57 protein-coding genes, 2 tRNA genes and 1 pseudogene are annotated in these 51,094 nt (G+C 64.9%); 39 read left to right on the top strand and 21 right to left on the bottom strand.

The window, feature by feature from the left end; translation table 11 throughout:
- From DM995_RS22085 to lpdA, 4 genes are all read left to right on the top strand, one after another.
- Window positions 1–785: 2-oxo acid dehydrogenase subunit E2 (locus tag DM995_RS22085; RefSeq protein WP_232824022.1), on the top strand; the 785-nt coding region annotated here is incomplete at its 5' end.
- Window positions 786–865: 80 nt separating this feature from the next.
- Window positions 866–1,291 carry an endonuclease domain-containing protein gene (locus tag DM995_RS03810; protein ID WP_116968549.1) on the top strand — a complete coding sequence of 142 codons (426 nt, stop codon included), beginning with the start codon at window positions 866–868 and terminating at the stop codon, window positions 1,289–1,291.
- Complete coding sequence (locus DM995_RS03805) at window positions 1,288–1,728, top strand: hypothetical protein (protein WP_116968548.1); 441 nt, start codon at window positions 1,288–1,290, stop codon at window positions 1,726–1,728. The genes DM995_RS03810 and DM995_RS03805 overlap by 4 nt, the downstream gene beginning before the upstream one ends.
- Before the next feature lie 23 nt (window positions 1,729–1,751).
- Window positions 1,752–3,146 (top strand): dihydrolipoyl dehydrogenase, encoded by a 1,395-nt coding sequence (lpdA, locus tag DM995_RS03800; protein WP_116968547.1) that lies wholly within the window; start codon window positions 1,752–1,754, stop codon window positions 3,144–3,146.
- Window positions 3,147–3,182: 36 nt separating this feature from the next.
- On the opposite strand, the gene DM995_RS03795 is transcribed toward lpdA, so the two are convergent.
- Window positions 3,183–3,629 (bottom strand): globin domain-containing protein, encoded by a 447-nt coding sequence (locus DM995_RS03795; RefSeq protein ID WP_116968546.1) that lies wholly within the window; start codon window positions 3,627–3,629, stop codon window positions 3,183–3,185.
- Window positions 3,630–3,723: 94 nt separating this feature from the next.
- Here DM995_RS03795 and DM995_RS03790 point away from each other — a divergent pair, with 94 nt between their 5' ends.
- A complete protein-coding gene (locus DM995_RS03790) occupies window positions 3,724–4,152 on the top strand; it encodes an RrF2 family transcriptional regulator (protein WP_116968545.1) in 429 nt (142 codons plus the stop codon).
- A 3-nt stretch (window positions 4,153–4,155) separates the two neighbouring features.
- Here the strand turns inward: DM995_RS03790 and DM995_RS03785 are convergent, their stop codons facing one another.
- The gene (locus DM995_RS03785) at window positions 4,156–4,926 is read right to left on the bottom strand and encodes a helix-turn-helix domain-containing protein (protein ID WP_116968544.1); all 771 of its coding nucleotides are present in this window, start codon (window positions 4,924–4,926) and stop codon (window positions 4,156–4,158) included.
- Window positions 4,927–5,075: 149 nt separating this feature from the next.
- Between DM995_RS03785 and DM995_RS03780 the strand changes: the two genes are divergently transcribed.
- The 3 genes from DM995_RS03780 (at window position 5,076) to pip (ending at window position 7,767) form a co-directional block, all read left to right on the top strand.
- Window positions 5,076–6,362 carry a Xaa-Pro dipeptidase gene (locus tag DM995_RS03780; protein ID WP_116968543.1) on the top strand — a complete coding sequence of 429 codons (1,287 nt, stop codon included), beginning with the start codon at window positions 5,076–5,078 and terminating at the stop codon, window positions 6,360–6,362.
- Window positions 6,363–6,466: 104 nt separating this feature from the next.
- Window positions 6,467–6,805, top strand: coding sequence for a hypothetical protein (locus DM995_RS03775; protein WP_157973062.1), 339 nt, complete (start codon window positions 6,467–6,469; stop codon window positions 6,803–6,805).
- Between the two features lie 14 nt (window positions 6,806–6,819).
- The gene (pip, locus tag DM995_RS03770) at window positions 6,820–7,767 is read left to right on the top strand and encodes a prolyl aminopeptidase (protein WP_116968542.1); all 948 of its coding nucleotides are present in this window, start codon (window positions 6,820–6,822) and stop codon (window positions 7,765–7,767) included.
- Between the two features lie 18 nt (window positions 7,768–7,785).
- Here pip and DM995_RS03765 read toward each other — a convergent pair whose 3' ends face one another.
- Entirely contained in the window at window positions 7,786–8,973 is a 1,188-nt protein-coding gene (locus DM995_RS03765) for a vWA domain-containing protein (protein WP_023839343.1), read from the bottom strand.
- 151 nt (window positions 8,974–9,124) lie between these two features.
- Between DM995_RS03765 and DM995_RS03760 the strand changes: the two genes are divergently transcribed.
- Window positions 9,125–10,525 (top strand): methyl-accepting chemotaxis protein, encoded by a 1,401-nt coding sequence (locus DM995_RS03760; RefSeq protein WP_116968541.1) that lies wholly within the window; start codon window positions 9,125–9,127, stop codon window positions 10,523–10,525.
- 102 nt (window positions 10,526–10,627) lie between these two features.
- Complete coding sequence (locus tag DM995_RS03755) at window positions 10,628–11,719, top strand: energy transducer TonB (protein ID WP_116968540.1); 1,092 nt, start codon at window positions 10,628–10,630, stop codon at window positions 11,717–11,719.
- Between the two features lie 13 nt (window positions 11,720–11,732).
- Here the strand turns inward: DM995_RS03755 and DM995_RS03750 are convergent, their stop codons facing one another.
- From DM995_RS03750 to DM995_RS03735, 4 genes are all read right to left on the bottom strand, one after another.
- On the bottom strand, window positions 11,733–12,575 hold the full coding sequence (locus tag DM995_RS03750) for an AAA family ATPase (protein WP_031318692.1): 843 nt from the start codon (window positions 12,573–12,575) through the stop codon (window positions 11,733–11,735).
- 139 nt (window positions 12,576–12,714) lie between these two features.
- On the bottom strand, window positions 12,715–13,407 hold the full coding sequence (locus DM995_RS03745; RefSeq protein WP_116968539.1) for a DUF6975 family protein: 693 nt from the start codon (window positions 13,405–13,407) through the stop codon (window positions 12,715–12,717).
- Window positions 13,408–13,505: 98 nt separating this feature from the next.
- Entirely contained in the window at window positions 13,506–14,633 is a 1,128-nt protein-coding gene (aroB, locus tag DM995_RS03740) for a 3-dehydroquinate synthase (protein WP_116968538.1), read from the bottom strand.
- On the bottom strand, window positions 14,621–15,145 hold the full coding sequence (locus tag DM995_RS03735; RefSeq protein WP_502696599.1) for a shikimate kinase: 525 nt from the start codon (window positions 15,143–15,145) through the stop codon (window positions 14,621–14,623). Before DM995_RS03735 ends, aroB begins: the two co-directional genes overlap by 13 nt.
- Window positions 15,146–15,264: 119 nt before the next feature.
- Between DM995_RS03735 and DM995_RS03730 the strand changes: the two genes are divergently transcribed.
- From DM995_RS03730 to DM995_RS03710, 5 genes are all read left to right on the top strand, one after another.
- Window positions 15,265–15,474 carry a hypothetical protein gene (locus DM995_RS03730; RefSeq protein WP_023839351.1) on the top strand — a complete coding sequence of 70 codons (210 nt, stop codon included), beginning with the start codon at window positions 15,265–15,267 and terminating at the stop codon, window positions 15,472–15,474.
- Window positions 15,475–15,822: 348 nt separating this feature from the next.
- Window positions 15,823–17,088 (top strand): hypothetical protein, encoded by a 1,266-nt coding sequence (locus tag DM995_RS03725; protein ID WP_116968536.1) that lies wholly within the window; start codon window positions 15,823–15,825, stop codon window positions 17,086–17,088.
- Between the two features lie 3 nt (window positions 17,089–17,091).
- Complete coding sequence (locus DM995_RS03720; RefSeq protein WP_116968535.1) at window positions 17,092–18,012, top strand: tyrosine recombinase; 921 nt, start codon at window positions 17,092–17,094, stop codon at window positions 18,010–18,012.
- A gap of 17 nt (window positions 18,013–18,029) precedes the next feature.
- Complete coding sequence (locus DM995_RS03715; RefSeq protein WP_116970317.1) at window positions 18,030–18,977, top strand: acetyl-CoA carboxylase carboxyltransferase subunit alpha; 948 nt, start codon at window positions 18,030–18,032, stop codon at window positions 18,975–18,977.
- A 131-nt stretch (window positions 18,978–19,108) separates the two neighbouring features.
- Window positions 19,109–20,593, top strand: coding sequence for a M48 family metalloprotease (locus DM995_RS03710; protein WP_116968534.1), 1,485 nt, complete (start codon window positions 19,109–19,111; stop codon window positions 20,591–20,593).
- Window positions 20,594–20,649: 56 nt separating this feature from the next.
- Here DM995_RS03710 and DM995_RS03705 read toward each other — a convergent pair whose 3' ends face one another.
- Both DM995_RS03705 and DM995_RS03700 read right to left on the bottom strand, forming a co-directional pair.
- Complete coding sequence (locus DM995_RS03705) at window positions 20,650–20,829, bottom strand: Flp family type IVb pilin (protein WP_023839356.1); 180 nt, start codon at window positions 20,827–20,829, stop codon at window positions 20,650–20,652.
- Between the two features lie 128 nt (window positions 20,830–20,957).
- Window positions 20,958–21,134 carry a Flp family type IVb pilin gene (locus DM995_RS03700; protein ID WP_023839357.1) on the bottom strand — a complete coding sequence of 59 codons (177 nt, stop codon included), beginning with the start codon at window positions 21,132–21,134 and terminating at the stop codon, window positions 20,958–20,960.
- Window positions 21,135–21,223: 89 nt separating this feature from the next.
- Between DM995_RS03700 and DM995_RS03695 the strand changes: the two genes are divergently transcribed.
- From DM995_RS03695 to DM995_RS03660, 8 genes are all read left to right on the top strand, one after another.
- Window positions 21,224–21,655 carry a (deoxy)nucleoside triphosphate pyrophosphohydrolase gene (locus tag DM995_RS03695; protein WP_023839358.1) on the top strand — a complete coding sequence of 144 codons (432 nt, stop codon included), beginning with the start codon at window positions 21,224–21,226 and terminating at the stop codon, window positions 21,653–21,655.
- Window positions 21,656–21,721: 66 nt separating this feature from the next.
- Window positions 21,722–21,798: transfer RNA gene (locus DM995_RS03690), tRNA-Arg, on the top strand.
- A gap of 150 nt (window positions 21,799–21,948) precedes the next feature.
- Window positions 21,949–23,052 (top strand): 4-hydroxyphenylpyruvate dioxygenase, encoded by a 1,104-nt coding sequence (hppD, locus tag DM995_RS03685; RefSeq protein ID WP_116968533.1) that lies wholly within the window; start codon window positions 21,949–21,951, stop codon window positions 23,050–23,052.
- A complete protein-coding gene (locus DM995_RS03680) occupies window positions 23,049–23,597 on the top strand; it encodes a VOC family protein (RefSeq protein ID WP_023839360.1) in 549 nt (182 codons plus the stop codon). Before hppD ends, DM995_RS03680 begins: the two co-directional genes overlap by 4 nt.
- Before the next feature lie 11 nt (window positions 23,598–23,608).
- Window positions 23,609–23,872: a hypothetical protein gene (locus tag DM995_RS03675; RefSeq protein ID WP_116968532.1), complete on the top strand. Its 264-nt coding sequence runs from the start codon at window positions 23,609–23,611 to the stop codon at window positions 23,870–23,872.
- Window positions 23,873–23,874: 2 nt separating this feature from the next.
- Window positions 23,875–24,054 (top strand): DUF4169 family protein, encoded by a 180-nt coding sequence (locus DM995_RS03670; protein ID WP_116968531.1) that lies wholly within the window; start codon window positions 23,875–23,877, stop codon window positions 24,052–24,054.
- Entirely contained in the window at window positions 24,054–24,257 is a 204-nt protein-coding gene (locus tag DM995_RS03665) for a hypothetical protein (RefSeq protein WP_116968530.1), read from the top strand. Before DM995_RS03670 ends, DM995_RS03665 begins: the two co-directional genes overlap by 1 nt.
- 279 nt (window positions 24,258–24,536) lie before the next feature.
- On the top strand, window positions 24,537–25,133 hold the full coding sequence (locus DM995_RS03660) for a hypothetical protein (RefSeq protein ID WP_232824019.1): 597 nt from the start codon (window positions 24,537–24,539) through the stop codon (window positions 25,131–25,133).
- Between the two features lie 22 nt (window positions 25,134–25,155).
- On the opposite strand, the gene DM995_RS03655 is transcribed toward DM995_RS03660, so the two are convergent.
- A complete protein-coding gene (locus tag DM995_RS03655) occupies window positions 25,156–26,061 on the bottom strand; it encodes a haloalkane dehalogenase (RefSeq protein WP_116968528.1) in 906 nt (301 codons plus the stop codon).
- Window positions 26,062–26,458: 397 nt separating this feature from the next.
- On the opposite strand from DM995_RS03655, the gene DM995_RS03650 reads away from it, so the two are divergent.
- A complete protein-coding gene (locus DM995_RS03650) occupies window positions 26,459–26,974 on the top strand; it encodes a pyridoxal-phosphate dependent enzyme (protein ID WP_116968527.1) in 516 nt (171 codons plus the stop codon).
- Between the two features lie 37 nt (window positions 26,975–27,011).
- Here DM995_RS03650 and DM995_RS03645 read toward each other — a convergent pair.
- Window positions 27,012–27,101, bottom strand: a tRNA-Ser gene (locus DM995_RS03645).
- A 147-nt stretch (window positions 27,102–27,248) separates the two neighbouring features.
- On the opposite strand from DM995_RS03645, the gene DM995_RS03640 reads away from it, so the two are divergent.
- Genes DM995_RS03640 through mazG form a run of 9 tightly spaced genes read left to right on the top strand, consistent with a single transcriptional unit; the run spans window position 27,249 to window position 35,593 of the window.
- Window positions 27,249–28,127: a septal ring lytic transglycosylase RlpA family protein gene (locus DM995_RS03640; protein WP_232824017.1), complete on the top strand. Its 879-nt coding sequence runs from the start codon at window positions 27,249–27,251 to the stop codon at window positions 28,125–28,127.
- A 57-nt stretch (window positions 28,128–28,184) separates the two neighbouring features.
- Window positions 28,185–29,330 (top strand): D-alanyl-D-alanine carboxypeptidase family protein, encoded by a 1,146-nt coding sequence (locus DM995_RS03635; RefSeq protein WP_116968525.1) that lies wholly within the window; start codon window positions 28,185–28,187, stop codon window positions 29,328–29,330.
- Between the two features lie 6 nt (window positions 29,331–29,336).
- Window positions 29,337–29,963 (top strand): dTMP kinase, encoded by a 627-nt coding sequence (tmk, locus tag DM995_RS03630; RefSeq protein WP_116968524.1) that lies wholly within the window; start codon window positions 29,337–29,339, stop codon window positions 29,961–29,963.
- Between the two features lie 4 nt (window positions 29,964–29,967).
- Window positions 29,968–30,978, top strand: coding sequence for a DNA polymerase III delta subunit-related protein (locus DM995_RS03625; protein WP_116968523.1), 1,011 nt, complete (start codon window positions 29,968–29,970; stop codon window positions 30,976–30,978).
- A 48-nt stretch (window positions 30,979–31,026) separates the two neighbouring features.
- Complete coding sequence (gene metG, locus DM995_RS03620) at window positions 31,027–32,589, top strand: methionine--tRNA ligase (protein WP_116968522.1); 1,563 nt, start codon at window positions 31,027–31,029, stop codon at window positions 32,587–32,589.
- Window positions 32,589–33,368, top strand: a complete 780-nt coding sequence (locus DM995_RS03615) for a TatD family hydrolase (RefSeq protein ID WP_116968521.1) — start codon at window positions 32,589–32,591, stop codon at window positions 33,366–33,368. Before metG ends, DM995_RS03615 begins: the two co-directional genes overlap by 1 nt.
- A complete protein-coding gene (locus tag DM995_RS03610; protein WP_116968520.1) occupies window positions 33,365–34,144 on the top strand; it encodes an MBL fold metallo-hydrolase in 780 nt (259 codons plus the stop codon). Before DM995_RS03615 ends, DM995_RS03610 begins: the two co-directional genes overlap by 4 nt.
- On the top strand, window positions 34,141–34,755 hold the full coding sequence (locus DM995_RS03605; protein WP_116968519.1) for a retropepsin-like aspartic protease family protein: 615 nt from the start codon (window positions 34,141–34,143) through the stop codon (window positions 34,753–34,755). Before DM995_RS03610 ends, DM995_RS03605 begins: the two co-directional genes overlap by 4 nt.
- 43 nt (window positions 34,756–34,798) lie before the next feature.
- Window positions 34,799–35,593, top strand: coding sequence for a nucleoside triphosphate pyrophosphohydrolase (mazG, locus tag DM995_RS03600; protein ID WP_116970316.1), 795 nt, complete (start codon window positions 34,799–34,801; stop codon window positions 35,591–35,593).
- On the opposite strand, the gene hflX is transcribed toward mazG, so the two are convergent.
- The 7 genes from hflX to dusB all read right to left on the bottom strand — a co-directional run bounded on the left by hflX (window position 35,588) and on the right by dusB (window position 44,887).
- Window positions 35,588–36,895, bottom strand: coding sequence for a GTPase HflX (hflX, locus tag DM995_RS03595; protein ID WP_116968518.1), 1,308 nt, complete (start codon window positions 36,893–36,895; stop codon window positions 35,588–35,590). The genes mazG and hflX overlap by 6 nt on opposite strands.
- 40 nt (window positions 36,896–36,935) lie before the next feature.
- Window positions 36,936–37,469, bottom strand: a complete 534-nt coding sequence (hfq, locus tag DM995_RS03590; protein ID WP_286164924.1) for an RNA chaperone Hfq — start codon at window positions 37,467–37,469, stop codon at window positions 36,936–36,938.
- A 128-nt stretch (window positions 37,470–37,597) separates the two neighbouring features.
- Window positions 37,598–38,962, bottom strand: a complete 1,365-nt coding sequence (gene ntrX, locus DM995_RS03585) for a nitrogen assimilation response regulator NtrX (RefSeq protein ID WP_116968517.1) — start codon at window positions 38,960–38,962, stop codon at window positions 37,598–37,600.
- A gap of 2 nt (window positions 38,963–38,964) precedes the next feature.
- Entirely contained in the window at window positions 38,965–41,247 is a 2,283-nt protein-coding gene (locus tag DM995_RS03580) for a sensor histidine kinase (RefSeq protein WP_023838611.1), read from the bottom strand.
- A gap of 126 nt (window positions 41,248–41,373) precedes the next feature.
- A complete protein-coding gene (locus tag DM995_RS03575) occupies window positions 41,374–42,789 on the bottom strand; it encodes a sigma-54-dependent transcriptional regulator (RefSeq protein ID WP_116968516.1) in 1,416 nt (471 codons plus the stop codon).
- A 5-nt stretch (window positions 42,790–42,794) separates the two neighbouring features.
- Entirely contained in the window at window positions 42,795–43,880 is a 1,086-nt protein-coding gene (locus DM995_RS03570; protein ID WP_116968515.1) for a two-component system sensor histidine kinase NtrB, read from the bottom strand.
- Window positions 43,880–44,887, bottom strand: a complete 1,008-nt coding sequence (gene dusB / locus DM995_RS03565) for a tRNA dihydrouridine synthase DusB (protein ID WP_116968514.1) — start codon at window positions 44,885–44,887, stop codon at window positions 43,880–43,882. Before dusB ends, DM995_RS03570 begins: the two co-directional genes overlap by 1 nt.
- Before the next feature lie 87 nt (window positions 44,888–44,974).
- Here dusB and DM995_RS03560 point away from each other — a divergent pair, with 87 nt between their 5' ends.
- From DM995_RS03560 to DM995_RS03550, 3 genes are read left to right on the top strand one after another with little or no spacing between them, the layout of a single operon-like run.
- Window positions 44,975–46,189, top strand: coding sequence for a bifunctional 2-C-methyl-D-erythritol 4-phosphate cytidylyltransferase/2-C-methyl-D-erythritol 2,4-cyclodiphosphate synthase (locus DM995_RS03560; protein WP_116970315.1), 1,215 nt, complete (start codon window positions 44,975–44,977; stop codon window positions 46,187–46,189).
- On the top strand, window positions 46,186–46,737 hold the full coding sequence (locus DM995_RS03555) for a hypothetical protein (RefSeq protein ID WP_116968513.1): 552 nt from the start codon (window positions 46,186–46,188) through the stop codon (window positions 46,735–46,737). The genes DM995_RS03560 and DM995_RS03555 overlap by 4 nt, the downstream gene beginning before the upstream one ends.
- Entirely contained in the window at window positions 46,734–47,237 is a 504-nt protein-coding gene (locus tag DM995_RS03550; protein WP_116968512.1) for a CinA family protein, read from the top strand. The genes DM995_RS03555 and DM995_RS03550 overlap by 4 nt, the downstream gene beginning before the upstream one ends.
- Here the strand turns inward: DM995_RS03550 and DM995_RS03545 are convergent.
- Together DM995_RS03545 and lipA are read right to left on the bottom strand one after the other, a co-directional pair.
- The gene (locus DM995_RS03545; protein WP_116968511.1) at window positions 47,195–47,659 is read right to left on the bottom strand and encodes a type II toxin-antitoxin system RatA family toxin; all 465 of its coding nucleotides are present in this window, start codon (window positions 47,657–47,659) and stop codon (window positions 47,195–47,197) included. The two genes, DM995_RS03550 and DM995_RS03545, sit on opposite strands and share 43 nt — an antisense overlap.
- A gap of 7 nt (window positions 47,660–47,666) precedes the next feature.
- Entirely contained in the window at window positions 47,667–48,608 is a 942-nt protein-coding gene (lipA, locus tag DM995_RS03540) for a lipoyl synthase (RefSeq protein ID WP_116968510.1), read from the bottom strand.
- Between the two features lie 94 nt (window positions 48,609–48,702).
- Here lipA and DM995_RS03535 point away from each other — a divergent pair, with 94 nt between their 5' ends.
- Window positions 48,703–49,323, top strand: a complete 621-nt coding sequence (locus tag DM995_RS03535) for a pyridoxamine 5'-phosphate oxidase family protein (RefSeq protein WP_232824015.1) — start codon at window positions 48,703–48,705, stop codon at window positions 49,321–49,323.
- A 6-nt stretch (window positions 49,324–49,329) separates the two neighbouring features.
- Here the strand turns inward: DM995_RS03535 and DM995_RS03530 are convergent, their stop codons facing one another.
- The gene (locus DM995_RS03530) at window positions 49,330–49,680 is read right to left on the bottom strand and encodes a YciI family protein (RefSeq protein ID WP_116968509.1); all 351 of its coding nucleotides are present in this window, start codon (window positions 49,678–49,680) and stop codon (window positions 49,330–49,332) included.
- Between the two features lie 364 nt (window positions 49,681–50,044).
- Here DM995_RS03530 and sul2 point away from each other — a divergent pair, with 364 nt between their 5' ends.
- Both sul2 and DM995_RS03510 read left to right on the top strand, forming a co-directional pair.
- A complete protein-coding gene (gene sul2, locus DM995_RS03515) occupies window positions 50,045–50,860 on the top strand; it encodes a sulfonamide-resistant dihydropteroate synthase Sul2 (protein WP_001043260.1) in 816 nt (271 codons plus the stop codon).
- An 86-nt stretch (window positions 50,861–50,946) separates the two neighbouring features.
- Window positions 50,947–51,094, top strand: a pseudogene (locus tag DM995_RS03510) (phosphoglucosamine mutase); the annotation flags it as partial.

The following is a 51,094-nucleotide window of genomic DNA, read 5'->3' as shown; positions in this document are numbered from 1 at the left end:
CCGGGGCTCCCCCTCCTCAGGCCGCTGCGCCCGCCGCTGCCGCCCCGGCTCCGACGCCAGCGCCTGCTGCCGCCCCCGCGCCGTTCACCACCGACATTCCGCACGAGGCGAGCAAGCTCTCCAACATGCGCAAGACGATCGCGCGCCGCCTGACCGAGGCGAAACAGACGATCCCGCACATCTATCTCACCGTCGATGTCCAGCTCGACAAGCTGCTCAAGCTGCGCGCCGAACTCAACAAGGCGCTCGAGGCACAGGGCGTGAAGCTCTCGGTCAACGACCTGCTGATCAAGGCGCTCGCCAAGAGCCTGATCCAGGTTCCCAAGTGCAACGTCACCTTTGCGGGCGACCAGCTGATCAGCTACCAGCGTGCCGACATCTCGGTCGCGGTCAGCACGCCTGCGGGCCTGATCACGCCGATCATCGTCGGCGCGGAGACCAAGGCTGTCGGCGCGATCTCGACCGAGATGAAGGAGCTGGCGAACCGTGCCAAGGACGGCAAGCTGCAGCCGCACGAATATCAGGGTGGCACCGCCAGCCTGTCGAACATGGGCATGTTCGGCATCAAGCATTTCGAGGCAGTCATCAACCCGCCTCAGGGCATGATCATGGCGATCGGCGCGGGCGAGAAGCGGCCCTATATCGTCGATGACGCGCTCGGCATCGCAACGGTGATGAGCGCCACCGGCAGCTTCGACCACCGCGCCATCGACGGCGCCGATGGCGCGCAGCTGATGGCAGCGTTCAAGGACCTGTGCGAGAACCCGCTGGGGATGCTGGCTTGAGTTGAGCGGGGGCCTTGAAACCCCTCTCCCCTTGAGGGAGAGGGAGGGGCCCATCGCACCAGCGATGGGAGGGTGAGGGCATGAAGCCGAAATATAGTTACCAGACCCTGTCTCGCGCCCGCAAGCTGCGTAACAATATGACCGACGCCGAGATCAAACTCTGGTCTGTTCTGCGTGGCCGCCAGCAGGCAGGCGCAAAGTTCCGGCGTCAGCAGCCGATCGGACCTTTCATCGTTGATTTCGTGTGTCAGGAGCATCGTCTGATCGTTGAAGCCGACGGCTCACAACATTGCGACAGCAATCATGATGAGCAACGCGATGCCTTTCTTTGTGCACAAGGCTATCGTGTTTTGCGTTTCTGGAATTGTGACATCATGGACAATGTCGAAGCCGTGACGGAAGAAATTCTCCGAACGCTCGAGGGCCCTCACCCTCCCATTGCTGCGCAATGGGCCCCTCCCTCTCCCTTGAAGGGAGAGGGCTATCGGGAGATTGGCCTATCATGACCATGCTCACCTTCCTCTTCCGCCGTCTGCTGCTGCCCACCTGCATCGCGACGCTCGCCAGCCGGTTCGTGTTCACGTTGTTCCAGGAAGGATCGGCGGATCTCAGCGACATGTTTGTCGGCACCGAAGATGCCTATTACACCTTTATCATGGTGTTCGTCGTTCTGCTGTGCATGACCGGCGTCGCCTATGTGCTCGATCGCAGCCGCGCGCCGACATGGCTGCGCGTGCCGCTGCTGCTGGGTGTCGCGGCGGAGAGCGGGTTCCTGCTCGTATTGTTCCTCACCGAAGTGGTCGCCTATGCCGAGCTGGCTTATGCCCCCGCAACCGCCGCCGGTATCGTGTGGATGCTGTGCAATCACGACCTGATGAAGCGCGGCGCCAAATTGTCTTCCTCCCCCTCCGATGGCCCGTCCGCGGGCGTATCAACCCAATAAGACCGGAAAGAAAGAGACCGCCCATGGCTGAAAGTTTCGACCTCATAGTGCTGGGCTCCGGCCCGGGTGGCTATGTCTCCGCGATCCGCGCGGCGCAGCTCGGCCTCAAGACCGCGATCGTCGAGCGCGAGCGGCTGGGCGGCATCTGCCTCAACTGGGGTTGCATCCCCACCAAGGCGCTGCTGCGCACCTCGGAAATCTTCCATTACATGAGCCATGCCGGCAATTACGGACTGACCGCCGAGAAGGTGGGCTTCGAGCTGGAAAAGATCGTCGCGCGCAGCCGCGCGGTCTCGGGCCAGCTCAACGCGGGCGTCAAGGGCCTGATGAAGAAGAACAAGATCACCGTGGTCGAAGGCACCGGCAAGCTGACGGGCAAGGGCAAGATGACTGTGACCCAGGGCGATCAGGTGCGCGAGCTGGAGGCCAAGGAGATCATCGTCGCGACCGGCGCGCGCGCACGCGACCTGCCGTTCGCCAAGGCCGATGGCAAGAGGATCTGGACCTATCGCCACGCAATGACCCCGACCGAAATGCCAGCTAAGCTGCTGGTGATCGGATCGGGCGCGATCGGCGTCGAGTTTGCCAGCTTCTACAGCGACATGGGCGCGGACGTGACCATCGTCGAGATGCTCGACCGCATCCTGCCGGTCGAGGATGCCGATGTCAGCGCGTTCATGGAAAAGGCATTGAAGAAGCAGGGCATGACGATCCTGACCGGCGCGGGCGTCGAGGCGCTGACCAGCGACGGCAAGGGCGTGAAGGCCAAGATCAAGACCAAGGACGGCAAGAGTGAGGAGCACAGCTTCAGCCACGCGATCGTCGCGATCGGCATCGTGCCCAACACCGAGGATATCGGGCTGGAGGCGCTGGGCGTGAAGACCGAACGCGGCCATATCGTCGTCGACGGCTTCGGCCAGACCAACGTGCCCGGCATCCGCGCAATCGGCGATGTCACCGGTCCACCCTGGCTGGCGCACAAGGCGAGCCATGAGGGAGTGGTCGCGGTCGAGCATATCGCGGGCAAGAACCCGCACCCGTTCGAGACCTGGAACATTCCGGGCTGCACCTATTCGCGCCCGCAGGTCGCCAGTGTCGGCCTGACCGAGGCCAAGGCCAAGGAGGCCGGGCACGAGGTCAAGGTCGGCAACTTCCCGTTTATCGGCAACGGCAAGGCGATCGCGCTGGGCGAAGCCGAGGGCTTCATCAAGACCGTGTTCGACGCGAAGACCGGCGAACTGCTCGGCGCGCACATGATCGGCGCGGAAGTGACCGAGCTGATCCAGGGCTATGTCATCGCGCGCCAGCTCGAGACCACCGAGGAAGACCTGATGCACACCGTCTTCGCGCACCCGACGCTGAGCGAGATGATGCACGAGGGCGTGCTCAGCGCCTATGGGCGGGCGCTGCATTTCTGATCGGGGACGGGGCGGCGCGAACCGCCCCGTTTCGCATCAGGCGGCGATTTCCTCGTACAATGCCGCTTCCTTGCCGATCAGGATGTCGGCGAGGAACCAATAGGCCTCGCCCCAAGCGGCGAGCACCTCGTCGGTCGCGCCTTCGCCGATCACGTCGCGGATCGCGGGCAGCAGCGCTTCGGCGACATAAGGGTAATGCTCGGCCTTGACGCCGCATTCGACATGCCGCGCGACCATGCGCTGGACGACGGGGGTGAGGTTCTGCAGCTTGTCGACATTCTCGGCATAGCCCAGGATCGCGGCGGCAAGGCGACGCGGCTGCTCGCCCGATTCCTGCGCGGCCTGATCGAACATCTGCTTCACATCGGCGTTCACGAACAGGCGCTCGTACATGCGGCTGGTGATCGCGAGCCCATGCTGCTTCAGCAGCGGGGCCGTGCTCTTGACGATGGCAATGGTGTTTTCCGTGAGTGGTTCGGCCATGATGATTCCTCCCGATAAGATGCGTTGTGGATGCATCTATACGCGGCATCAAAAATCATGCAAGTAGAAAGCATGTATGTTGAGGTGAACTGAGATGCGGCTGACCGCGCATACCGATTATGCCCTGCGCATCCTGCTTCATGCCGCTTTGGTGGAGCGCGACGGCGGCGGGCTTCTGTCGATCGCCGACGTGGCCGCCGATCATGGCATTCCGCGCAACAACGCGATGAAGGTGGTCAACCAGCTGGCGCAGGCTGGGCTGCTGGCGACGGTGCGGGGCAGGTCGGGCGGCTTCCGGCTGGGTCGGGCAGCGGAGACCATTACTCTGGGCGAGGTGGTCCGGCTCACCGAACCGTGCATCCAGCTCGCCGATTGCGACGGTTGCATCCTCAAGAGCCATTGCGGCCTGACGGGCATGCTCCATCAGGCCACGCAGGCCTTTCTCAGGACTCTTGATCAGCAGACGCTGGCCATGGCGGCGCGGACGTCGCGGCTGCCGCAGCGCGTGGTCGCGGCCGAATGATCGTCAGCCGATGGTGATGCCCACCACGACCCAGCGTCCGCCTTCCTTGTCCAGCGTCACGGTCTCCACTGCCTCGGCCTTGTTCGCGTAGACGGTGCGGAACTTCACCACCTCATAGCCTGAGGGCGGGGCAGGGAGGTTCTCATGGGCAAGCAGGGTGCGCGACACCGCCTTGCCGTAGCGAGCATGGACCTGCTCGGACACATCGGACCAGACCTGCAGCGTGTTGAGCTGGCGGAAGGCGCTGCCGGTGGCGGCATAGCTTTCCGCCCAATTCTTCTGCTCGACGAGCGAGAGGAACTGCCGCGCGGCGTCTACCACCTGCTGATCTACGGCCTGCTCGGTGGCATCGGCATTGGCGGTTGTCGCGGTCATCAGGGGCAGGGCGGCGAAGGCCATCAGGCCGAGGGCAAGGGTCATGGCAAAAGCTCCTATCATCAGGGCGGAGCGCCGGGGCGGCGCGCCGACGCCGGGTTGCGGCGTGGCCCCCTGATCGCCCGAAGCGCGGTGCAGCGCCTCCCCTATTGGCATGTCCCCAAGCCTTTTGGGGGGCGCCGCGCCATCCTCGGCCTGGTGCAGCAGGCGCGCGGCCTCGCGGCTGCTCGACACCGCCATCTTGCGCCTTGCCTCGCGCAGCCGCTCGTTGATCGTGTGCACCGAAAGGTCGAGCTCGCGCGCGATCAACTTGGCATCATGGCCGCAAACGATCAGCCGCAGCGTCTGCTTCTCCTTCTCGGTCAGCGACCAGGGGAGATCGGGCAGGGGCGTATCCATGGTCGCGATGCTAGGCCCCGCTCAAGGGCGCGGCCACCCCAAAAAATTTGTGGAAGGGGCAAGGCCAAGGGTTTCGCTTGCCTGTCACCCAAGGCCTTGTAATCGTGTGAAACGAACAAAGCCGCCAAGGCGCGGCAAGGGGGTCTGACATGAAGAAATCCGTTCTCTCGATCGTCGCGGCACTGGCCGCGTCGGCTGTCACCGTATCGGCGCAGGAGGCACCGCAGCGTTCGGTAATCACGGCGGCGAAGATGGTCGACGTCGTCACCGGCAAGGTCACCGAATATCCCGCGATCTTCGTGGAAAACGGCCGCATTACCTCGATCGCCGATGCGCGCACGGTGCGCTGGGGTTCTGACGTCCGCCACATCGACCTGTCGGGCAAGACGCTGCTGCCGGGGCTGATCGACATGCACGTCCATCTGGACAGCTCGCCGACCTATGGCGGCTATAACAGCCTGCAATTCACCGACCGCTTCTGGAGCTTCGTCGCCGCCTCGAATGCGCGCGCGATGCTCGAGGCCGGGTTTACCACGGTGCGCAATGTCGGGTCCGAAGGCTATAACGACGTCGCGCTCAAGCAGGCGATCGCCGAGGGCTGGGCGGTGGGCCCGCGCATCGTCCCGGCGGCGCATGCGCTCGGCGCGACCGGCGGGCATTGTGACCAGACCTATCTGCCACCCTCGTTCGCGGCCAAGTCGCCGGCGGTGGGCGATGGCCCTGTCGAACTGCGCCAGAAGGTCCGCGAGCAGCGCAAATATGGCGCCGAGGTGATCAAGGTCTGCGCGACCGGCGGCGTGTTTTCGCGCAATACCGAGCCGGGCCAGCAGCAGCTGTCGGAGGAGGAACTGCGCGCGATCGCCGACGAGGCGCATCAATGGGGCCTGCGCGTCGCGGCACATGCGCATGGCGCAGCGGGGATCAAGGCGGCAATCCGCGCCGGGATCGACACGATTGAGCATGCCAGCCTGGTCGATGACGAGGGCATCCGCCTGGCCGCCGAGCGCAAGCCGCCGGTCTGGTTCTCGATGGACATCTTCAACACCGATTACACCCAGGCTGAGGGTGCGAAGAACGGCGTGCTCGAGGACAATCTGCGCAAGGACCGCGAGGTCGCCCAGATCCAGCGCGACAATTTCCGCAAGGCCTATCGCGCGGGCGTGAAGATGGTGTTCGGCAGCGATGCCGGCGTGATGCCGCATGCCACCGCCGGCGGGCAGTTCAAGGTGATGGTCGAATATGGCATGACCCCGTTGGAGGCGATCCGCGCGGCGACGCTCAATGCCGCAGAAGCCTTGGGTAAATCGCAGGATGTCGGCGCGATCGCGGTGGGTCGCTATGCCGATATCATCGCGGTCGATGGCGACCCACTGGCCAATGTCCGCGAGCTGGAGAATGCCGACGCGGTAATCCAGGGCGGTGTCCAGATTCGCTGACAGGATATGCGGTAAATTGCCGCAACATTGGCGCAAATCCGCTTCCAACCGCTTGAGCGCTTGTGCTAATTGCTGCGCACAATCTGCTTTCTGGGGAGAAGAGCATGAGTCTCACTGTTTTGATCGCCATGGCGATGACCATGGCTGCTGCGGATCCGGTCGATACGGCGCGCAAGGAGTTCAACGACTGCCTGACCAAGTTCACCAACGAGAGCCTGGATGCCAAGAAGGCGCAGTCCGATTTCACCAAGGAATCGGCTTCGGCTTGCCCGGCGGAGAAGACCAAGCTGATCGATCTGATGGTCAAGGCCGAGATGCAATATGGCGGCAAGAAGGCCGAGGCCGAGAGCTATGCCAATGAAGAGACGCAGATGATCATCGACAGCTATGTCGGCAGCTATGGCGATTATCTGGCCAGCAACACCCGGCACGGCAAGCAGTAAGGCAGGAGCGCCCGGTGCGGACGCTCTACCCGCCGATCGAGCCCCATGCCAGCGGCATGCTGGATACGGGCGACGGCCACCAGGTCTATTGGGAGCGGGTCGGCACGCCGGGCGCCAAGCCGGCCGTGTTCCTGCACGGTGGTCCGGGCGGGGGCTGCTCGCCCGACCATCGGCGGCTGTTCGATCCAGCGCTTTACGACGTGCTGCTGTTCGACCAGCGCGGCTGCGGGCGCTCGACGCCGCATGCCGCACTGAACGCGAACACCACCTGGCACCTCGTCGCCGATATCGAGCGTCTCCGCGAGATGGTGGGCGCCTCCGACTGGCTGATGTTCGGCGGCTCCTGGGGATCGACGCTGGCGCTCGCCTACGCGCAGACGCATCCGGCGCGCGTTTCGCAGCTCGTGCTGCGCGGAATCTATATGTGCACCAAGCCGGAACTCGACTGGTTCTACCAGTTCGGCGTCTCGCAGATGTTCCCGGACAAATGGGAGCGCTTTGCCGCGCTGATCCCCGAGGACGAGCGTCACGACATGCTCGCGGCCTATCACAAGCGGCTGATCGGCGACGATCCGGAACTGCAGGTAAGGGCAGCGCGCGCCTGGAGCCTGTACGAGGGCGAGACGGTGACACTGCTCCCCGATCCGAAGCTCAGCGAGCAGCATGACGATGGCCATTATGCGCTCGCCTTCGCGCGGATCGAGACGCATTATTTCGTGCATGGCTGCTGGCTCGAGCCCGAACAGCTGTTGCGCAATGCGCCTCGGCTGAGCGGTATTCCGGGGACGATCGTGCATGGCCGTTACGACATGCCGTGCCCGGCGCATTATGCATGGGCGCTGCACAAGGCGCTGCCGCATATGGACTTCCATCTGATTGAAGGGGCCGGGCATGCCTATTCGGAGCGCGGCATCCTCGACCAGCTGATTGCAGCGACCGATCGTTACGCGGGCAAGGCCTGAGCGCCCGCCCGCGCCCGCTCAGTTGCCGTGCTTGCGCACCAGCTCGCGCATCGCGTCGTCGAGCCCCTCGAGCGTCAGCGGATACATGCGGTCCTTCATCAGGTCCTTGATCATCCGAACCGATTGCGAATAGCCCCACTGGTTCTCGGGCACCGGGTTGAGCCACGCTGCGGCGGGATAGGTGTTGACCACGCGCTGCATCCACACCGCGCCCGCCTCATCGTTGAAATGCTCGACCGACCCGCCCGGATGGCTGATCTCGTACGGGCTCATCGAGGCATCGCCGACGAAGATCACCTTATAGTCGTGCCCGTATTTGTGCAGGATGTCCCAGGTGTTGGTGCGCTCGGTGAAGCGGCGGCGGTTGTCCTTCCACACGCCTTCGTACAGGCAGTTGTGGAAATAGAAGAATTCGAGATTCTTGAACTCGGTCGTCGCGGCGGAGAACAGCTCCTCGCACAGCTTGATGAACGGGTCCATCGATCCGCCGACATCGAGGAACAGCAGCAGCTTGACCGCATTGTGCCGCTCGGGCCGCATGCGGATATCGAGCCAGCCCTGGCGCGCGGTGCCATCGATCGTGCCGTCGATATCGAGCTCGTCGGCCGATCCCTCGCGTGCGAACCGGCGCAGGCGGCGCAGCGCGACCTTGATGTTGCGCGTGCCCAGCTGCCGGGTGGAGTCGAGATTCTGGTATTCGCGCTTTTCCCAGACCTTGATCGCGCGCTTGTGCTTGCTTTCGCCGCCGATGCGCACGCCTTCGGGATTGTAGCCCGCATTGCCGAACGGGCTGGTGCCGCCGGTGCCGATCCACTTGTTGCCGCCCTGATGGCGCTTTTCCTGCTCCTCGAGCCGCTTCTTCAGCGTCTCCATGATCTCTTCCCACGAGCCGAGCGACTTGATCTTCTCCATCTCCTCTTCGGAGAGGAATTTCTCGGCCACCGCCTTCAGCCAGTCTTCGGGAATGGTGGCGCTGTCATTGCCCTGGAAAGTCATCTCGAGGCCCTTGAACACCTTGGCGAACACCTGATCGAACCGGTCGAGCAGGCCTTCGTCCTTCACCAGCGTCGCGCGCGAGAGATAGTAGAATTCCTCGGGACTCTGCTCGATGACCTGCGCATTGAGCGCTTCGAGCAGGATCAGATGTTCCTTGAGCGACACCGAAATGCCGGCGCTGCGCAATTCGTCCATGAATGAGAAGAACATCGCTGGGTCCTGCTGCTTTACGTTTCCGTCAGCCTTGGACGATGCCCGCATGGGGCGCGTCTGGCAAGCATGAAGCGGCGATCGAGGCGTTTTACCTCGCCTTAACCATAACCCGCTACGCCATGCCATCACGCTAGTTCAAAGGTCCCCGATGGAGCAGCATCGCATCATCCCGCCAGACAGCGATGCCGTCCAGCAAATGGCGGAAAGCTGTGGCGAATCGGTCATCGGTGCATCGCGCGTGGGGGGCATCGTCGCGGCGGTGCGCGACCGCATGGCGCTGCTGGGCGAAAAGCGATCCTATCTCGAGCAGATTGCGCTGAACCTGGCGCAGGAGCAGGAACAGGTGGTTATCGCGACCACCAGCGCGCGCGAAATGAGCCAGGCGGCCTATCGCAATCTGGCCGAAGGCTCGAACACGATGCAGGTCTCCGCGCTGGAGCTGCACGACTTGATCTCGCTGATCCAGGGGCTGGGCGAGGACGTCAAGCGCTTTGCCCATGCGATGGACGACGTGATCCTGGCCAGCCGGACGATCGATGCGATCGCGCGCTCGACCAACATGCTCGCTCTCAACGCCGCCATCGAGGCGGAGCGCGCGGGCGCGGCGGGTGCCACGTTCGCGGTGGTGGCGGCCGAAGTGAAGAAGCTTGCACAGGACACGCGGCAGGTCACCGATCGGATCGCCGGGACGATGCATTCGCTCAGCACCGAGGCAGGTCATTTCATGGCGCAGGTCGAAAAAGGCGTCGAGCAGAGCCGCAGCGCGCAACGGCATCTCGAGACGATTGACGTCACCATTCGCCAGGCTGGCAACATGATGCGCGAAGTCGCTACCAAGGCCGATGCCATTGCCGATTCGAGCACCGGCGTGCGATCGGACACCGGCGAGCTGTGCGACAATCTGTTCGTGTTCATGGAGGACGTCGCCGGGTGCAGCAACCAGCTCGATGACGCGCTCAGCCAGAGCAACGCACTCGAGGGGCTGTCGAACGTCGTCTTCAACCAGCTGCTCCACACCGGGCTGTCGCACCGCGACAATCCCTTTGTCGAGCTTGCCGTGTCGACCTGCGACGAGATCAGGAGCATGATCGAGACGGCGATCGATGCCGGCCAGATATCCGAGGACGACGTGTTCGACCGGGACTATCGCCCGCGCAGCGAGCCCGGGCTGGAGCGCTTCGACAACCGGTTCAACGATTTTGCCGACGCCCGCATCCGTCCGATCCTCGATCGCTTCTGGGGTCAGGACAATCATGCCTATGGCGCGGTGATCTCGAACGAGGACGGCTATCTGCCGACGCATATCAGCGAACGTTCGCATCACCCCACCGGCGATCACCAGCACGACGCCGCGCATTGCCGCAACCGGATGATCGTCCTCGATCACACCACGAGCGGCGCCATCGCGCACAAGCACGATCGCTATTACGCCGCCGTCTATCGCTTCGAGCCGACCGCCAGCGACGGCTGCATCCTGCGCAACATCTTCGTGCCGCTGTGGATCAAGGGGCGCTATTGGGGCAATTTCGAGCTCGCCTATATCCGCTGAGCCCCGAACTGGCGCCAGAGCTGTTTCATCTCGCCGCATTTGGCAGGGGCAGGGCCATGTCGGCGCTCGTCATTCGTCATCGATCGTGGCACCATTTCGGGCATGATCAGGCTTTTCGCGCTCGCCTTGCCCTTGCCATCTGCCGTCACGGTGCCGTCACCGCCGATCGTCATTGCGCCGTCACCTGCTCCCGCTGTTGCATCGCTGCTATCCTGGACGCCAGGGGATGTGAACTGCGGCGGCACGGCTGCGAGCGTCGTTAGGATCGAGCGGCCGTGGCTGCAGAGGGTCTACCCCAACAGCGCCAAATACGCGCCTGTCAGCTTCGCATTCGACATAGACGCCAACGGCAGGCCCCTGGCCATTCGCAAGGGGAATGCGGCGACCCCCTTTGGCGTTGCGGATGATCTGGGACCGGCGCTGGCCGCCACCCGGTTCAGGCCGGGCCAGGCGAAAACGGGCTGCACGATCGTCTATTCGCCTGAACTGACGGCGATCGATGATGCGCCGCTATCGGCGTTGATGGCCTATTCCGCCAATCAGCTCTCCGGTCCGCTGCCACCAGAGGCCTGGAAGCGCATTTTCGCGACCGGAACGTGCAAGGGCGATGCCGCTGCAGGACTGCGGAACCGGGCATTCCCGAATTTTCGCGCGACCCCCGCCGAACCTGGCGTCCGCGATTGGTCGATGGTGGGCTATGATGTCGGTCAGGACGGAGCATCTATCAATATCGAGACGCTTGCCAGTTCGGGCAATGCTGCGCTCGATGAGGCCAGCCAGGCTGCGACAGCCGAGACGCGATACTGGTCGGGCGCGTTTACGGGGTGCCGTTTTTCCTATTGGCGCTCGGCCGGCACGCTGCCTGCGCCACCGGCACCAGAAGAAGACGCGTTCCGGCCTGCCGGTGCTACCTGTCCGGAACGTCGGGACTGGGCAACGCCGCCTGTCCTGCGCTTTCCGGAGCCCTATCGCCGCCGGTCGATCGAGGGCTGGGCGGTGGTGACCTATGACGTCGCGCCCTGGGGCGAGATCAACAATATCCAGGTCAAGGCCAGCCAGCCAAGCGAGGATTTTGGCACCCAGGCCGTCGCGGTGCTGCGATCGGCGCGGGTGGAGGCGGGGCCGGGCGCGGTCGGCTGCGTCGAGCGGGTGCGGTTCGTGATGGAACCGGACAGCGCCGAAACCGCACCCTGACGAACGGCGAAGATCAGCTGTTGCGGCGCGCCATGAAGGCAAGGCGTTCGAACAGCATCACGTCCTGCTCGTTCTTGAGCAGCGCGCCGTGCAGCGGCGGGATCGCCTTGCTCGGATCGCGCGACTGCAGCACCTCGAGCGGCATGTCCTCGTGGAGCAGAAGCTTCAGCCAGTCGAGCAGCTCGCTGGTCGAGGGCTTCTTCTTGAGACCGGGGACTTCGCGCACATCGTAGAAGATCTCGAGCGCCTTCTGCACCAGGATCTTCTGGATGCCGGGAAAGTGCACGTCGATGATTGCCTGCATCGTCTCGCGATCGGGGAACTTGATATAGTGGAAGAAGCAGCGGCGCAGGAACGCGTCGGGCAGTTCCTTCTCGTTGTTCGAGGTGATGACGACGATCGGGCGCTCCTGTGCCTTCACCAGCTCCTTGGTCTCGTAGACATAGAATTCCATCCGATCGAGTTCCTGCAACAGGTCGTTGGGGAATTCGATATCGGCCTTGTCGATCTCGTCGATCAGCAGCACCGGCAGCTGGGGCGAGGTGAACGCCTCCCACAGCTTGCCCTTCTTGATATAGTTGCTGATGTCGTGGACGCGCTCGTCGCCCAGCTGGCCGTCGCGCAGACGGGCGACCGCGTCATATTCGTACAGGCCCTGCTGCGCCTTGGTGGTCGACTTGATGTTCCATTCGATCAAGGGGGCGTTGGCGGCAGCGGCGATCTGGTGCGCCAGCACGGTCTTGCCGGTGCCGGGTTCGCCCTTGACCAGCAACGGGCGGCGCAGCGCAACCGCAGCGTTGACCGCCACCTTCAGGTCATCGGTTGCCACATAGTCGCTGGTGCCTTCAAAACGCATGAGCATCGCCTTCCTGCCGCTATTAACTGTGCGTTTAAGCGATAAGGGGCTTGGACGGGCTTGGCAAGCCGCGACAGCGTCTTTGCTTTACGTTTACGTTTGCGTCAGGCTGAGGACGCCGCAAGGCTGGGCAGGATTGTCAGAGCCCGTCCTGCATCCGGCGCAATTCCGCGCGCTCGGCCAGCATGTCCCAGAAACTGTGGTGCTGCACCAGCATCTGCGAAGCGCCGAACCCCATGGCGCGGCCGATGGACCGGTCGCTGCCGACCATGGCCGCCAGATCGAGCGTTTCCTCGCGCGAGGGCAGGGTGGAGGGCCGGGGTTCGAGCCCGGTGCGCTGCGCGATCACGTCGAGCACGTCGCGAATGATGTGCCAGTCGATGACCAGGGCGAAGGCGGCGCCGAGCGCACAGCCCTGGCGGTCGGATTGCGACAGCGCATTGAGCGCGCTGCGCAGAGCGAGGATGGCCGGGGTGCACTTGTCCTGGCCCGGCGTGCTGGTGATCGGCCCTGCCGCGACTGTGAGCTTGGTCAGCAGCGCGCGCTCACCGACAAAGGCCTCGCATGCGCGCGCAAGCCATTTGCCGACCTGCGGATCGGCGCTGCGCGTCGCGGCATAATCGATCAAGCCGGGATAGCGACCGTGCAGCAGGCAGAGAAAATGGGCGGCATCGGCCAGATCGACCGGGCGGGCAGGGGCGACCCGATCCGCCAGACGCGCCACGAACCCGTGCGTATCGCTCATCCCCCGCGCGATCGCGGCTTCCAGCGAACGCGGCGGGGCCGCCTCGGGCTGGGTGCGATCAAAGGCTCCGGGCTGGACGAACGACACTCGGCTGTGGCTCCGATGGCTTGAGGCATTGGTGTGGCAGGCAGACGCGCGGCCTGCCCCCACGAGCGTCTTCTAGCGCATCGTCCTAAAGAGAAGGTTTACGAGACCGGGGCTTGTGCGGCGATGCGGTGCTGTTCGTCGAGGAACTGAGCCACGTCGTCGAGATCGACATCGTGCGCGACAAAGGTCTGGCCGATTCCGCGCAGCAGCAGGAAGGGCAGAGTCCCGCCCGACATCTTCTTGTCGTGGCGCATATGATCGACCAGCGCGGCACCATCCGCCGTCACGCCGGCATCGGCGAGCGTCACCGGCATGGCGCAGGCGGAAAGATGCGCGGCGACCCTTTCGGCATCGCGGGCATCGCAAAGGCCGCGCCGCGCCGAATAGAGCAGCGCGAGCACCATGCCGACGCCCACCGCCTCGCCATGCAGCAGTCGCTCGCCAAAGCCGGTATCGGCCTCGAGCGCATGACCGAAGGTATGGCCGAGGTTGAGCAGCGCGCGCCGGTCCTTGGTCTCGCGCTCGTCCTCGCCGACGATCCGCGCCTTGGCCGCGACCGAGGTCGTGATCGCCCGTTCCAGCGCGTCCGGTTGCTGCGCCAGCACCGCTACGCCATTGGCTTCACACCAGTCGAAGAACCGCGCATCGTCGATCAGGCCGTATTTGACCACCTCGGAATAGCCGGCGCGCATCTCGCGCGGCGGCAGGGTGGCCAGCACCTGCGGGTCGATCAGCACGAATTTCGGCTGGTGGAAGCTTCCGACCAGATTCTTGCCCGCCGCGGTGTTGATCGCGGTCTTGCCGCCGACCGAGCTATCGACCTGCGCGAGCAAGGTCGTAGGCAGCTGGACGAAATTGCAGCCGCGCTTGACGATCGAGGCAGCAAAGCCGGTCAGATCGCCGATCATCCCGCCGCCCAGCGCGAAGATGGTGTCGCTGCGCTCCACCCCCATGGCGAGTAGCCAGTCGACCAGGCGCGCCAGTTCCGCCCAGCTCTTGCTCGCCTCGCCGGCGGGCACGACGTGCAGATGCGCCTCGATTCCCGCGCTGGCGAGCTGCGCCTCGATCTTCGGCCAGTGATGTGCGGCCACAAGGGAATCGCTGATCCAGAGGCTGCGCCCACGCCGCGTCCAGGGCGCGATATGCTCTGCGATCCGGGAGAGCGCATTGGCCTCGACCACAATGTCGTAGCTGCGCTGGCCCAGCGCGATGTTCAGCCGTGCCATCGGGCCAGTCCTTCCAATATAGCCGATACGGTGCGGTGATGCGGCCCGTCCTTGCTGCGCACATGGATCTGCGCCTGGGCATAGACGGGGTTGCGTTGCTCCGCGAGGCGGGTCAGCACCTCGGCAGGATTGCCGTTGCGCAGCAGCGGGCGCGTGTTGCGGCGGCTGACGCGCTCGACCAGCGTGCGGATATCGGCATCGAGCCAGATCGCGATCGCGCCCGACAGGATCAGCGCGCGTGTCTCTTCATTCATGAAGGCGCCGCCACCGGTCGCGATCACGCGGGGCCGGCCGTCGATCAGCCGCGAGATCACGCGGCGCTCGCCATCGCGGAAATAGGGCTCGCCGAACCGCTCGAAAATCTCGGAAATCGTCATGTGCGCGGCTTTCTCGATCTCCTCGTCGGCATCGACAAAGCCGATGCCCAGATCGCTGGCCAGCCGCTTGCCCACGGTCGATTTGCCCACGCCCATCAACCCCACCAGCACCAGGGGCCGGTCGAGCCATCGCATGATATCCCCGGCCAGCCGCGCAGGGTCTGATTTTCGGTTCTGCAGCATTGCCGCGCAGCCTATAAATAGGCTAGGCGGTGGCGCAAGTTATCTTGACTTGGACGGAGAATATCTGGGCTATGGCCATTATCGGACAGAATTACGGACGGCGCAGGCGCCCCAAGGGCCCGATCATCCTGGTCGTGATTGCCGTGGCGCTGGTCGGTCTGCTGGCTCTGGCCTGGTCGCGCGGCGGCGAGGTGCCGACCCAGCGTGTCGAAAAGTCAATCCCGCTGCCTGCCGCTGCCACGGGCGGTTCCGCCGCGGGCGGCCCCCAGACCGAAGGCTGATTTCATGCGGCGGGGGATGGTTCTGGGCTGTGTCAGCCTGTTGGCGATCGCGTTCGTCTCGGCGCCGGTGATCGGCCAGAATGAGGCACCGGAATCGCTGCTGCCGCCCGGTTTCAACGATCCCGCGCCTGCCCCGTCGCAATCCGAACCTCCGCCGCCGCCCGAGCCGGGCCGCACGGTACAGCCCGTGCCGGGGGGCGCTATCCCGCTGCCTGCAACGCCCTTGCCCTCGCTCGCCGGCCAGGATGCGCCGACCGATGAGGAGCTGAGCGAGGAACTCGCCAAGCTGCAGGAAGAGCTTGAAGCGCAGATCGCGCTCACCCAGTCGCTGCCGCCGAGCGCGCGGCCTTGCTGCTGCGGATCGGTTCGGCCGATGGCGCGGTGCGCATGGTGCAGGCTGTCGACCCGCCCGCGGCGACCCCGCGCCTGCTCAACGTCGCACTCGACAGCTATGTCGCCTCGGCCGACCCGCTCGGCATGTGCCCGCTGCTGCCGTTTGCCGGGGAAAGCGCGAAGGGCAACCAATGGCAGCTGATCCGTGCGATCTGTTCGGGCTTTTCGGGCGAGGGCAGCGCGGCGCGCGAGCAGATCGACCGGGCACGCCGCCAGGGCGCGATGGACCGCATCGATGTGGTGCTTGCCGAGAAGATCGTGGGCGCCAGCCTGAACGGCAGGCGTGCGGTCACGGTACAGTGGGACGATGTCGACCAGCTCACCCGCTGGCGCTTCGGCCTGGCGCTGACCGCCGGCATCGAACCGCCCGAGGCGCTCTACGCGCGCGCCGACCGCAACTTCCAGGCTTGGCGTGCGCGCGCGCCGATGGCCCCGCTCGCCTCGCGCGTGCAGGCGGCCGATGTCGCGGCGGCCATGGGCATGCTGTCGAGCGCCGACATGGTCGATCTCTATGGCGCGACCTTCGACGATCCGGGCACCGACGAGGCGCTGCGCGATCGCATGGCGCTGTTGCGCACCGCCTATGTCGCGACCGATGCCGATGACCGGGTCCGCGCAATGCGCGCGCTGTGGGACCGGTCGGACAATGCTTTCGTGCGCTATTCGGCGCATATCCTCACCGCGCATGCCGCTGCCCGCGTCACCCCGTCGGAGGACCTCGCCGATTATGCCGATGACCTGATCGTCTCGATGGTCTCGGCAGGGTTCGATACCAGCGCGGCGCGCTGGCGGCAGGTGGTGGAAGAAGGCACCCTGGGTTGGGCGGTGCTCTCGGTCGCGCTTCCGGGACGCGCGCAGGTCTCGGCGTCCGACGTCAGCGGGTTTTTCGACAACGACCAGAGCACCGAGGCGCGCAAGAGCGCGTTCCTGGTTGCGGGTCTGGCCGGGCTCGGGCGACTGAGCAGCGCCGACCGCGATTCGCTCGCTGAAGATCTGGGTATCGGTTTCGGCGGGCAGACGCGCTGGAGCCGCGCGATCGGCGCTGCGGCGGCGGCGGGCAATGACGGGCTGGTGACGCTGCTGGTCGGCATGGGGATGCAGGGCAACGACTGGTCGGCGATGACCCCGCGCCAGCTCTACCATGTCGTCGCTGCGCTGCGCGCGGTGGGGCGCCAGGCCGAAGCGCGGATGATAGCAGCCGAAGCGGTCAGCCGCGCCTGACCCGTGGGCAGCGACGACGCCCGGCTGATCGACCGTTTCCTCGAAATGATGGCGGCGGAGCGCGGCGCTTCGTCCAACACCCTCGCGGCTTATCGGCGCGATCTCGAACAGGCCTCGCAGATTCTCGGCGGGCGACTGGCGCAGGCCGACGAGAGCGCGCGCGCCACGCTCGACCATCACTGGCGGTCGCTCGCGGCGAGCAGCCTGGCGCGCAAGAGTTCCTCGCTCAGGGGCTTTTTCGCCTTTCTGGAGGACGAGGGGCTGGGCGGCGATCTGCGGAAGGCGCAGACCATGCTGGCCCGCCCCAAGGTGCAGCGCCCGCTGCCCAAGATATTGAGCCATGACGATATCGCGCGGCTGTTCTCGCTGGCCGAGGAACGCGCCGCTGCCCCCGAGGCCCGCGCCGCCGATATCCGCCTGCTTGCGCTGATCGAACTGCTCTATGGCTCCGGTCTGCGCGCCAGCGAACTGGTCAGCCTGCCGCGCAGCGCTGCGCTCGCCGGCAGGCCTTTGCTGTCGATCACCGGCAAGGGGGGCAAGCAGCGCCTTGTTCCCATTTCGGGCCGCGCGCGCGAGGCGCTGCAGCGCTGGCTCGCGGTGCCTTCCGCGAATTCACGCTGGCTGTTCCCCTCGCGCACCGGGCATATCAGCCGCATCCGCCTCTATCAGCTGATCAAGGAATTCGCGGCCAGCGCTGGCATCGATCCGGCGCGCGTCAGCCCGCATGTGCTGCGCCATGCCTTTGCCACGCACCTTCTCGAAGGCGGTGCGGATTTGCGCACGTTGCAGACGCTGCTCGGCCATGCCGATATCGCCACGACGCAGATCTACACGCATGTCGACAGCCGTCGCCTCATCGAGCTGGTCAACCGCCGCCATCCTCTGGCGCAGATGAATCTTGCCGAGCGGCGGCGGCAGGGCTAGGCGATGGCGCCATGAGCATGACAAGCTATCTGGAATTCGAAAAGCCGATCGCCGCGCTGGATGCGCGTATCGCAGAGCTGCGCGAGACCGCCGATACCGGCGAGATCGACATCGAGAGCGAAATCGAGCGGCTCGCCGCCAAGTCGCGCAAGCTGCTGGCCTCGACCTATGCGGGCCTGACGCCCTGGCAAAAGACTCAGGTCGCCCGCCACCCGGCACGCCCGCACTTCAAGCATTATGTCGCGGGCATGTTCGACGATTTCCTTCCGCTGGCGGGCGATCGGGCCTTTGCCGACGACAAGGCGATCATGGGCGGCTTTGCCCGCATGGGCGAGCAGCGCGTCGTCGTGATCGGTCATGAAAAGGGCGACACCACCGAAAGCCGCATCCGCCACAATTTCGGCATGGGCAAGCCCGAAGGCTATCGCAAGGCGATCCGGTTGATGGACCTGGCCGACCGGTTCGGCCTGCCGGTCGTGACGCTGGTCGATACATCGGGTGCCTTTCCCGGCGTGCAGGCCGAAGAGCGCGGCCAGGCCGAAGCCATTGCTCGCTCGACCGAACGCTGCCTGACGCTGGGCGTGCCGATGGTCGCGGCGATCGTCGGCGAGGGCGGCTCGGGCGGCGCGGTGGCGCTGGCCTCGGCCGAACGCGTGCTGATGTTCGAACATGCCGTCTATTCGGTGATCTCGCCCGAAGGCTGCGCCTCGATCCTGTGGCGCACCGCCGACAAGGCAGCCGATGCGGCCGAGGCGATGCAGGTGACCGCCGCCGACCTCAAGCGGCTCAATGTCATCGATCGCATCGTCAAGGAGCCGGTCGGCGGTGCGCATCGCGACCAGTCCCAGGCCATCCAGGAGCTCGGCAAGGCGATCCGCGAAGAGCTCGAAAGCCTCAAGAAGCTGAGTCCCGCCGAACTCAGGGCTGCGCGCGAGGCACGCTTCCTGGCGATCGGCTCGCTCTGACCTCCGCGTAAAATCGTCGCAACCGGTTGCGCGCGCCGTCGTTGTGCGGGCATCGCCATTTGATCCCGTGCGTGCCAGACGGCATGATGTGGGGCAAGGGCATGGCCTGAGACGATGAGGGAGAGAGCAGAATGGTGGCGCGGTTCAAGCATCTGGCAATCATGGCCGTGGCCGGTGTCGGCGTGGCGGCGCTGACCGCACCCACCGTCGCGCCGCGGGCCGAAGCGCTGGCGATGCAGGCCCAGGCGATCACCGCGCAGGAAAAGCGCCAGGGGGCCGAGGTGCATCCCAAGCTGCTCGAGGAATTCGGCGGGGCCTATCAGGTGCCGCAGACCAGCTATGTCGTTCAGGTCGGCAAGGGCATCGCGGTACAATCCGGGCTGGGTAATGCCCGCGACGATTTCACCGTCACGCTGCTCAACAGCCCGGTCAACAACGCCTTCGCGATTCCCGGCGGCTATGTCTATGTGACGCGCCAACTCATGGCGCTGATGAACGACGAGGCCGAGCTGGCCGGCGTGCTGGGCCATGAAGTGGGGCATGTCGCCGCGCGCCATTCCGAAAAGCGTCAGAAGGCGGCGCAGCGCAACAGCATCATCGGTCTGCTGGGGCAGATCGGCGCGGCGGTGCTGCTGGGCGATGGGGCCGCCGGTCAGATCGGCCAGCAGATTTTCGGTACCGGCTCGCAGTTGCTGACGCTCAAATATTCGCGCAAGCAGGAGGAAGAGGCCGACGATCTGGGCGTACGCTATCTTTCGCAGGCCGGTTACGATCCGCAGGCCTTGTCGAGCATGCTGGCTTCGCTCGCGGCACAGCAGGCGATCGATGCGCGCGCGCAGGGAGGCGATGCCCGCTCGGTTCCCGAATGGGCCAGCACCCATCCCGATCCGGCGCGTCGTGTCAGCCGCGCGGCAACGATTGCGCAAAGGTTCAGCGGCACCACCCGCAATCGCGACGTGTTCCTCAGCCGCCTCGACGGGTTGCTCTACGGCGATGACCCCAAGCAGGGCGTGGTGCAGGGCAGGCAGTTCCTGCATCCCGAGCTCGGTCTCAAGTTCGCCGTGCCCCAGGGCTTTGCCATGCAGAACGGCACCAGCGCGGTGACGATCAACGGCCAATCGGCGCAGGCGCAGTTCACACTCGGCCAATATTCGGGTGACCTGCCTCGCTATGTCGACCAGGCCTTTGCGAGTCTCGGCGGCAGCAATCAGCGAATCGATTACGGGCAGATCCAGCGCACTACGGTCAACGGCATCCCGGCAGCCTATGCGACCGCGCGCGTCAACGCCAATCGGCAGCTCGTCGATGTGACGGTGTTTGCCTATGCCTTTGCCAGCAACCGTGCCTATCATTTCGTCGCGCTGACGCCTGCGGGCAGGGCCGATGTGTTCGCCCCGATGTTCCAGAGCGTGCAGCGGTTGGCGGGGGCGGAAGCTGCGCAGATCAGGCCGCGGCGGGTGCGCGTGATCACGGTGGCGCGCGGCGATACCATACAGCGCCTGGCGGCGCGCATGGCCTATGACGATCTCAAGGTCGAGCGCTTCCTGGCGCTGAACGGCCTGTCGAGCAATGCGTCGCTGGCGGCCGGCCAGAAGGTCAAGATCGTGACCTATTGACGCAAAAAAAGGGGCGGCATCGCTGCCGCCCCTCGTCCGTTTGCCGCAGCTAGCGATTAGTTGGCGGTGTTGTTTTCTTCGAGCTTGGTGCTGACCTCGTCGAAGGTGTCGGACAGGTTGGTGCCCAGCGAGCTCATGGCGGTGATGGCGGCGACGGCGATCAGAGCGGCGATCAGGCCATATTCGATGGCGGTGGCGCCCTTCTTGTCGGCGAAAAGATTGCGAATGGTCTTCATGTCAGGTCTCCTGTTCGAGGTCTTCACTTCCCCGTCCGATCTGGCGAAATTCGATTGGACGGTCTGGCAATAAATTAAAAAGCTTTCCAATTTCCTAAGAGCGTCCCGGTTGTCTGAAATTCCGACACTCATTCGTCCTGCGGGACGATCTTGGTTTCGACAAAACCCCACATCGCGATGGTGTTGCTCGCCATCGAGCTCATCGCAACAATGATGGTGATGCCGATCAGGGCAACGATCAGGCCGTATTCGATGGCGGTTGCGCCGCGCTTTGATCTGGCCAAGAGAGTCAGAAAATGCAGCATGGTGCTTCCGTGAAATGGCCGGGGTCCCATCTGCCCCACGCGCAATTTTGCAAATTCGACTTACCAAAGCGTTAAGGCGGGCCGATCCGATGGAAAATTATCCGACACTTTTCCCCGTTGTGGCGGGGCTTATGCTCGATCCGGAAGGGCGCATCCTGGTGCAGCAGCGTCCCGAAGGTACCGCCATGGCCGGGCTATGGGAGTTTCCGGGCGGCAAGATCGAGCCTGGCGAAACTCCCGAAGCGGCGCTCGCGCGCGAGCTGGGCGAGGAGCTGGGCATCGCGGTTGCGCCTACCGACTGCGTGCCGATGACCTTTGCAAGCGCCCCGCTCGGCAATCGCCACCTGATTCTGCTGCTGTTCCGCTGCTCGGCCTGGCAGGGCGAGCCGCGCGCGCTGCACGCCAGCGCGCTGCGATGGGCGAGAGTGGACGAGCTTTACCAGCTGCCGATGCCGCCAGCCGATCTGCCGCTGCTGGCGATCATCGCGCAATCGCTGCGCCAGACGGCGGTGAGCGAATGATTTTCGGGAAGCGGCGAAAAAGGTGTTGCCAAGGCGGAACGGGCTGACTATTGGCAGCCCTCCAACGCGCCCGTAGCTCAGCTGGATAGAGCATCAGACTACGAATCTGAGGGTCGGACGTTCGAATCGTTCCGGGCGCGCCATTTTCCCAAAAGCATCAGGATCGGATCCAACCCGCCTCGCGGGGCACGCTTCGCCGTGCGTGCTCGCTGCAATCAGATGGTTTCATTTGACACCAGTTTGGCCGAGGGCTATCTTTTGCCGGAATTGAAATCCTGCAGGAGTGCGCGGCAATGGCTGACCTTTTCGAAAACCCCCTGGGCCTGGACGGCTTCGAGTTCGTCGAATTCTGCGCGCCCGAAAAGGGCCTGCTCGAGCCCGTGTTCGCCGCGATGGGCTTCACCCGCATCGCGCAGCACCGCTCGAAGGACGTCCACCTGTGGCGGCAGGGCGATATCAACCTGATCGCCAATTACGAGCCGGCTAGCCCCGCCGCCTATTTCGCGGCCGAACACGGCCCTTCGGCCTGCGGCATGGGCTTTCGCGTCAGGAAAGCGCGCGATGCGTACAAGGAAGCGCTGGCGCGCGGCGCGGAGCCGGTGGAAACCAAAACCGGCCCGATGGAGCTGCGCCTTCCCGCGATCCGCGGCATCGGCGGCGCGATCATCTATCTGATCGACCGCTATGCCACGCTCGACAATCCCGACGCGCTGTCGATCTACGACATCGATTTCGAATATCTGCCGGACGTCGATCGCTTCCCCGTCGGTGCGGGGTTCAAGATGATCGATCACCTCACGCACAATGTCTATGGCGGCCGCATGGACCATTGGGCGAAGTTCTACGAGCGCGTGTTCAACTTCCGCGAGATCCGCTTCTTCGACATCAAGGGCGAATATACCGGCCTCACCAGCCGCGCGATGACCGCGCCCGACGGCCGCATCCGCATTCCGCTCAATGAGGAAGGCGCGAAGGGCGGTGGCCAGATCGACGAATTCCTGCGCGCCTATAATGGCGAGGGCATTCAGCATATCGCGTTCATCTGCGACGACCTGATCGCCTGTCTCGACCGTATCAAGGCGCTGGGCGCGCCGCTGATGGCCCCGCCGCCGGCGACCTATTACGAGGCGCTCGAAGAGCGTTTGCCCGGCCATGGCGAGCCGGTCGCGGAACTGCAGGCGCGCGGCATCCTGCTCGACGGATCGACCGAGAACAACGATCCGCGCCTGCTGCTGCAGATCTTCGGCCAGCCGCAGATCGGCCCGGTGTTCTTCGAGTTCATCCAGCGCAAGAAGGATGAAGGCTTCGGCAACGGCAATTTCACTGCGCTGTTCAAGTCAATCGAGGAAGACCAGCTGCGCCGCGGCGTGCTCAAGGTGCAGGAACCGGCGGAATGACCGCGCCCTTCGCGCTGTCGCGCATCCACCACGTCGCCTATCGCTGCAAGGATGCGAAGGAGACGGTCGAATGGTACGAGAAGGTGCTGGGCATGACCTATACCAGCGCCTTTTCCGAAGACCATGTGCCATCGACCGGGGCCTATGACCCCTATATGCACGTGTTCCTCGATTGCGGCGGCGGCAATGTGCTGGCGTTCTTCGAGCTGCCGCAGCAGCCCGAAATGGGGCGCGATGCCAACACCCCCGAATGGGTGCAGCATATCGCGTTCGAGGTGCCCGACATGGACGCGTTGCTCGCAGCCAAGGCACATATCGAGGGGCTGGGCATCGATGTGCTTGGGCCGACCTTTCACGGCATCTTCCGCTCGATCTATTTCTTCGACCCCAATGGCCATCGCGTCGAGCTCGCCTGCAATATCGGCAAGCCCGAGCATTACGAGGAGTTGAAGCGCGTCGCGCCGCTGATGCTCGACGAATGGAGCCGCACCAAAAAGGCCCCGCGCCATGCCGACTGGTTGCACAAGGATCCCGATGCGGCCTAAGGGTCGTTGCCATGACCTTTGAAGACCAGCTCGAACGCTATTTCGGCACCCGCGATCCCGCCGCCATCGCCCCACAGGCGGTGCCGGCGGCGGTCGAGCGGATGCAGGTCGATCTGGGGCTGGCAACCGTGCCCGGCGAACGCTTTGCCTTGTGGTGCATGCTGTTCCTGTTCGGCCAGGCCCCTGATATCGACGCGACCTTCGAGGATCGATCGGAACGCGACCTTGCGCGCGATTTCATCGAAATGTCCGAAAAGGCAGGGCAGGGGGGCTGAGCGTGGCCGAGATCATCAACCTGCGCCAGGCGCGCAAGGCCGCCAGGCGCAAGCAGGACGAGGCGACCGCCGCCGCGAACCGCGCCAAATTCGGCCGCACCAGAGCGGAGCGTGTGGCCCAGGCAAGCGAACAGATCCGCGCGGCGCGGCTGCTCGATGGCGCCAAGCGCGAGCACGATTGATGCGTTCGACCTCCGACCAGGTCAGCGTCCGCCTCTATCATCTCGACGGCGAAGCCGAAGGCGGCGCGGCCTCCACCCTGTTCTACGGCCCACTGTCCGAAGCGCTGCGCCTCGCCGAACTCGAACCGGCGGAAGTGCAGGAAGGCCTGTTCATCGCGACCGACAATGATGTCGTGGCATATCTGGATCTGATTGGGGGGTGATTGGGGCCCTCGGCGCCGCAATGTATCGTGGGGGCGTCTCAACTCCAAAGTCTCGCACGACGCCATCCGTGATTGACTCCGGCTTCCGGCCGAGCCCAGTATCGCGCCCGTCGGATCTCCGAAACTGGCGAAGGTGAAGTAACGGTCGTGAGCGAAATCGAGAGCAGCGATGCGAGCACGTCCGCAGACAAGGTGCGACTGGTCGATCTGGCCGAGGATACGATCGGCTTCGGCGAAACCGAATGGCATACCTTTCGCGACCTGCTGATACGCCCGCGCGTGGCGCTCGAAGCCTATCTGAAGGCGGGGCCGACGGGTGGCGGGCGATACAAGCGCCCGCTGGGCTTCTATATCGCGCTATGTGGCGTGCTGACCTTTTACATGTTCCTGCTCGGTGGCTTCAAAGGGCTGATCGAGGCGCAACCGGAGGGATTGCTGGCGCCTTGGCTGGAAAGGGCCGGCAGCAGCCGCGAAGCTTTCGTCAATGATGTGGATGGCTGGATGTCGCTGCTCGCGACACCGATCTTGTCGCTCTTTTATGCGGGGATCAGCGCCCCGTTCCTGATCTGGTGGAGCGGACTGGACCGCAGGAAAGGCTTGCGTGCCACGTTCGTGCTGCTCAACGTCTGGACGATCCCGATCGTGCTCCTCGGGCCGCTGCCCTTTCTTCCCCTGTTCCAGGGCTATGCCGGCCTTTTTTTCCAGCTGGTATTCGTAATCTCGTTCCTGCGCGTCGGCGAGGGCCTGTGGTTCCAGACCTGGCTGGGCGGCATTGCGAAGGGGCTCCTGTTGTGCGTCGTCCTGCTGATCGGCGCGGTCGTTGGCATGCAGCCTGTCCTGTATCTCAGCCTGGCAGGCGCTTCGCTCGCTGGCTGACGGGCCGGCGCGGATCACGAGTTCAGCTCTTTGCCTGTCCCGCCACATCGAGAATGCACCGCACAAAGCCCTGCGGATCGTCCTCCTGGATGAAGTGGCTGCCGCTCAGCGTGCAGTGATTCTGCCCCCTGGTCCCCGGCACGCGGCCGACGAACAGCGCGTCGCCGCCGCGGGTGATCGGGTCGCGGTCGCTGAAGCAGCACAGGAAAGGCTTCTCCCAGCGGTCGAGCACCTCCCACGCTTTCAGCTGATCGGGCACCGCGACATTGGGCCCCAAAGGCACGAAGCTGGGGAAGATTCGTGCGCCCGCCTTGTACCGGCCATCGGGGAAGGGGGCGTCATAGGCGGCGATCTCGGCATCGGAAAGCGTGCGCGCCGTGCCCTTGGCGATGATCCTACCGATCGGGAAGACCGGGCTGTATTTGGAGAAGGCCCGCCAGATGGCAAAGGCGCGCGGCGCATCCTGTCCCGCTGGCAGGCCGCCATTGGAAAGAGCCACGCCGTTGAACCGCTCGGGCATTTCCGCGACGAGCCTGAGGCCGATCAGCGATCCCCAGTCCTGGCAGGCGAGCGTGATGTTCCTGAGGTCGAGCTTCTCGATCCAGCGGCGCATCCAGGCGACATGGCGCGCATAGCTATAGTCGCTCTTACTCGCGAGCTTGTCCGACTTGCCGAATCCGATCAGGTCGGGCGCGACGACGCGATATCCGGCTGCGGCGACAGGCCCGATCATGAAGCGATAGAGATAGCACCAGCTGGGCTCACCGTGCATCATCAGCACGACCGGCGCATCACACTCGCCTTCATCGACATAATGCAGGCGCATCCGCGTGCCGTCGGTCGGATCGGCAATCTCGGCATAATGCGCGGCAAACGGAAAATCGGGAATATCGGCGAACCGCGCGTCCGGTGTTCTCAAGACCTGCATGACATCTCCCAGAACCGAATTATTATGGCACATTGAATGACATATTCTTGCGAGAGATGCAAATGGCCTGCAACCAATGGCCGATTGGCGTGTTGTCGGCGCAAGAACTGCGATCGGGCAGAGGTGGTCGCAGTCCTCCCGTGGGCAGCGAAGCTCCGCGCTGGCGGGGGCTGATGCCAGCTAATTGTCGCCACGCGAAAAAAATCTGCAAAAAAGGGTTTGACCCGACTCAAATCACCCCATATAGGCCGCTCCACCGGCGGGAACGCACTGACGTTTCCTCGGTCGCCAACATACACGGATGTCCAATCCCCCGGACGAGAGAACGGGGAGGGTTGGTTGTCCGCTGTTTTTGTCGGTTGAGGTTCTTTGACATTGTAGGTTTAGATGAAGGGACATGTGGGCGACGGCGCCTGGTCCTGCGGAGTTCAAGGCCGCGGGTACCAGTTTAAAGTATTTGCGCTACCAGCGGCACGCGACGCGGCTGTGCGTTGCCGACCCCGAGCATTCGGTCTTCCATCGCCATTTTGCTGATCCCGCCGTAACGATGCTTCCGGATGGATGTGCGAGTCGGATCGAAGGCATCGGCCGCCCGCGCCTCGAGCCGAGCTTCGTCCCGGGCGTGATCGACAGGATGATCGCGGTGGGAGATGCGGAATCCATTGGCGCCATGCGCGCGCTATCGCAGATGCTGGGGCGCCGCGCCGGCGGGTCCACAGGCACGAATCTCATCGCCTGCCTCACGCTTGCCGATCGGCTGGTCGCTGCGGGGCAGACGGGCAGTATCGTGACGCTGCTTTGCGACGGCGGCGATCGGTACGCTTGCACCTATTATGACGACGCCTGGCTCGCGGAACGCGGCATCGCATGGGCACCCGTGGCGGAACGCATTGCTCGAGTGCTGAGCGACTAGAGAGCTGTCAGGCCGATCAGGAATTCGTGGGAGCAGGTGGCGGAAGAGGTGGGATTCGAACCCACGGAGAGCTTGCACCCTCGCCGGTTTTCAAGACCGGTTCCTTAAACCACTCGGACACTCTTCCACAGGCCGGCAACGCACGCGGCAAGGCGCAGGCCCGGCGTGCGGCGGGCTTGTTAGCCGAGGTGGTAAAATCTGGAAAGCGAAACTTGCGCGCGACATGGCGCGATGGTTCAGCGCCGGTCAACCGTGGCCATGGCGGGATGGGTGCATGATGTTCGCCCTTTCCCCCGCACCGGCTTGGTGGCACAACCGCCCCTGGGAGTATCGCGGGGCGCATCGCACGCTGCCGCTGCCGAGCTATGTCGAGGTGACCGCGCTCGATACCGGCAAGACCATCCTGGTACGTCTCAACGATCGCGGCCCCGTGGCGCCCGAGCGGCTGCTCGACCTGTCGCAAGGCGCGGCGCGGCAGCTGGGCGTGCTGGGGCAGGGTTCGTTCGCGGTGCGCGTGCGCCGCGTCAATCCGCCCGAGGCCGAACGCGCGATGCTGCGACAGGGGCAGCCCGTCGCGGCGCGGATGGACACGCCCGAATCGCTGCTGGTCCCGCTTCGGCGCAGGCTCGACGGCAAGGCCAAGCCGGCCAATCTGGCGGTGGCTCCGAAGGCCGAGCCCACGCCCGCGCCGTCGGCCACCAAGGATGCCTCCAAGGCGAAGCCCATGCCGGCGCCCGCTGCTCCGGCCAAGCCTGTAGCGGTGGCGCCTGCTCCTGCGGTCAAGCTGCCGCCGTCCACGCCGCGCACCCAGGGCGGCGATCGCTTCATCGTCGAGGGCGAAGGTGCGGGCGGACGGCCAAAGACCGCGCAGAACAGCACCGGCGACAATCGCGCGACGCTCAATCCCGCGCCTGCCGCACCAGCGGCTGCGGGCGGAACCTATTTCGTCCAGGTCGCGTCGTTCTCCTCGAAGGCTCGCGCCGACGAACTGGCCAGGCGGATCGGCGCGAAGACGGTGAGCAGCGCCGATGGCAAGCTCCACCGCGTGCGTTATGGTCCCTATGCCGATGCGAATGCCGCGCAGGAAGGGGTTACGCTGGCGCGGCGCAAAGGCTATCAGGGGGTACAGATTCAGCAGGACTCCGGTCGCTGACATAGACGGGCCATCTAAAGGCCTGCGTCCCTGCCACACGCACACCATGGATATCGCATGAAAACCCCGATTCTCGGTCTCACCCTGTTTTCGCTGCTGGCGACGCCGCTGGCGGCTGCCGCCCCCTCTTATGTGTCCGAAGCCCCCATCGCCTATATGACCGACCTGTCGTCGGGCGCGGTGCTGTTCTCGCGCGATGCGGACAAGCAGATTCCGCCCGCCTCGATGGCCAAGATGATGACGGTCTATGTCGCGTTCGACCTGATCAAGAAAGGCGAACTCAAGCTCGACCAGACGCTGCCCGTATCCGCCGAGACCTGGACCAAGTGGAACAACCAGGGATCGAGCATGTTCCTGGCGGTCGGCAGCAAGGTGACCGTTGCCGATCTGCTCGACGGCATCGTCACGCTTTCGGGCAATGATGCCTGTGTCGTGCTCGCCGAGGGCATTGCCGGGTCCGAAGAGGCGTTCGTCGACATGATGAACAAGAAGGCGAGGGAAATCGGGCTCACCAACAGCCGCTTCGGCAACAGCAACGGCTGGCCCGACGAGGGCGTGACGCAAGTGACCGCGCGCGATCTGGCGACGCTTGCCACCGCGACGATCCGCAACCATCCCAAGCTGTACAAGCGCTTCTATTCCAAGGGCAGCTTCACCTGGAACGGCATCACCCAGCCCAATCGCGATCCGCTGCTGGGCAAGGTGGCGGGTGCCGATGGCCTCAAGACCGGGCATACCGAAGAGGCCGGCTATGGGTTTACCGGCTCGGCCGAACAGAATGGCCGCCGTCTGGTCATGGTCGTCGCAGGTCTCGACAGCTTCAACGGCCGGGTCGATGAATCGGTGCGCTTCATGAACTGGGGCTTCAAGGCGTGGAAATCGGTGCCGCTGTTCGCCAAGGGCAGGACCGTCGACACCGCGCCGGTGCAGCAGGGCAGCGCGCGCGAACTGCCGCTCGTCGCGCCGCGCGATCTGGCGCTGACGCTGCCGCGCACCGCGGATACCGACAAGGTGTCGCTCAAGGTCGTCTATCAGGGCCCGCTCAAGGCGCCGATCGCCAAGGGCCAGCAGGTCGCCAGCCTGATCGTGTCCGCGCCCGACATGCAGCGCCAGGTGATGCCGCTGGTCGCGGGCGAAGCAGTCGAGGAAGCGGGCTTTTTCGGACGCATCTGGGCCGGAATCCTGTCCTTCTTCGGCGCCTGACCGAAGATGCGGGGGCGCTTCATCTCGATCGAGGGCGGCGAGGCGGTGGGAAAATCCACCCAGATCCGCCTGCTCGCCGATTGGGTGAAAGGCCAGGGACGTGATGTCACCGTCACCCGCGAGCCGGGCGGCACCGACAGCGCCGAGGCGATCCGCAAGCTGCTGCTCGAGGGCGGCGCCGACCGCTGGAATGCGCGGAGCGAGGCCTTGCTGTTCGCGGCGGCGCGCGCCGACCATGTCGCACGGCTGATCCGCCCGGCGGTCGAGGCGGGGGGCTGGGTCATCTCCGACCGGTTCGTCGATAGCAGTCGGGCCTATCAGGGCGTTGCCGGCGGGCTGGGCGACGAGGCGATTCTTGCGCTCCACCGGTTCGGGTCGGAAGGCTATCTGCCTGACCGCACGATCCTGCTCGAACTGCCTGCGGACGAGGCAGCGCGGCGCGCCACGGCCCGTGACGGCGCGAACAGCGACCGGATCGGCGGGCGCGATGCTGGCTATCACGCCAGGGTTGTTGCCGCCTTCCGCAGCTTTGCCGAGGCCGAGCCCCAGCGCTTCCGTATCATCGACGCCAGCGGTTCAAGCGAGCAGGTGCACGAGCGCATCGTCGCGGCCGTGCAGCCTTTGATGGCATGACGTCATGAAGGCTTCGACAGCGCACTGGAAGGGCCATGCCGAGCCGGAAACAACGCTGCTGCGTGCGTTTCAGGCGCGGCGGCTGCACCATGGCTGGCTGCTCGCGGGCCCCGAGGGCATCGGCAAGCGCAGCTTTGCGCTCGCCGCAGCCGCGCATCTGCTGACGCGCTCGCCCGATCATCGCGGCGACCATTTCGATGGCGACATGGACGGTGCCTCGGGTCGGTTGCTGCTGCAGGACAAGCACCCCGACTGTCATTACATCACGCTAGGCCCCAAGGACGACAAGGAAGCGCGCAAGGCCGAGGACGGCAAGCCATTCGAAACCGCGCGCAACATCAGGGTCGACCAGATCCGGTCCTTGCAGAAACGGCTCACCGTCCGCCCCAGCCTCGCCGAGCGCCGGGTGATCATCTTCGATTCGGCCGACCTGATGGAGCGCAACGCCGCCAATGCGCTGCTCAAGAGCCTCGAAGAGCCGCCTGCGGACACGGTGTTCCTGCTGATCGCGCACAATCCCGGCCGCCTGCTGCCGACGATCCGTTCGCGCTGCCTGGTGCTCGACTTTCCCGCGCTCGATGATGCGGAAATGGCCGATGCGTTGCGTGCGGGGCGGCCTGAACTCCCCGAGAGCGAGATCGCGGCGCTGGTGCGGCTCGGCCAGGGTGCGCCGGGCCAAGCGCTGAGCTTTGCTGGGCTCGACATGGCGAAGATCGATGCGCTGCTGAGCGAGATTGCCGATCATGGCGACAGCACGCATCGCGCGCGGCTGGCGCTCGGGACGCTGGTCGCCAACAAGGCCAATCGCGACCGGTTCCAGGCGCTGCTCGCCTATGCACCGCGCTTCGCTGCGCGCCGGATCCGCGATCTGCGCGACGACCGGCTGCCGGGCGCGATCGCCGCCTGGCAGGAGATCGGCGCGCTCGCCTCGCGCGCGCTGGTGCTCAATCTCGATGCCTCGGCGGTGGCGTTCCAAATTGGCAGCTTGCTGGCACGGCTGGCCCCGCCTAGATAGGCGCTCATTACCGGCCAACCTCGACTAGAAACGGCAGACATCACCGCCATGGGCGAACCCTATTATATCACCACCGCGATCAGCTATCCCAACGGTCGCCCGCATATCGGCCATGCCTATGAGGCGATCGCCGCCGATGTCATCGCGCGCTTCCAGCGGCTGATGGGGCGCGACGTGCGCTTCCAGACCGGCACCGACGTGCATGGCCTCAAGATGCTGCAAAAGGCGCGCGAACTGGACACCACGCCGCGCGCGCTCGCGGATGAAATGTCGCAATATTTCAAGGAAATGTGCGATAGACTTGATGTCAGTTATGACAGGTTCATCCAGACGTCGGAGGATGAGCATCACCGCGCCAGCCAGGCCATCTGGCAGGCGATGGAGGCCAATGGCGATCTGTATCTTGATCGCTACGAAGGCTGGTACTCGGTCCGCGACGAGGCCTATTATGGCGAGGACGAACTCGTCGAGGACGGGCAGGGGGGCAAGGCCTCGCCGCAGGGCACCCCGGTCGAATGGACCGTCGAGGAAAGCTGGTTCTTCCGGCTCGATCAGTATCAGGACCGGCTGCTCGCGCTGTACGAGGAGCATCCCGAATTCCTCCAGCCCGATAGCCGCCGCAACGAGATTGTCAGCTTCGTCAAATCGGGCCTGCGACCGCTCTCGGTCTCGCGCACCAGCTTCGACTGGGGCGTCAAGGTGCCGGGCAGCGACGGGCATGTCATGTATGTCTGGGTCGATGCGCTGACCAACTATCTGACGGGCCTTGGCTATCCCGACATGGACAGTCCGCTGATGAAATACTGGCCGGCGGATCTGCACCTGATCGGCAAGGATATCGTGCGTTTTCACGCGGTCTACTGGCCTGCGTTCCTGATGAGCGCCGGCATTCCGCTGCCCAAGCAGGTGTTCGGCCATGGCTTCCTGCTCAACAAGGGCGAGAAGATGTCGAAATCGGTCGGCAATGTCGTCGATCCGATCGCGCTGGCCGATGCGTTCGGCGTCGACCAGCTGCGCTATTTCCTGCTGCGCGAGGTGAGCTTCGGCCAGGATGGCAGCTATTCGCCCGAGGCGATCGCGCAGCGCGCCAACGCGGATCTGGCCAACAGCTTCGGCAATCTGGCGCAGCGCATCCTGAGCTTCATCGCCAAGAATCTCGATGGCGCACTGCCTGCGGTCCATGGCCACACGCCCGCAGATGCGGCGCTGTTCGCGACGCTGGAAGAGGCGCTGCAGCGCGATCTGCCCCAGGCGTTCGGTGAGCTGGCTTTGTCGCAGGGGCTGGAAGCCTGGATGCGCGCGGTCTTCGCGTGCAATGCCTATGTCGACGAACAGGCCCCCTGGGCGCTGAGGAAGACCGATCCCGAGCGGATGCAGACCGTGCTGGCGACGCTCTATATCGCGATCGCGCAGCTCGCGATCGCGATCTCGCCGGTGATCCCGACCAGCGCAAAGGCGCTGCTCGATCATATGGGTGTGCCCGATGACGTGCGCAGCATCACGGGCATGGGGTCGCACTGGTATTCTCCGCTGGCCGAGAGCGATTTCGCGATCAGCACGCCCAAGCCGCTGTTCCCGCGCATCGAACTGCCGGCGGAAGACGCCGCTTGATGCTGGTCGATTCGCACTGCCACCTAAATTACAAGGGCATGGCCGAGCAGCAGGCGGTGCTGCTCGAGCGGGCGCGCGCCTCGGGCGTCACCGCGATGCTCAACATCTCGACCCGCGCCAGCGAATGGGATGAGGTGACTGCGACGGCGCATCGCGAGGCGGATGTCTGGGCGAGCATCGGCATCCACCCCCACGAGGCCGACGCGCATCCCGATATGGATACCGCGCGCCTGATCGAGCGCGCGGCCAGCGATGATCGCGTGGTCGGCATCGGAGAGACCGGACTCGATTATTATTACGACAAGTCGGACCGCGACGAGCAGCGCCGCTGTTTCCGCGCGCATATTGCCGCCGCGCGCCAGACCGGCCTGCCGCTGATCATCCACACGCGCGATGCCGAGGCGGATACCGCGCAAATCCTGGCCGAGGAAATGGGGAAGGGGGCCTTCCCTGCGCTGATCCACTGCTTCACCGCCAGCGCCGATTTCGCCGCCAGGGTGCTCGACATGGGGCTGTCGATCTCGATCTCGGGCATCGTCACCTTCAAGAATGCCAGGGACTTGGCGGCCGTTGCTAAGGACATTCCTGCAGATCGGCTGCTGGTGGAAACCGATGCGCCGTTTCTGGCGCCTGTTCCGCACCGCGGCAAGCAGGGCGAACCGGCCTTTGTCGCCGACACCGCGCGCTTCCTCGCCGATCTGCGCGGCGAAAGCTACGATCAGCTGTGCGAGACGACGTCGCGCAACTTCTACGCGCTGTTCAGCCGGGCGCGTCCGTGAAGGCGATCCTGCTCGGCTGCGGCACGTCTGGCGGGGTTCCGCGCATCGGCAATGACTGGGGCGCCTGCGATCCCGCCAATCCGCGCAATCGCCGCTCCCGCGTGTCGATCGTCGTCGAGCATGATGGACAGCGAATCCTGGTCGATACCTCGCCCGACCTCAGGCACCAGTTGCTCACCCAGGATATCGGCGCGCTCGATGCGGTCGTCTGGACGCACGACCATGCCGATCACACCCATGGTATTGATGATCTCCGCGCGCTCTTTCACAGGACGCGCCAGCCAGTGGCCGGCTATGCCAAAGACTATACACTGCAAAGCCTTGTCAGTCGTTTCGATTACGTCTTCGAAGGTGGCGACGGCTATCCTGCCACCGTGGCGGCAGCCGCGCTCTGCGACGAGCAGACGATCTGCGGGCTGACCGTGCGGACGGTCGATCAGCCGCACGGGCCGGTGCTGTCGACCGGGCTTCGGTTCGACCTGCATGATCAATCCATCGTCTATGCCACCGATTTCAGCCATGTCACCGACGAGATGGTTGCGCTCTATACCGGCTGCGACTTGCTGATCACCGACTGCCTGCGGTACGAGAAGCACCCGACGCATGCCAGCCTGCCGATGGCGCTCGATCTGGCCGAACGTTGCGGCGCGCGGCACACGGTGCTGACGCATATGGACAAGACGCTCGACTATGCCGCGCTCTGCCTGGAACTGCCCGAAGGCGTCCAGCCGGGCTATGACGGGCTGGTCGTCGACCTCGCCCGGATCGCGGCATGAGCGAGAGTGATACCGCCAGCCTGGTCTACAGCCTGATGCTGCTGGTCCTGGTCGGCAGCGCGCTGATCTCGCGCGCGCTGCCCATCGGGCAGACGATCAAGATGGCCTTGGCCTGGATCGGCATCTTCGCGCTCATCTTCCTGCTGGTGAGCTTTCGCCCCGAAATGAAGCTGATCTGGCAGCGGATCTCGGGCGAGCTCGGGCTCGCCAGCGCACCGGCTATCACGGGCGAGCCGATGACCTTGCGCAAGAGCGAGGACGGCCATTTCTGGGTCACCGCCGAGGTCAACGGGCGTCCTATGCGGTTCATGGTCGATAGCGGCGCGACCTTCACCGCGATCTCGACCGAGGCCGCTCAGGCCGCCGGGATAGCGCCGAGCGGTCTGGGCCTCAGGACCGTGATAGAAACCGCCAACGGCATGGTCGAGGCAGACCGCGCGTCGATCACCGATCTGCGCGTCGGATCGCTCGCGATGCGCGACCATGACGTGCTGATTTCGGACGGGCTCGGCGACACCAATCTGCTTGGCATGAACTTCCTGTCCGAGCTGGAAAGCTGGCGCGTCGAGGGGAGCAGCATGATATTGGTGCCGCGCCAGCCCAGCCGCTGAATGAAATCTATTTAACATAATATATATTATCGGACTTATGCTCATGACCGACCCGACCGTTCCATCGACCGCTTCCCCCGACGCACCGGTGCCGCTCGACCGGCTGGTGGCGATCATGGCGCGGTTGCGCGACAAGGACCATGGTTGTCCGTGGGATATCGAGCAGACGTTCGAGACGATCGCGCCGTACACGATCGAGGAAGCCTATGAAGTCGCTGATGCGATCGCGCGCGACGACATGGCCGCGCTCAAGGACGAGCTTGGCGATCTGCTGCTGCAGGTCGTGTTCCACAGCCGCATGGCCGAGGAAGCCGGGCATTTCTCGGTCGCCGATGTGATCGCCTCGATCAGCGACAAGATGGTGCGGCGGCATCCGCATATCTTTGCGGACCAATCGGTCGAGGCCTGGGATTGGGAAGCGATCAAGGCCGAGGAGCGCAGCAGCGGCGGTGCGGACAGCGCGATGGATGGCGTCGCGCTCGCGCTGCCGGCGCTGATGCGCGCGCAGAAACTCCAGAAGCGCGCGGCGCGCACCGGGTTCGACTGGCCGGACGTCATGGGTGCGATCGAGAAGATCGGCGAGGAAATCGAGGAACTGCTCGACGCCGAAACCGAGGCCGAGCGCGCCGAGGAAGCCGGCGACCTGCTGTTTGCCGCGGTCAACGCGGTCCGCCATATGGGGGTCAGCGCCGAGGATGCGCTGCGCGCCGCCAATGCCAAGTTCGAACGCCGCTTCCGTGCCATGGAAGCGATCGGCGGTGACGGCTTTGCGGGACTGTCGCTCGATGACAAGGAAGCCCTGTGGCAGCGCGCCAAGCAGGGCGAGAGCCAGCTATAGCGCCTGGAACCGGCCCCAGTCCTTGTCCGACAGGCGCACCGAAAGCGCCAGATCATCCCCCTGCTCGCGGCTGTCGAGTACCTCGCCATGCTGGTGCAGCCAGGCGATGCGCTGGCCGTCATGGCGCGGCACCGTTACCTCGTGCACGCGATGGCCGATCACCAGAGCCTGCGATGCTGCGCGCAGCAGCTCGGGAACGCCTTCGCCGGTGAGCGCCGACATCGGGCAGACCGTGCGATCGCGCGGTGAGGTGGCGACCAGCCGCTCGCGGGTTTCCTCGTCCAGGATGTCCCATTTGTTCCACGCCTCGATCAGCGGCACGGCGAGCCCCTCGCCCGCGAGCACCGGGTCGAGTTCGAGCCCCAGATCGGCCAGGATCGTCTCGACCGACTGCGCCTGCATGTCCGCTTCGGGATGCGACATGTCGCGCACATGGATGATGAGGTCGGCTGACAACACCTCTTCGAGCGTCGCGCGAAACGCAGCGACCAGCTCGGTCGGAAGGTCCGAGACGAAACCGACGGTGTCGGACAGGATGACCTTCTCGACCCCATCGAGCCGGATCGCGCGCATCGTCGGGTCGAGCGTCGCGAACAGCAGGTCTTCGGCCATCACGCCGGCATTGGTGAGCCGGTTGAACAAGGTCGACTTGCCCGCATTGGTGTAACCGACCAGCGCGATCACCGGCCATGGCGCCTTTTGCCGCCGCTCGCGGTGCAGTCCGCGCGTTCGCTTGACCTGCTCGAGCTCGCGGCGAAGCTTGGCCATGCGGTCGCGGATCATCCGGCGGTCGGCCTCGATCTGCGTCTCGCCGGGACCGCCGAGAAAGCCGAAACCGCCGCGCTGGCGCTCGAGATGGGTCCAGCTGCGCACCAACCGCCCCGCTTGATAGTCGAGATGCGCCAGTTCGACCTGCAGCCGCCCTTCGGCTGTTGCCGCGCGCTCGCCGAAGATTTCGAGGATCAGCCCCGTGCGGTCGATCACCTTGACCTTGAGCCGCTCTTCCAGATTCCGCTGCTGGATCGCGGACAGGCTGCCATCGACGATCAGCAGTTCGGCCTTCTCGTCTTCCAGGCTGTGCGCGATGATCTCGACCTGACCGCCGCCGAACAGGGTGGCGGGTCGTGCGGTGCGGATGCGGAAGGCGTGCGCGGCGCAGACCTGAATGCCGATGGCGAGCGCGAGCCCCCTCGCCTCTTCCAGACGTGCATCCGCGTCCACGGAACCGCGGCGGCCAAGATCGGGATAGGCAATCACGGCGCGGGCGCCGCGCGCGAATTCAAGGGTTTGCGGGTCGGTCAAACGTCAATTCTATCCTTGTCCGCCCCCGCAATCCACGAGGTCAATCATCATCGCCTTCGGCATCGCCCCAGTCACCGGTCAAGTCGATCGGTGCGTTGGGCTGTACGGTCGACACCGCATGCTTATAGGCCAGCTGCGCCATGCCTTCGCGTTCCAGCAGCATGCAGAACAGGTCATAGGCCGCGACCTTGCCCTGCAGCATCACGCCGTTGATCAGGAACATGGTCACCGGAACGCCGGTTTCCTGCACGGTGCGCAGGAACACTTCCTGCAGGTTGCGGTTCTTGGCGCTCTTGGCCCCCATCAATCCCGCAAACATGCCGAGGTCGATTGGCTGCGCGGGCATGACGGTGGAGATCGCATGCTTGTAGACCAGCTGCGACTGGCCATCACGCCGCAGCATCACCGAGAAATTGTCGAACCAGGTGACGATGCCTTGCAACTTGACGCCCTTGACCAGGAACATGGTCACGGGAATTTTCGATTTTCTCAGGGAGTTGAGGAACACATCCTGAATGTTTTGAGCCTTTTCGGTCATTCTTGACCCCCGGTCTTGGTGGCGACGTTGCGCCACGGTTCATGAAAAGCCGGTGCGACACATCCCGTCCCGGCTGCGCTTGGAGGACGCCCGATATACATAGTGCGGATGCTGCACCGCGCCAATGCCCAGTTTGCGGCAATTTGCGGTTTCTCGCGCGGAATTCAGCGGTCGTGCAGCCCCAGCAGCTTGAGCTTGCGGTGCAGCGCCGATCGCTCCATCCCAATAAACTCCGCGGTCTTGGAGATATTGCCCGAGAAACGCCGGATCTGGATCTTCAGATACTCGCGCTCGAAGCTCTCGCGCGCCTCGCGCAGGGGTACCCCCATCAGGCTCGAAATTCCGGCAGCGCGGCCGCCATCGCCCTGCACCAGCTCGGGCGGCAGCATGTCGACATCGATCCGCGCCAGACGACCACGTGGTGCCAGGATGATCGTCCGCTCGATGACGTTGCGCAGCTGGCGGACATTGCCCGGCCAGTTATAGCTTTGCAGCGCGGCCATCGCCTCGCTGCTCGTTTCGGGCGGGGTGATGCCGTGCTCGCTGGCAAAGCGCGCGACATAATGCTCGACCAGCGCGGGAATATCGTCGCGGCGATCGGTCAGCGCCGGTATCTCCACCGGCACGACGTTGAGCCGATAGAACAAGTCCTCCCGGAAGCGCCCCTCGGCAATCTCGTTTTCCAGATTGCGCGAGGTGGCAGAGACGAAGCGCACGTCCACCTTGATCGGCCGCGTGGAACCGACGCGCGAAAAGCTCTGGTCGGTGAGCACGCGCAGGATCTTGGCCTGGGTCGACTCGGGCATGTCGGCGACCTCGTCGAGGAACAGCGTGCCGCCATGCGCGCGCTCGAGCAGTCCTGGCGTGGCCAGCTTGCCCTGGTCCTCCTCGCCGAACAGCTCCTGTTCGAACCGGTCGGGGGTCATGCGCGCCGAGTTGACCGTGATGAACGGGCCCGACGAACGCGCGCTCCAGCTGTGCAGCAGACGCGCTGCGACCTCCTTGCCGACGCCGGCGGGCCCGGTGATGAGCAAGCGGCTGCCGCTATTGGCGACGCGCTTGAGCGTCGCGCGCACGGTGTTGATCGCGCTCGAATTGCCCGTCAGTTCGTCCGAAATGCCCAGCTTCTCGCGCAGCTGTGCATTCTCGCGCCGCAGCCGCGCGGTCTCGGTGCCGCGCGAGACCATGTGGATCAGGCGTTCGGCCTCGAACGGCTTCTCGATGAAATCCATCGCCCCGCGCGAAATGGCCGACACCGCCGTGTCGATATTGCCATGGCCGGAAAAGATGATCACCGGAAGATCGGCATCGCGCGCCTTGATCTCGTCGAGCAGTTCGAGCCCGTCGAGCCGGCTGCCCTTGAGCCAGACATCGAGCAGCACCAGCGAAGGGCGGCGCTCGTCGATCGCCGCCAGTGCCTCGTCGCTGCCGCCCGCGGTGCGGCAGATATAGCCTTCGTCCTCCAGCACGCCCGAGACCAGCTCGCGAATGTCGCGCTCGTCATCGACGATGAGAATTTCCAGGGGCATGTTCAATTGCTTTCCTTGTCCTGCGCGGTCGGGCTCAACTCGGCGCGGGCCCGGGCCGGTCGCGAAGTCATGGTGGTCATCTTTTCGGTGCCGGAGCGCTGGTCATCGCCGACCGCGTCCTGCAGCGCGCCGGCCTGGAGCAGCACCGTGTCCATGCGGATCGTCACCCGCGTCCCCCCCTGATCATTGGGTTCGAACGAGAGTTCACCATAATGCTCCTCGACGATCTTCTTGACGATGGCGAGGCCCAGGCCCGTCCCCTTCTCGCGCGTGGTCATATAGGGTTCGACAATGCGGTCGCGGTCTGCGGGCAGGCCGATGCCGTTATCGTCGAGCGTGAGCACCAGATACGGTTCCTGGCGGAACACGGTTGCGGTGACGGCGCCGGAATAGCCTGGCTCGATCTGCTGCCGCGCCTCGATCGCCTCGACCGCGTTCTTGAGGATATTGGTGACGGCCTGGCCGATCTGGCGGCGATCGCAGCACAGGTCGCTGCCCTCGTGCCCGCCTTCCGCAGCAAAGCGGATCGCCGGATGCGCGACCTCCTGCAGGAAGATCGCCTGGCGCACCAGATCGAAGAAATTCTCCTCGCGGAACACCGGCTTGGGCATCCGCGCGAAGGAGGAGAATTCGTCGACCATGTTGCGCAGGTCGCCGACCTGGCGGACGATCGTGTCGGTCAGCTGGCCGAAGGTCGCATCGTCCTGGCTCACCTTGCTGGCATAGCGCCGCTTGAGCCGTTCGGCGGCGAGTTGGATCGGGGTGAGCGGGTTCTTGATCTCGTGCGCGATCCGGCGCGCGACGTCGGACCAGGCAGCCTGGCGCTGATCGACCAGCTGCTGGGTGATGTCCTCGAAGGTGATGACGATGCCGTACGGCTCGCGCACCACGCGCACCGCGAGCGTGAGCAGGTCGTTCTCGCGCGAATACTGGATCACCGCCTTGCCGGTCCCCTCGCCCACCAGCCGGGCAAAGGGCGGGGCGATGTCGGACAAGGTGCAGCCCAGGCAGTGCGCGACCTCGGTCTGCAGCAGCCGCTGCGCGGTGCTGTTCATTAGCCGCACCACGCCCATCGGATCGACCGAGATCACCCCGGCGCTGACCGATTCGAGCACCGCTTCGGTAAAGGCGCGGCGGTCGTCGAGCTGGCTGTTCGCGCGGATCAATGCCGAGGTCTGCTCGGCGAGGCGGCTCGCCATGCGGTTGAACGCGCGGCCCAGCACGCCGACCTCGTCGGTGCGGTTGGCGGTGTCGACGCGGATCGCGAAATTGCCGGTGCTGATATCGCGCGCCGCGCCCGCCATGTCGGTGAGCGGGCGCACCATGCGGTCGGCAAACTTGAGCGCGGCCCAGAGCGCCACCGCGACCAGCAGCAGCGAGACGAAGAACAGCGCGATGTTGAACTGGACCTGCAGGTTCTGCGAGCGCGAGAACAGTGCCTTGTAATCGGTGAGCACCGTCTGCGCGCGCTCCCACTGGCTGAGCGCCAGCTGGTTCGAGGCGCGCGCGACATAGAGATAGATCTTGGCCTGGCGGTCGATCGGCGTCACCACCTCGATCCGGTCGGCCTCGGCCGAGACGACCGCTGTCTCACCCTTGTCGAGCTGGCGGATGATCGCGGGGCTGACCCGGTCGGACGAGGTGCGGTTGTCCGGATCGACGATTGCCGCCGTCCGCAGCACGCCGTCGGACCCGACCTCGACGATCGCCGACTCGTTCATCTTGCGCCCGGCGACCTGGAACACATAGGCCTCGGCAAATTCGGGGCTGTCGATCCGCGTCTGCTGCAGATATTGCCTGAGATCGCTCGCCATCGCGACGGTCTCGGCAGAGACGTCGCGCCGCCCTTCCTCGTAATAGCCGCGCGCCAGGTCGTTGGCATTTTCCAGCATCGTGCGCGCGCGGTCCGAGAACCAGAACTCGACGCCGTACTGGAACAGAAGCGAGGTGATCACGACGACCAGCAGCATCGGGATCGACGAGATCAGCGAGAACAAAGCGACAAAGCGGACGTGGAGCTGACCGGTGCCCTGCTCGCCGCTGGCATTGGCGCGGCTGATCGCCACGCGGCGACCGATCAGCGCGAGCAGCGCCATGGCGGGCACAAGATTGGCGACCAGCAAGGTCGCGGTGACCGGCGCGGGCACCATTGTCTGGCGGCCCTGGTAGCTGCTCACCAGCCACCATGACAGGCCAAGCATCCCGACGAGAAGCAGGACGCAGCCGATCTCGAGCGCCGGAAACAGGCTGCCTCGACGCATCATCACCGCAAAGCGCCGGGTCATTCGACTCTTTCTGGCAGAGGGCAGTGCATCAGACGCAGACATAGTGGTCAGTTTACAACAGTTGCGTTGCCGGAATACAAGAGCTTTCGGCAGTGTCAGCGGATATCACCGCATTTGCCCACCGTTTCAGCGCAGCTCCGCACTCGCCAGGCCATGCTCGACCAGTTTCTTGCGCAAAGTGTTGCGATTGATGCCCAGCACCGCCGCTGCCTTGACCTGGTTGCCATCGCAGCGCCGCATGATCGCCTGGAGCAGCGGGATTTCGAAGGCCGCGAGCGCCTTGTCATAGACGGCGCCGTTCTCCGGGCGTTCGGTGAGCAGGAAGCGGCTCACCGCCTGTTCGAAATCGCTCTCCTCGCGGCGCGTCTCGCCGGTGCCGAGCGCCGGCTCGTCGAAAATGCTCCCCAAAGCATCGGCGGTGATGAGGTCGTCGCGGCTCATGATCACGGCGCGGAAGACCAGGTTGCGCAGCTCGCGGACATTGCCGCGCCAGTTGCGCCGCTGCATTGCGGCGATGGCGCTGTCGTCGAAGCTGCGCCTGGGCAGCCCCTCCTGCACCGCCAGCGCGAGGAAATGGTCGACCAGCGCGGGAATGTCGCTCAACCGGTCGCGCAGCGGCGGCAGGTCGATCGGCACCACGTTGATGCGGTAGTACAGGTCCTCGCGGAACAGCCCGGCCTCGATCAGCGGTCCGAAGGGCTTGTTGGTCGCCGCGACGAAGCGCACGTCGAGCTCGATCTCGCGATGGCCACCGACGCGCGTGATCCGTCCGGTCTGCAGCGTGCGCAGCAGCCGCGTCTGCGCCTGCATCGGCATGTCGCCGATCTCGTCGAGGAACAATGTGCCGCCGTGCGCCTGTTCGAACTTGCCGATCGACTGGGCCACCGCACCGGTAAACGCGCCCTTTTCATGGCCGAACAGCTCGGATTCGATGAGCTCCGCCGGGATGGCCGCCATATTCACCGCGACGAACGGCCCCTGCTTGCGATGGCCAAGCTGGTGGATCGCCTCGGCGACCAGTTCCTTGCCGGTGCCCGATTCGCCCAGGATCAGCACCGAAAGGTCGTTGCGCAGCACGCGCGTGATCATGCGGTACACGTTCTGCATCGGCGCGCTGCGCCCGACCAGTGGCAGGCCGCTATCAGCGGGGTCGGCATCGGCATTGCCCGAAACGTCGCCGCTGCGCGCAATCGCCTGGAGCACCGCGCGGATCAGCTCATCGAGATCGAACGGCTTGGGGAAATATTCGTACGCCCCCGCCTCGCTCGCGCGCACCGCGGTGTCGAGCGTGTTCTGCGCGGAAAGCACGATGACCGGCGTGTCGGGCTGGCGTTCGAGCACGCTGCCCAAAGTTGCAATGCCGTCGCCATCCTCGAGCATCACATCGGTGAGGATCGCGGCGTAGCGCTTGTTCGCGACCAGCGCGTTGCGGCGTGCGATCGAGGTGCAATGGTCGACGCTGCACCCTTCGGCTTCGAGCGCCGCCATGATCACCTGGCTGATCGCGCGGTCGTCCTCGACCAGCAGAATCGACTTGCCCATATGCGTCAGCCCTCTTGCGGTGCCAGCGGCAGGAACAGCCGGAAATGCGTGAGCCCCGCCGCTGCATCCCGGTCGTGCACGATCCGCCCATTCATGTCGCGCACCAGCTTCTGCACCAGCGCGAGGCCCAGACCCTGCCCGGTCTTCTTGGTCGTGACGAAGGGCGAGAAGATATCCTCGGCAATATCGGTATCGATCCCCGGGCCATTGTCGGTCACGCGGATCTCGACCGGCAGGCGGATATAGCGATCGTCGCGCGACAGCCGCAGCCGCACGCCGCTGACGAACTTGGTGGTCAGCGTGATACAGGCGCCGTCCTGCCCCTCCATCGCCTCGCGCGCGTTGGTGATGAGGTTGAGCAGGATCTGCACCAGATTGTCGGCATCGGCGAGCACGGGCGGGATCGAGGGATCGAACCGCTCGACAAAGCGCACGGTGTCGGGATGCGCGGTCTCGACGATCTCGCGCACCCGGCCCAGTGGCTCGTAGATGTTGCAGGGCTTCATCGGCGCGGCGGTGCGGCGGGTGAGCGACTGCATCTGGTCGATCAGCAGCGCGATGCGGTCGACCTCTGCGGTGATCAGGCCGGAGAGCCGGCGCCCTGCCCCGTCGAGCTGGCGTTCGATCAGCTGCGCCGCGCCCTTGATCGCCGCGAGCGGGTTCTTGATCTCGTGCGCCAGGATGTCGGGCCCGCGCACGGCAAAGCCTTCGGTGCCCGCCTCGCTGTCGAACAGCGGCGATCCGGCGCCCGATTCATTGAGCACCAGCAGCTGCCAGCCCTCGCCCTGCCCCACCGGGCTCAGCGAGATATCGACCTTGCGCGTGCTGGTGCGGCCGATGTGCACACGCATCCCATGCGCTGCCAGATTGGTGTCCGGCTGGTTGAGCGCCGCCCCGATCCGGGCGTCGTCGAACTGCAGGAACTCGGACAGCGGACGCCCGATCAGACGGCGCGCGCTCTGTTCGAGCATGTTTTCCGCCGCCGCATTGGCCGCTGCGATCGTCCGGTCCGCGTGCAGCATCACCACCGCCATCGGCAGGCTCTGCAGCTGCGCGGCGGCGTCCGGCGCCAGACCGGTCGGCGGCTCCATCAGGCGGCGGCGCGGCGCAGCCAGGGGCGGTAGAATTCGCCCAGCATGCCGAGGACCTGATCGGGATTGTCGAGCGTGTTCATCTTGTTGCGCAGTTCCGCCGAGCCCGGCAGGCCCTTGGTGTACCAGCCGAGATGCTTGCGCGCCATCTTGACCCCGGTCTCGGCCCCGTAATGCTCGAGCATCGCTTGATAATGCTCGACGATCACACCGTACTGCTCGTCCAGATCGGGATCGGGCAGCGTCTCGCCGGTGCGCAGCGCGTGCATCACCTGGCCGAGCAGCCAAGGCTTGCCATAGGCGCCGCGTCCGATCATCACGCCGTCCGCACCGCTCAGCTCGAGCGCCTTGCGGGCATCGTCGATGCTGCAGATGTCGCCATTGACGATGACGGGCAGCTTCACCGCCGCCTTGACCTTGGCGACGAACGCCCAGTCGGCGCTCCCCTTGTACATCTGGTTGCGCGTGCGCCCGTGCACGGTGATCATCTTTGCACCGAGATCCTCGGCGATACGCGCGAGCTCGGGGGCGTTGAGACTGTCATGGCACCAGCCCATGCGCATCTTGACCGTCACCGGCACCTTGACCGCGTTGACCGTCGCCTCGATCAGCTTCGCCGCCAGCGGCAGGTCGCGCATGAGCGCCGAGCCGGCATCGCCATTGACCACCTTCTTGACCGGGCAGCCCATGTTGATGTCGATGATCGCAGCTCCACGATCCTCGTTGAGCTTGGCTGCCTCGGCCATCTCGTACGGGCCGCAGCCGGCGAGCTGCATCGAGACCGGCTCCTCGACCGGGTGCCAGGCGGCCTTTTGCAGCGACTGGCGCGTCTCGCGGATCATCGCCTGGCTGGCGATCATCTCGGTGACGTTGAGACCCGAGCCATAGCGGCGCACCAGCGTGCGGAAAGGCATGTCGGTCACGCCGGTCATCGGCGCGAGCAGCACCGGTTCGTCGATCTGGAGCGGGCCGATGCGGATCGGCTTGAGAGCGGGTTCGTGGGTCATGGGGATGTGATGCCTAATATTTAGGCAGCGCACATAATCGCAAAGCCGCTGGCGAGCAAGCGGCACTTGGTCTATGCGCCCTGCCCGATGCACGACGCACCGTCCCTTGCGGGCCAGCCAGCCCTTCGCCGTACCGCGCTGATCGTCGCGGCGGGCAAGGGTCTGCGCGCCGGGGGCGATATTCCCAAGCAATATGCGCTTCACCAGGGCAAGCCGCTGCTGCGGCACAGCGTCGAGGCTTTTGCGGCCTGGCAGCGCGGTTGCGCCATCATGGTGGTGATTGGAGAAGGGCAGCAGGCGCTGGCCGAGGCGGCGCTGGCAGGGCTTGCTGATGTCAGCTTCGTCACCGGCGGTGCCGAGCGGCGCGATTCCGTGCGCGCCGGATTGCTGGCGATCGCGGCGCAGGGCGGCAGCGACCGGGTGTTCATCCACGATGCCGCGCGCCCGCATTTGTCATCGGCAGTGCTTGACCGGCTCGACGACGGACTGGATCATCGGCCCGGCGCGGTGCCGGTGCTGCCGGTGGTGGACAGCCTTGCGCGCGGGGATGCCGGGTTGATGCAGGCTGCGGTCGGTCGCGCGGGTCTGTGGCGCATCCAGACCCCGCAGGCCTTCCATTTCGAGGCCATTCTTTCAGCGCATCTTGCCTGGCCCAAAGGCGTGCTGGCGACCGACGATAGCCAGATCGCGCGCGCGGCCGGGCTGGACGTGGCGCTGGTCGAAGGCGATGAAGCGCTCAAGAAGATCACCTTTGCCGAGGATTTCGCAATGGACTCGCCCCGCCCTGCCACCATGCCGCGCACCGGCTTCGGCTATGACGTGCACCGCCTGGCGGCCGGCGAGGAACTCTGGCTCGGCGGCATCCGGATCGAGCATGACCGCGGGCTGGTCGGGCACAGCGATGCCGATGTCGCGCTGCACGCGATCACCGATGCGCTACTGGGCACGATGGCGCTGGGCGATATCGGCGAGCATTTTCCGCCGAGCGATCCGCAATGGCGCGGCGCGGACTCGGCGCGCTTCCTCGCGCATGCCGCCTCGCTGGTGCGTGGTAAGGGCGCGGAAATCGCGAATATCGACCTGACGATCATCTGCGAGGCGCCGAAGATCGGCCCGCACAAGCTTGCGATCCAGGAGCGTATCGCCGCTATCCTGAACCTTCATCCCGATCAGGTCGGGGTCAAGGCCACCACCACCGAGCGGCTCGGCTTTACCGGGCGCGGCGAAGGCATCGCAGCCCAGGCGGTCGCCACGGTCCTCGCTCCCCATTTCTCTCCATCAGCAAAGGATGCCAGCGCATGATCCGCTCGCTTCGCCTCATGCCCAGCCTGACCGCGCTTGCGGTCACCGCCACATTTGCCAGCCAGACGGCGCATGCCGCGCAGGCGGCCAAGTGCCTGACCCCGGCCGAGGCGCAATCGGTGGCGATCAGCGCGCTGCCCGACGCGCTCGCCAGCGCGCAGAAGGCCTGCACCCCGCACCTTCCCGCCCGGTCGGCGCTGCGCAATGCAGCGACCCGGATCACGCAGGTCTACCGGCCCGCCGCCGACAAGGCCTGGCCGCAGGCTGGTCGCGCCTTCCTTTCCGCCTTCGAACTGCCGCTGCCCGAGGGCACCAGCCCGGATGTGGTGCGTCCGCTGCTGATCGCGACGATCAGCGCGCTGGTCGAGCAGGAGATCAAGCCCGAGGATTGCGGCACGATTGACGAGTTCTATTCGGCGCTCGAGCCGCTCCCGCCCGAGAATGTCGGAAAGCTGCTCGTCGCGTTTCTGAAGCTCGGCGAGAACGACAGGAAGCCGGGCCAGGCCAAGTCCAACCCCTTCACGATCTGCGAAGGTCCGAACCAATGACCAGCCTTTTCCCGCTGTCGCTCACCGAACTCGCCGCGCGTGTCGTCGCCGAAAATGCGGCGGCCGGGCGCAAGGTCGTGCTGGCCGAAAGCTGCACCGGCGGGCTGGTCTGCGCGGCGATCACCGAGATCCCTGGCAGCTCGGAAGTGCTCGAGCGGGGCTTCGTGACCTATTCGAACGAGGCCAAGATCGAGTCGCTCGGCGTCAGCGCCGAACTGATCGACACGTTCGGTGCGGTCTCGGTCGCGGTCGCCTGGGGCATGGCGCGCGGCGCGCTCAAGCATTCGGATGCCGATGTCGCGGTCGCGATCACCGGCATTGCCGGCCCGGGGGGCGGATCGGAGAGCAAGCCGGTGGGAACGGTGGTCTTCGCTTGCGCGCTGCGCGGCCAGAACGAGAATGACATCAGCGCCGAGCAGAAGAATTTCGATCCCTCGCTCAGCCGCTCCGAAATCCGTCAGGAGGCGGCAATGGTCGCGCTGGAGCTGCTGCTGCCGTAAAGCTCGGCGGCGCGGGTCTCGAACGCGCTCACCATCTTGCGGAAGGCGCGGTCGAAATACTGCCCGGCGAGCGATTCGAACAACCGGTTCTTGAAGTTGAACGAGACATAGAAATCGACGGTGCAGCCGCCCTGCCCGTCGCTGGCGAACTGCCAGACATTCTCGAGGTTCTTGAGCGGCCCGTCGAGATACTCGACCTCGATCTTCTCGCCCGGCTGCTTGCGCACGCGCGAGGTGAACTTCTCGCGCAATTGCTTGAAGCCGACGACCATGTCGGCGACCATTTCGTGCGGACTGTCAGACTTGACGCGCGTGGCGATCACCCAGGGCAGAAACTCGGCATAGCGCGCCACATCGGCGACCAGATCGTACATCTGGTCGGGCCGGAAGGGCAGATGCCGGGTTTCGCGGTGCGAGGGCATGATCGCCTCAGCGCGCCGCCTGCTTCGCCAGTTTCGCCTCTCGCGCCGCGCGCATCTGCGCGAAATCCTCGCCGGCATGATAGCTGGAGCGGGTGAGCGGGCTCGATGCGACCTGCAAGAAGCCCTTGGCGCGCGCGATCGCGGCATAGGCGTCGAACGCCTTGGGCGTCACGAAATCGATCACCTTGGCGTGGCGCGGCGTCGGCTGCAGATACTGGCCCATGGTGAGGAAATCGACATCCGCCGAGCGCATGTCGTCCATCACCTGGTGCACCTCGAGCCGTTCCTCGCCCAGGCCCAGCATGATGCCCGACTTGGTGAAGATCGACGGATCGAGCCGCTTCACCATCTCGAGCAGGCGCAGCGACGCATAATAGCGTGCGCCGGGGCGGATGGTCGGATAGAGCCGGGGCACGGTTTCCAGATTGTGGTTGTACACATCAGGCCGCGCCGCGACGATCGCCTCGACGGCAGCCTCGTGCTTGTTGCGGAAATCGGGCGTGAGGATCTCGATCGTGGTGCTCGGCGTGGTGCGGCGCAGCGCCTCGATCACCTTGACGAACTGGCTTGCGCCGCCGTCAGCCAGGTCGTCGCGATCGACCGAAGTGATGACGATATGCTCGAGCCCCATTTGCGCGGCGGCATCCGCGACTTGCTGCGGCTCGTTGGTGTCCACCTTGCGCGGCATGCCCGTCTTGACGTTGCAGAAGGCGCAGGCGCGGGTGCAGACGTCGCCCAGGATCATCACCGTCGCGTGCTTCTTGGTCCAGCACTCGCCGATATTGGGGCAGGCCGCCTCTTCGCACACGGTGTTGAGATTGAGGTCGCGCATCAGCTTGCGCGTCTCGTTGAAGCCCTTGCTGGTGGGCGCGCGGACGCGGATCCAGTCGGGCTTGCGGACACGGGCCGGGCGGCCCTCGGGCGTCTCGATGGGCGTGATCTCGTTCATGCTGCGCGCTTTAGCGCAGGGGCAGGCGCACTTCCACTGGTAAAAGCTTGGGCGCTGACTAGATCGGCTTGTCGCATGAAGGAGAGGCGCTGGAATGAATTCGCTGGACGATGTGATCGACGATCTGGACGCGGTGCGCGTCGATATCTTCCGCAGGCTCGGCCGCGCCAGCAAGGACCGTCGCAGCGCCATGCACACGCCGGTGGTCGGTACCGTCCGCGCCGATGGCACGCCCAGCCAGCGCGTGATGGTGCTGCGCTCATTCGATCCTGCGACGGCGACGCTGCGCTTCCATACCGACAGCAGGGCCGCCAAGGTCGAAGAACTGGGCAACGGCGCGCCGATCTCGGTGCTCGCTTACGATCCGGCTGCCAAGCGCCAGTTCCGTTTATCGGGCACCGGACGGATCGAGACGGCTGGCGCAACGGCGGACAAGGCCTGGAACGACGCGACGCTGTTCGCCCGCCGCTGCTATCTCGCCGATCCCGCACCGGGCACGGTTTCGGATGTCGCGGTATCGGGCCTGCCTGCCGATATCGAAGGTCGCAAGCCCGAGAACGATGCCGAGGTCGCCCCCGGCCGCGCCAATTTCGCGGTGCTGCTGGCCGAGATCGACACGATCGAATTCCTCCACCTCGCGCACACGGGCCATCGCCGCGCGATCTTCCGCTTGCAGCCGGACGGTGCATGGCTGGGCCAATGGCTGGTGCCGTGACCGAGCCTAGTGCATCGGCCTGATCTCGATCCAGCTTGGCGTTGGCATGGGATCGGGGCAGCGCCTGGCCCAGTCCATGGCGACGTCCATGGACGGGACCTCCCATATCCAGAACCCGGCAACGACATCGGATGTGGGGGAGAACGGACCATCAACCTCCCGCCGCTCTGCATCGCCGCAGAGCAAGCGTTTGCCCGCAGAGCTCGGCTCAAGGCCGGCCGCCATCACGAACACTCCGGCAGATCGCAGCTCATCATTGAACCTGCCCATGGCGTCCATCATGGCCGACGTCCAAGGCTCGGGATGCTCACCCGCTTCGCTGCTGCCCGTGGCTTTGACCAGAACCAATACACGCATACGGAACCCTGCCCCGCTTCGATCAGCTTCCCACCCCGCGCTGGATTTGGCGGAGTGTCATTCCCACTCTATTGTAAACAAGACATTTTTATCTTTTATATTCAATGGCTTATTTTCCTGCTAATTGGTAATACCATGAAAAATACCATGCTCAGAAAAGGCTTAACAATATTTTGAAAAATTGCCTACTGAGCGCTGCCGCACAGCTCCATAGGCCGCTTTCCTGGCTTTGCTTCCAGATGTATGCTCTTCTGCTCCTGCAGCTAATGGATCACCGCAAACAGGTTACTCGCCTGGGGATTCCCTTTCGACCCGAGCATCCGTATGAGACTCATGCTCGATTATTATTATTATAGAAGCCCCCATGAATAAATCGCTCATCATTTTCGGCATCGTCAACATAACCTCGGACAGTTTCTCCGATGGAGGCCGGTATCTGGCGCCAGACGCAGCCATTGCGCAGGCGCGTAAGCTGATGGCCGAGGGGGCAGATGTGATCGACCTCGGTCCGGCATCCAGCAATCCCGACGCCGCGCCTGTTTCGTCCGACACAGAAATCGCGCGTATCGCGCCGGTGCTGGACGCGCTCAAGGCAGATGGCATTCCCGTCTCGCTCGACAGTTATCAACCCGCGACGCAAGCCTATGCCTTGTCGCGTGGTGTGGCCTATCTCAATGATATTCGCGGTTTTCCAGACGCTGCGTTCTATCCGCAATTGGCGAAATCATCTGCCAAACTCGTCGTTATGCATTCGGTGCAAGACGGGCAGGCAGATCGGCGCGAGGCACCCGCTGGCGACATCATGGATCACATTGCGGCGTTCTTTGACGCGCGCATCGCGGCGCTGACGGGTGCCGGTATCAAACGCAACCGCCTTGTCCTTGATCCCGGCATGGGGTTTTTTCTGGGGGCTGCTCCCGAAACCTCGCTCTCGGTGCTGGCGCGGTTCGATGAATTGCGGCTGCGCTTCGATTTGCCGGTGCTTCTGTCTGTTTCGCGCAAATCCTTTCTGCGCGCGCTCACAGGCCGTGGTCCGGGGGATGTCGGGGCCGCGACACTCGCTGCAGAGCTTGCCGCCGCCGCAGGTGGAGCTGACTTCATCCGCACACACGAGCCGCGCCCCTTGCGCGACGGGCTGGCGGTATTGGCGGCGCTGAAAGAAACCGCAAGAATTCGTTAACTGCACATTCGGGATATTTCTCTATATTCGCGGTTCAGCAGGCATGTCCCCTTTGAGGGCGACCCGACGACAGGATAATCGACCTTATGGTGCGCAAATATTTCGGCACAGACGGTATTCGTGGCAAAGCCAACGAAGGCGCGATGACGGCGGAAACCGCCTTGCGCGTCGGCATGGCGGCTGGCCGTGTCTTTCGTCGCGGTGACCACCGCCATCGTGTCGTGATCGGCAAGG

Source organism: Blastomonas sp. UPD001 (assembly GCF_003426715.1).
In the GTDB taxonomy this organism is placed as follows: Bacteria; Pseudomonadota; Alphaproteobacteria; order Sphingomonadales; family Sphingomonadaceae; genus Blastomonas.
The sequence above is the reverse complement of the archived record's forward strand: the minus strand, read 5'-3'. Positions and strand labels throughout refer to the sequence as shown.

Bases quoted from the DNA above. Each gene is read 5' to 3' on its own strand.
- DM995_RS03810 (WP_116968549.1), top strand. From the start codon at position 866: ATGAAGCCGAAATATAGTTACCAGACCCTGTCTCGCGCCCGCAAGCTG.
- DM995_RS03805 (WP_116968548.1), top strand. From the start codon at position 1,288: ATGACCATGCTCACCTTCCTCTTCCGCCGTCTGCTGCTGCCCACCTGC.
- lpdA (WP_116968547.1), top strand. From the start codon at position 1,752: ATGGCTGAAAGTTTCGACCTCATAGTGCTGGGCTCCGGCCCGGGTGGC.
- DM995_RS03795 (WP_116968546.1), bottom strand. From the start codon at position 3,629: ATGGCCGAACCACTCACGGAAAACACCATTGCCATCGTCAAGAGCACG.
- DM995_RS03790 (WP_116968545.1), top strand. From the start codon at position 3,724: ATGCGGCTGACCGCGCATACCGATTATGCCCTGCGCATCCTGCTTCAT.
- DM995_RS03785 (WP_116968544.1), bottom strand. From the start codon at position 4,926: ATGGATACGCCCCTGCCCGATCTCCCCTGGTCGCTGACCGAGAAGGAG.
- DM995_RS03780 (WP_116968543.1), top strand. From the start codon at position 5,076: ATGAAGAAATCCGTTCTCTCGATCGTCGCGGCACTGGCCGCGTCGGCT.
- DM995_RS03775 (WP_157973062.1), top strand. From the start codon at position 6,467: ATGAGTCTCACTGTTTTGATCGCCATGGCGATGACCATGGCTGCTGCG.
- DM995_RS03765 (WP_023839343.1), bottom strand. From the start codon at position 8,973: ATGTTCTTCTCATTCATGGACGAATTGCGCAGCGCCGGCATTTCGGTG.
- DM995_RS03760 (WP_116968541.1), top strand. From the start codon at position 9,125: ATGGAGCAGCATCGCATCATCCCGCCAGACAGCGATGCCGTCCAGCAA.
- DM995_RS03755 (WP_116968540.1), top strand. From the start codon at position 10,628: ATGATCAGGCTTTTCGCGCTCGCCTTGCCCTTGCCATCTGCCGTCACG.
- DM995_RS03750 (WP_031318692.1), bottom strand. From the start codon at position 12,575: ATGCGTTTTGAAGGCACCAGCGACTATGTGGCAACCGATGACCTGAAG.
- aroB (WP_116968538.1), bottom strand. From the start codon at position 14,633: ATGGCACGGCTGAACATCGCGCTGGGCCAGCGCAGCTACGACATTGTG.
- DM995_RS03735 (WP_502696599.1), bottom strand. From the start codon at position 15,145: ATGCGATGGCTCGACCGGCCCCTGGTGCTGGTGGGGTTGATGGGCGTG.
- DM995_RS03730 (WP_023839351.1), top strand. From the start codon at position 15,265: ATGGCCATTATCGGACAGAATTACGGACGGCGCAGGCGCCCCAAGGGC.
- DM995_RS03715 (WP_116970317.1), top strand. From the start codon at position 18,030: ATGACAAGCTATCTGGAATTCGAAAAGCCGATCGCCGCGCTGGATGCG.
- DM995_RS03710 (WP_116968534.1), top strand. From the start codon at position 19,109: ATGGTGGCGCGGTTCAAGCATCTGGCAATCATGGCCGTGGCCGGTGTC.
- DM995_RS03705 (WP_023839356.1), bottom strand. From the start codon at position 20,829: ATGAAGACCATTCGCAATCTTTTCGCCGACAAGAAGGGCGCCACCGCC.
- DM995_RS03700 (WP_023839357.1), bottom strand. From the start codon at position 21,134: ATGCTGCATTTTCTGACTCTCTTGGCCAGATCAAAGCGCGGCGCAACC.
- DM995_RS03695 (WP_023839358.1), top strand. From the start codon at position 21,224: ATGGAAAATTATCCGACACTTTTCCCCGTTGTGGCGGGGCTTATGCTC.
- hppD (WP_116968533.1), top strand. From the start codon at position 21,949: ATGGCTGACCTTTTCGAAAACCCCCTGGGCCTGGACGGCTTCGAGTTC.
- DM995_RS03680 (WP_023839360.1), top strand. From the start codon at position 23,049: ATGACCGCGCCCTTCGCGCTGTCGCGCATCCACCACGTCGCCTATCGC.
- DM995_RS03675 (WP_116968532.1), top strand. From the start codon at position 23,609: ATGACCTTTGAAGACCAGCTCGAACGCTATTTCGGCACCCGCGATCCC.
- DM995_RS03665 (WP_116968530.1), top strand. From the start codon at position 24,054: ATGCGTTCGACCTCCGACCAGGTCAGCGTCCGCCTCTATCATCTCGAC.
- DM995_RS03655 (WP_116968528.1), bottom strand. From the start codon at position 26,061: ATGCAGGTCTTGAGAACACCGGACGCGCGGTTCGCCGATATTCCCGAT.
- DM995_RS03650 (WP_116968527.1), top strand. From the start codon at position 26,459: ATGTGGGCGACGGCGCCTGGTCCTGCGGAGTTCAAGGCCGCGGGTACC.
- DM995_RS03640 (WP_232824017.1), top strand. From the start codon at position 27,249: ATGATGTTCGCCCTTTCCCCCGCACCGGCTTGGTGGCACAACCGCCCC.
- DM995_RS03635 (WP_116968525.1), top strand. From the start codon at position 28,185: ATGAAAACCCCGATTCTCGGTCTCACCCTGTTTTCGCTGCTGGCGACG.
- tmk (WP_116968524.1), top strand. From the start codon at position 29,337: ATGCGGGGGCGCTTCATCTCGATCGAGGGCGGCGAGGCGGTGGGAAAA.
- DM995_RS03625 (WP_116968523.1), top strand. From the start codon at position 29,968: ATGAAGGCTTCGACAGCGCACTGGAAGGGCCATGCCGAGCCGGAAACA.
- metG (WP_116968522.1), top strand. From the start codon at position 31,027: ATGGGCGAACCCTATTATATCACCACCGCGATCAGCTATCCCAACGGT.
- DM995_RS03615 (WP_116968521.1), top strand. From the start codon at position 32,589: ATGCTGGTCGATTCGCACTGCCACCTAAATTACAAGGGCATGGCCGAG.
- DM995_RS03605 (WP_116968519.1), top strand. From the start codon at position 34,141: ATGAGCGAGAGTGATACCGCCAGCCTGGTCTACAGCCTGATGCTGCTG.
- mazG (WP_116970316.1), top strand. From the start codon at position 34,799: ATGACCGACCCGACCGTTCCATCGACCGCTTCCCCCGACGCACCGGTG.
- ntrX (WP_116968517.1), bottom strand. From the start codon at position 38,962: ATGCCCCTGGAAATTCTCATCGTCGATGACGAGCGCGACATTCGCGAG.
- DM995_RS03580 (WP_023838611.1), bottom strand. From the start codon at position 41,247: ATGACCCGGCGCTTTGCGGTGATGATGCGTCGAGGCAGCCTGTTTCCG.
- DM995_RS03575 (WP_116968516.1), bottom strand. From the start codon at position 42,789: ATGGGCAAGTCGATTCTGCTGGTCGAGGACGACCGCGCGATCAGCCAG.
- DM995_RS03570 (WP_116968515.1), bottom strand. From the start codon at position 43,880: ATGGAGCCGCCGACCGGTCTGGCGCCGGACGCCGCCGCGCAGCTGCAG.
- dusB (WP_116968514.1), bottom strand. From the start codon at position 44,887: ATGACCCACGAACCCGCTCTCAAGCCGATCCGCATCGGCCCGCTCCAG.
- DM995_RS03560 (WP_116970315.1), top strand. From the start codon at position 44,975: ATGCACGACGCACCGTCCCTTGCGGGCCAGCCAGCCCTTCGCCGTACC.
- DM995_RS03555 (WP_116968513.1), top strand. From the start codon at position 46,186: ATGATCCGCTCGCTTCGCCTCATGCCCAGCCTGACCGCGCTTGCGGTC.
- DM995_RS03550 (WP_116968512.1), top strand. From the start codon at position 46,734: ATGACCAGCCTTTTCCCGCTGTCGCTCACCGAACTCGCCGCGCGTGTC.
- DM995_RS03545 (WP_116968511.1), bottom strand. From the start codon at position 47,659: ATGCCCTCGCACCGCGAAACCCGGCATCTGCCCTTCCGGCCCGACCAG.
- lipA (WP_116968510.1), bottom strand. From the start codon at position 48,608: ATGAACGAGATCACGCCCATCGAGACGCCCGAGGGCCGCCCGGCCCGT.
- DM995_RS03535 (WP_232824015.1), top strand. From the start codon at position 48,703: ATGAATTCGCTGGACGATGTGATCGACGATCTGGACGCGGTGCGCGTC.
- DM995_RS03530 (WP_116968509.1), bottom strand. From the start codon at position 49,680: ATGCGTGTATTGGTTCTGGTCAAAGCCACGGGCAGCAGCGAAGCGGGT.
- sul2 (WP_001043260.1), top strand. From the start codon at position 50,045: ATGAATAAATCGCTCATCATTTTCGGCATCGTCAACATAACCTCGGAC.